The organism is Streptomyces sp. NPDC026538 (genome assembly GCF_055567535.1).
In genome coordinates, this window is record NZ_JBVHQG010000009.1 from 337,245 (window position 1) to 393,172 (window position 55,928).

Consider the following 55,928-nt stretch of genomic DNA (forward strand, 5'->3'; position numbering starts at 1 on the left):
CGAACTCGGCCTGCTGATGGAGGGCGTCCACCGCACCTTCGTCATCTGCGAGGAACTCGGCACCGACCGCGAGCAGGTCAGCGTCGTCACCTCCGACAAGGCCGCCGACCACACCTGGCGCGACCCCAACGTCGTCATCGTCATCGGCGGGCCTTCCGCACCGGTGCCGGCGGGCGAGGGCGGCGGCTGGATCGCCGGCCGGGACCCGTCGGCCGGCCCGCGTGGCTGGGTGCAGCCCGACGCGGAGTACGGCGAGGGAGTCGCGCTCGGCGAAGGGGAAACGGATCTGCTGAGGTCCGCCCAACTCGCCCGGCTGGGCCCGCGGGTGGGCGACCTCGTCTGGGACATCGGCTGCGGCAGCGGCGCGTTCGCCACCGAGGCGGCCCGCGCCGGGGCCGCCGTCATCGCCGTCGACCGGGACCTCGCGGCCTGCGTCCGCAGCGACGCGGCCGCCCGCAAGTTCGGGGTCCAGCTCCAGATCGTGCACGGCGGCGCGCCCCATGTGCTGGAGAACCTGCCCGAGCCCGACGTCGTCCGGGTCGGCGGTGGGGGAGCGGCCGTGGTCAACGCGGTCGCCGACCGCCGCCCGCAGCGCATCGTCACTCACGCCGCCACCCGAGACGCAGCCGAACTCGTCGGACGCGACCTGACCGAGCACGGATATCAGGTCGAATGCGCCCTGCTGCAGTCCGTCGAACTCGACACCAGGGCCTGGACGGAGACCGAGCGGAACGTCGCTTTCCTGCTCAGCGGGACATTGCCGGGGCGCGAAGCGCCTCGTTGAGGGGTGGTGGCCGGGCGACGGGCGGGTCTGCCCGAGCGCGCCCCGTGATCCTGTTGTCATACTGCGCGCGGTAGGCTGGCCGATCGCTGCACCGCACCGGTGGCCCGGAAATTCGTTCGTCAATATCCGGAAAACGCGCCCCTTTTGGGGCGGGTGTGGTACGGCAGAACCGGGAACGCGCAACGTGGCGCAGTCCACAGCGGGCTGTCGCGGATCACGCTGTCGCGACGGTCGAACGGCCGGGACAATGCCACTGAATGGCTTTGTCGCCTTTTCCGGCGGGTCGTTCGTGCCGCTGGGCACGCACGCTCGTTCTCACTGTGGGGCGGTCGGTGCGCCGCCCCGAGTGAGCTGGTCGTAGAAGGCACTAACCGATGGGCGAGGGGTACGCATGACGGACACCGGCCAGGTCCCGGGCGAGGGACTGCCGGAGAGCGCAGGCATGGTGGAACAGCCGGGCGTTCCCGCGCACGGCGCGTACACCTACCTCTCCGAGTCGCCCGCCGAGGACGAAGACCTGCTGCTCCCGGGCGCCCAGGGCGCCTGGGGCAACGAAGTGCCGCCGCCGGCCCCGGAACCGGTCGTCGAGGCCGTCCACGAGCCCGGCCCGCACGAGACGGACGGCCGGGACAGCGGCTCGGTCGACCTCAGCGCCGTCCGGCTGCCCAGCTCGGTACCGGCGTCCCCGATCCTCTCCGTGCCCCACGACCCGACGGCCGCCCCGGCCCCACGCCGACCGCTGCACCTCGGTCCGCCGATCCCCGACACCTCCGCGAGCCCGGTCCGTTCCCTCGCCGACCGGGGCCCTGCCGACACGCCGGCGTCCCGGCAGCCGGGCCTGCCGACGGCCGGACCCGAGTACCTCGACGCCCAGCCGCCGCGCGAGGCCGCGCCGCAGTCCGCCGAGCCCTGGGGTGCGTCGCAGGCGGTCCCGCAGGCAGCGCCGGTGGCACAGGTGGCCGCACAGGCCCCGGCTGCGGAAACGGTTGTTCCGGCACCGGAGACGGTTGCTTCCGTGGCCTCCGCCACCGTTGCGGCTCCCACGGCCTTCGCGCCGGGGTCCGCGCTGACGGACGTCGCGGGTGTCGCGGCCGAGCAGCAGGCGCCGGCGAGTCTCGGGGTGTGGCCCGAGACCGCGTACGGCCCGGAAGGCGCGGCCCAGCCGGCCGACGGGGGCGTTCCGGTGCCCGTGGCCGAGCCGGTGACGCCGCAGGTCGCCGAGGCTCCGGGCGGAGCTCAGGGGACCGTGACGGGTGCGATGCCGGAGGCCGCGCCGGTGGTCGCGGAGGTTCCGCAGACGGTACAGGTTCCGCAGGCGGCGCAGGCCCCGGAGGTTTCGGAGGAGCAGAACACCGCGCCCGCGTCCGGTGCCGGGTCGGCTGCTGACGCGATGGCCGAGCCCGCGCCCGAGGCCGTGTCCGTGGCGGAGGTTGCGGGTCCGGTCATGGCGACGGCGGTTCCGGAGCCGGCTGCCCAGGCCGTGACGGCCGAGCCGGTGCACCCCGAGCCGGTTCACCCCGTGTCCCCGGTCGCGCCGGAGGCACAGGTCGCGGAACCTGTCATGCCCGAGCAGGTCGTGGAGCCCGTGGTGCCCGCGCAGGTCGTCGAGACCGCCGCGCCCGAGCAGCTCGTGGCGACCGCCGTGCCCGAGTCCGTTCCGGCGTCGGAGGCGGTCGGCCCCGAGTCCGTCCGCACCCCGGAAGCCGTCCTGGCCGAGGCCGGTCAGCCGGTTGCCGCCGTGCCGCCCGCGCCGGTGCAGCCCGAGGAGGCCGTCGCCGAGGCGCCGGCCCCGGTCGCCCCCGCGGCCGTCGCCGAGGCCCCGGAGCCGCTCGCCCCCGCCGCACCGGAGCCGCTCACTCCCACCACCCCGGAGCCGCTCGCTATCGCCACCCCGGAGGCCGAGCACCTCGCGCCGTCCGCGCCGGACGCCGTGGCGCCGCAGGTCCCGGCCGAGTTCCCAGCGGCAGCCGTCGTACCGCCGATGGAGACCGCCACCGCCCTCGAGGTCCCGGAGATTCCTGAGCCGCTGCCGGTCCAGCCCCTCGCCGGCCCCCAGACCCAGGGCACCCCGCCCACCCCCGCGGCTCAGCCGGAGGAGACCCCGGCGGTCCAGGAGTCCCTGGCCCCGGCCGTTCCGACGGAGCCCGCGTCGGCCCAGCCCCTGGGCGAGTTCGTCGCCGTCGACGGCCAGGTGCCGACCACCCCGCACCTCGCCCCGACTCCGCCGCACCCGCTGGTCCTCCCCGCCCAGGACCAGGGCGAGAACACGCCGGAGCAGGTCGCCACCGTCCCCGCGCCCCGCGAGGCCGAGCCCGGCCCCGTGGCGGAGCACCACCCCGACGTCGTACAGCACGCGGAGGACCTGGAGACCAGGGCCGCCGACCAGGAAGAGAGCACGGCCCCCGTGGCAGAAGCACGTCAGTCCACCGGCCCGGCCGCGCCCGCCTACGACGACGCCGAGCGCGAGGCCGTTCTCAAGGTCATGCGCGAACGCCGTGACATCCGCAACGGCTTCCGCAGCGACCCCATCCCGCACGAGGTGCTGCTGCGCGTCCTGGAGGCCGCCCACACCGCGCCCTCCGTCGGCCATTCCCAGCCCTGGGACTTCGTCGTCATCCGGTCCGCCGACACCCGGCGCAGCATGCACGAACTGGCCATGCGCCAGCGCGACGCCTACGCCAAGTCCCTCCCCAAGGGCCGCGCGAAGCAGTTCAAGGAACTGAAGATCGAGGCCATCCTCGACACCCCGGTCAACATCGTCGTCACCGCCGACCCGACCCGCGGCGGCCGCCACACCCTCGGCCGGCACACCCAGCCGCAGATGGCGCCGTACTCCGCGGCCCTCGCCGTCGAGAACCTCTGGCTCGCCGCCCGTGCCGAGGGCCTCGGCGTCGGCTGGGTCAGCTTCTTCGACGAGCGAGAGATGGTCCGCGCGCTCGGCCTGCCCGAGCACCTGGAGGTCATCGCCTACCTCTGCGTCGGATACGTCGACGAGTTCCCGGACGAGCCCGAGCTGATGCAGGCCGGCTGGTCCAAGCGGCGCCCGCTGTCCTGGGTGGTGCACGAGGAGACCTACGGCCGCCGCGCCCTGCCCGGCGAGGACCCGCACGACCTGCTCGCCGAGACCGTCGCCGGGATCCGCCCGCTGGACGCCAAGGCGCTCGGCGAGGCCTGGGAGCGGCAGAAGCGGATGACCAAGCCGGCCGGCGCGCTCGGCATGCTGGAGATCATCTCCGCCCAGCTGTCCGGCCTGTCCCGGCAGTGCCCGCCGCCGATCCCGGAGCCCGCGGCCGTCGCGATCTTCGCCGGCGACCACGGGGTGCACGCCCAGGGCGTCACCCCCTGGCCGCAGGAGGTCACCGCTCAGATGGTGGCCAACTTCCTCGGCGGGGGAGCGGTCTGCAACGCGTTCGCGTCCCAGGTGGGCGCCGAGGTGTGCGTGGTGGACGTCGGCGTCGCCTCCGAACTCCCGGCGACGCCCGGCCTGCTGCCCCGCAAGGTCCGCGCGGGCACGTCCGACATGACGACTGGCCCGGCCATGACCCGCGAGGAGGCCAAGCAGGCCATCGAGGTGGGCATCGAGACCGCCCGCGATCTGGTGGCGGCCGGCAACAAGGCCCTGCTCACCGGTGAGATGGGGATCGCCAACACCACGGCGTCCGCCGCGCTCATCTCCGTCTACACCGGGGCCGACCCCGCCGAGGTCACCGGCCGCGGCACCGGCATCAACGACGAGACCCTCGCCCGCAAGACCGAGGTCGTCCGCCGTGCCCTGGACCTCCACCAGCCGGACCCGGCCGACCCCATCGGCGTCCTCGCGGCGATCGGCGGCTTCGAACACGCGGCGATGGTGGGCCTGTTGCTCGGCGGCGCGTCCCTGCGCACCCCGGTGATCCTGGACGGCGTCAGCGCGGGCGCCGCGGCCCTGGTGGCCCGCGCGATCGCGCCCGAGGTCCTGGCCGCGTGCATCGCGGGCCACCGCAGCGCGGAGCCCGGCCATGTCGCCGCCCTCAACAAGCTGGGCCTGCGCCCCCTGGTCGACCTCGACCTCCGCCTGGGCGAGGGCACGGGCGCCCTGCTGGCCCTCCCACTGGTCCAGAGCACGGCACGGGCGATGCACGAGGTGGCCACGTTCGACTCGGCGGGCGTGACCGAGAAGTAGCGGGACCGTCCTGCGCCGACGGAAAGCGAACGGCGGCCCGTGCGGCGCCGCACGGACAGCGAGCCGCCCCTGCCCGGGCGTCCGACCGGAGCCCACGCGGTCGGGCCGCCGCGGCCCGGACGGCCCGTCCTGCGGGGGCACCAGCCGGGTCGTGGTCCGGGTGGTTGGTCGTGCGAGGCGTCGGCCGGATCGTGGCCCGGACGGCCCGTCCTACGGGGGCACCAATCGGGTCGTGGTCCGGGTGGTTGGTCTCGCGAGGCGACGGCCGCTTGGTGGCCGGGGCGCTTCGTCCTGCGCGGGCGTTGACCGCCCGGTGGCCTGGGCGGTGCGTCGCGCGGGGGCGCGAACCGGATCGTGGCCCGGGCGGTTCGTCGCGCGGGGCGCGAACCGCTTCGTGGTCCGTGGGCAGGCGTTCCGCAGGGCGGAACGGGTGGGCACGGACCACGCACCCGCACCCGGCCACCCTGCCCAGCCCCCGGACACCTGACTCGCCGCAACTCAGCGCCCCGTAAAATCTGCACGTCAGGGCATCGAACCGCCGCCACACCTGGGAGTCGCACCCTCATGGCCGAACACCCCGCCTACCCCGTAGGCCTCCGCCTCACCGGCCGCAAGGTGGTCGTCCTCGGCGCCGGTCAGGTCGCCCAGCGCCGCCTCCCCGCGCTCATAGCGGCCGGCGCCGACATCACCGTCGTATCCCCAGAGGCCACCCCCTCCGTCGAGGCCATGGCGGACGCCGGCGAGATCACCTGGGTACAGCGCCCCTACCAGGACGGCGACCTCACCGACGCCTGGTACGCCCTCATCGCCACCAGCGACCCCGACGCCAACACCGCCGCCTCCGCCGAAGCGGAACGGCACCGCGTCTGGTGCGTCCGTTCCGACGACGCCGACCGGGCCACCGCCTGGACCCCGGCCACCGGCCACAGCGAGGGCGTCACCGTCGCCGTGCTCACCACCGACGCCCGGGGCCGCGACCCCCGTCACACCGCCGCCATCCGGGACGCGGTCGTGGAGGGCCTGCGCGACGGCACCCTCGTCGCCCCGCACCACCGGACCCGTCACGCGGGCGTCGCCCTGGTCGGCGGCGGCCCGGGCGACCCCGACCTGATCACGGTGCGCGGCCGCCGCCTGCTCGCCGAGGCCGACGTGGTGATCGCCGACCGCCTCGGCCCCCGCGACCTGCTCGCCGAACTCCCGCCGCACGTCGAGGTGATCGACGCCGCGAAGATCCCGTACGGCCGCTACATGGCCCAGGAGGCCATCAACAACGCCCTGATCGAGCACGCCAAGCAGGGCAGGTCGGTGGTGCGACTCAAGGGCGGCGACCCCTATGTCTTCGGACGGGGCATGGAGGAGGTCCAGGCGCTCGCCGAGGCCGGGATCCCCTGCACGGTCGTGCCCGGCATCTCCAGCTCGATCTCGGTGCCTAGCGCGGCCGGCATCCCGGTCACGCACCGGGGCGTCGCACATGAGTTCACCGTGGTCAGCGGCCATGTCGCGCCGGACGACGAGCGCTCGCTCGCCGACTGGCCGTCCCTCGCGAAGCTCACCGGGACCCTGGTGATCCTGATGGGCGTCGACAAGATCGGGCAGATCGCCCAGACCCTGGTGGCCCACGGCAAGTCCCCGGACACCCCGGTCGCCCTGGTCCAGGAGGGCACGACGGCCGCCCAGCGCCGGGTCGACGCCACCCTCGCCACGGTGGCGGAGGTGGTCCGCGCGGAGGACGTGAAGCCCCCGGCGGTCATCGTCGTCGGCGAGGTCGTGAACGTCGGCCCCCACCCGTCCGCCGGAGAGCCACCCCACCCGTCCGCCGGAGAGGCATCGGCGTAACCCCGGGTAACACAACCCGTTCCAGCCCGTTGGCACCACACCCAGGACAAGGCAGTATCACCCTGTGGCCGATCTCATCACCGTCGAGGATCCCGACGACCCGCGCCTGCGTGACTACACGGGCCTGACCGACGTCGAGTTGCGCCGCAAGCGCGAACCGGCCGAAGGCCTGTTCATCGCCGAGGGCGAGAAGGTCATCCGCAGGGCGAAGGACGCGGGCTACGAGATGCGTTCGATGCTGCTGTCCGCGAAGTGGGTCGACGTCATGCGCGATGTCATCGACGAACTCCCGGCCCCCGTCTACGCGGTCAGCCCGGAGCTCGCCGAGAGGGTCACCGGCTACCACGTACACCGCGGCGCGCTCGCCTCCATGCAGCGAAAGCCGCTGCCGACGGCCACCGAACTGCTGCGTACCACGCGCCGGGTGGTGGTCATGGAGTCGGTCAACGACCACACCAACATCGGCGCGATCTTCCGCTCGGCGGCAGCCCTCGGCATGGACGCGGTGCTGTTGTCCCCCGACTGCGCCGACCCCCTCTACCGCCGCAGCGTGAAGGTCTCGATGGGCGCGGTCTTCTCCGTGCCCTACGCCCGTCTCGACACCTGGCCCAAGGGGCTCGACTCGGTCCGCGAGGCCGGGTTCACGCTGCTCGCCCTCACTCCGGACGAGAAGGCCCGCAGCCTCGACGAGGCCGCGCCGCACCGGATGGACAGGGTGGCCCTGATGCTGGGCGCGGAGGGCGACGGCCTCTCCACGCAGGCGCTGGTCGCCGCCGACGAATGGGTCCGCATCCCGATGTCCCACGGCGTCGACTCCCTCAACGTCGGCGCGGCTGCCGCGGTCGCCTTCTACGCGGTGACCACCGGCCGCCCGCAGGCATAGGAGCTGTCACTCCCTGAGGGCGGCCGACTTCGCGGGTACGCCCCCACCGGGCACGCCCATTCCGTGCGCCGGGCCGGAGCAGCCCTGGGCCAGCGCGATCCCCAGCGCCACCAGCAGGGTCACCACCACGAACACGAAGAGCCGCTGGCGCAGCAGCCGCGGGTTGGCCGGACGCCGTCCGGTGCCCGTGGTGCGCGGCGCCGGTCGCCCGGTACCGCTCCGCGGCCCGGGCCGGTTCCCGTTGGTGCTCCCCGGCCGGGTGCCGTTGCCATGGCCGCGCGGAGCCGGCATGGGGCGCGCGCCACCCGGCCGGGACGGCACCCCGCCGTTCGCCCGTGGGCCGCTGCCGCCGCGCGAGGGCGCGTTGCCCCGCACCGGCGTGCCCGGGGAGGACTGCGGCGGCCGCCGCTGGGCGCGCTGCGGCTCCGGGTAGGTCTCGGCGAGCCGTCCGGTGGGCCGGTCCGCCTCCGCGGCTCGCGGCGCCGGCGGCCGTACGTCCGGCAGCCCCTGCGCCTCGCGCGCGGCGATCTCCTTCAGCCGGAGCGACAGCTGCAGCGTGCTCGGCCGGTCCTCCGGGTCCTTCGCCAGGCAGGCCCGCACCAGCGGGGCGAGCGCGTCCGGCACCCCGTACAGCTGCGGCTCCTCGTGGACCACGCGGTAGAGCATCACCTCGGAACTGCCGTGCCCGAAGGGCGAGTCGCCGGTCGACGCGTAGGCCAGGGTCGCGCCGAGCGAGAACACGTCGGTGGCCGGGGTGACGGCCGCACCGCGCACCTGCTCGGGCGCGAGGAACCCGGGGGAGCCCACCGCCGTACCGACGTGGGTGAGGGTGGAGGCCCCGGTGGCCCAGGCGATGCCGAAGTCGATGATCCGCGGCCCCTTCGGGGACAGCAGGATGTTGGACGGCTTGAGATCCCGGTGGACGACGCCGGCCTCGTGCACGGCGACCAGGCCCTCGGAGAGCGCCGCCCCGACCGCCGCCGCGTCCGCCGCGCCCAGCGGGCCGTCGTCGGCGACCTTGTCGTGCAGCGAGGGACCGGGCACGTACTGGGTGGCGAACCACGGCCGCTCGGCCTCCAGGTCCGCGGCGACCAGCCGTGCCGTGCAGCCGCCCCGGATCCTGCGGGCCGCCGAGACCTCACGGGCGAAACGCGACCGGAACTCCTGGTCCTCCGCCAGATCCGGCCGGATCACCTTCAGCGCGACCCGCTGCCCCTTCTTGTCGGAGCCCAGGTAGACCACGCCCATCCCGCCGGCGCCGAGCCTTCTGTGAAGCCTGAACGAGCCGACGACGCGCGGGTCCTCGCGCCTCAGGCGCATCATCGCCATGTTCATCCCCGCTGCCCGGTCCGTGTGACGTGGCACAGCTTACGTTTCCACGGCCGCCCGCGCGCAGAGGCCGCGCCCTCTCGGCCCGACGGATTGTCAGTGCCGGGTGCGAGACTTGAGGAGTGGTCAGGAAGGCGCCGGTATCGGCTCCTTTGAGCATCCGCCTGCGCCAACAAGCCGTCACAGAAGGGGGATTGAAGCTGTGAAGGGTGACCGAGTGGAGATAGTCGTCGACGCCGGCGACACGACCCGTACGTACGAGGTGGTGGCCAGCAGGGCGGGCCGCCGGGTGGAGACGGCGGTGCGACGAGGGGTGGTGGAAGTGAGCGAAGTCACGCGAAACGGCAGTGTTGTCCGTACGGCCCGTTTCATGGCGACCCGGGTCCTGGCCCTCGTCGAGCAGCCGGTGCCCCGCGAGGACAGCTCGGAAAAACCGGGAAGGACCGGGCACCCCCTCCGGGAAGACCCGGAGGCCTAGGACGAGGTGTAGGACCCCGTCTCCACCCAGGGGAGTAGGCCGCAGGTCACAGCTCATCCTCTCGGAGGCCCGTGATTCGGTACGAGGGCATGACGTCCCCGAGGTGGCCCGCGCCTAGATTTGAGGTCAAGCGGCGGGTGCAGCACTCGTCCCCCGAGGTCAGACACCCGCCGCTGCCAACGACAACTGAACGGTCAGGAGAGGGACCATGGCTCTTACGGCACAGCGGACACACACCACCCGCCCCCGCCGGCAGGGCCGCCGCCACCCCCTGGTGGCGACGTTGATGGCCCTTCCCCTGGCGGCCCTGCTCCTGCTCGTCTTCGACGGCTGGGAGACGGTGGCCACACAGGCGTCGTCCGTGGGAGTGATGCTGGGGCGCTGAGCGGCGACCCCAGGCCCGGAAGAGCGGTTCGGGCGGGGACATCCACCTATGAAACCCCGTGGGGACGGGGGTGCGGCGGACGGCAAAAATGCCGGCGCAGCTGGGGAGCTGCGCCGGCATTGCTTTTTTGCGGTGCGCACGACGACTGATGTGCACCTGCGGGCCGGTGGGGGCCGGTCGCGCCCCGCGGCGGAGCCGCAGACCGGTACAGCCCCGCGCCCCTTACGGGGCCACCCAGTCGCGGGCAATCGTGCGTCCCCCCAGTGCCTTGAGGGCCTGGGAGGTGCCCCCAGGCGGCACGGGTGGGCGCAGCGGCACCCGTATGCGCGGGCGAGCGGCACCCCCGTACCCCAGCCTCCACCCCGCCCGACCGTGAACCCCGCCCCAGTGCACCCACGTACGCTCGGCGCAGCATCCGCACACCCCGGGGGACCCTTGACCACCGCAGACGTGATACCGCAGCTGACCGCCGAGGTCAGAGCCGCCGCCCACCCGGGCGCGACGACCTGCCACTGCGGCGCCACCACCACCCTCGCCCACCGCCCCGACACCACGGTCCTCCGGCACGCGGAAACCGTCGCCAAGGCCCACGCCCCCGGCACCGACCCCACCGCCCTGGCCCGCCGCCTGGCCACCGCCGCCCATATCCCCGACGTCTTCCTCGCCCCGCTCACGCCCATCCCGGCGACCGTGCTCGGCACCCGCCCGGTCACCCTCTGGCCGTACGGCCGCCCCGTGGACCCCGACGCCCCGGACGCCGCCCCCTGGGAAGCCGCCGCCACCCTCCTCGCCCGTCTCCACCGCACTCCACCTCTCCCCGGCACGCCTCCGATGCGCGGCCCCGCCAAGGCGGCCCAGGCGACAGCCCGCCTCCGCGAGGCACTGGCCGCCGCTCCGGGCCACCCCGCCGCCCCGCCGGTCCTCCGCGCCTGGTCCGCGCTGCCCGCCTGGGCCCGCGCGGAGGCCCCGCAGCCCGGCACCCGTACCCTCTGCCACGGCGATCTGCACCTCGGCCAGTTAGTCCGGCACCCGGCGCCGGACGGCCCGTGGCGGCTCATCGACGTCGACGACCTGGGCGTCGGCGTGCCGGCCTGGGACCTTGCCCGCCCCGCCTCCTGGTACGCCTGCGGCCTCCTCCCGCCCGAGGACTGGACCCGCTTCCTGACCGCCTACCGCGCGGCCGGCGGCCCGGCCGTACCGGAGGACGGTGATCCCTGGCCGGCGCTGGACGTTCCGGCCCGCGCCCTCACCGTCCAGACCGCCGCCCGCTACCTCGCGAAGGCTCTCGCGGCGGACCGCGCCCTGGACGAGGTCGAGCAGTCCTTGATCGACGCTTGTGCCCGGATGGCCCCGGAATGACCCCCGTGTCGCTCCCGACCGACCCCGCTCCCCGCCCGGTTGGCCCTCGATTTCCCGAAGTAGGGTGCAACCGACCGGGGTCGGACGGAGTCTGTCCTGGGAGAACGCGAAGCATTTTTTACCGGCGAGGAGTTGAGCCGACCATGCAGTGTCCGAAGTGTCATGCGCCGATGCACACCTACAACCGCAACGGCGTCCAGATCGAGCAGTGCAGCGGCTGCCGGGGCATCTTCCTCGACTACGGCGAGCTGGAGGCGCTGACCCAGATGGAGGCCCAGTGGTCGAAGCCGGTCCCGCCGGCCCCGCAGGCCTACCCGGCACCGCCCGCGCCGGCCTGGGGCGCCCCGCAGCAGCACCACGGCGGCCACTACGGCGGCCATGGTGGGCACCACAGCGGTCACCACGGCCACAACAAGAGCTGGGCCCACATGCTCTTCTCCAGCTGAGCCCGGCGCGCCCGGCACCCGTGCCGGGCGCACGCGCAGCCCCTGGCACACGAAGAAGCCCCGACCGTCGCAACGGTCGGGGCTCTCTGCGGTGTGGACGATACTGGGATTGAACCAGTGACCTCTTCCGTGTCAGGGAAGCGCTCTCCCGCTGAGCTAATCGTCCTCGGGACCGGGATCCGAAGATCACGGGCACTGCGTGCGCGATACTGGGATTGAACCAGTGACCTCTTCCGTGTCAGGGAAGCGCTCTCCCGCTGAGCTAATCGCGCGGGGTCAGATCCCCGGTCCTTCGACGAGAGCGACGAAGGGGGCGAAGATCCAGTGGACGATACTGGGATTGAACCAGTGACCTCTTCCGTGTCAGGGAAGCGCTCTCCCGCTGAGCTAATCGTCCTTGGAGGTGGAGACGGGATTTGAACCCGTGTAGACGGCTTTGCAGGCCGTTGCCTCGCCTCTCGGCCACTCCACCAGGAGTGTAGGGGATCGGGAAGATCCCTACTTCCTTCGAGCGGACGACGAGGCTCGAACTCGCGACCTCAACCTTGGCAAGGTTGCGCTCTACCAACTGAGCTACGTCCGCCTGTCGTTTCGGTCCGCTCTCGCGGCCCGGCGACGTGTTGAACTCTAGCGGATTCCCGGGCCAGTACAAAAACGCGTTTGCGCAGCGTGCTGCGCCGGTCCTGGCGGACGACGTGGTCAGGGCCCCCTTGACGACATGCCCGGGCCACCCCCATGACACCCGCCATAGACTCGACGACGTGCTCCATCACCCTCCTCTGGCCCGCTTCGGCACACGGCTCGCCACCGGTCTCCTCGATGTCACCAGCGACCCCACGGCTCTCGACAGCACCGGTTTCTGGGCCGTCTGCGCGGACTTCGAGGGCCGGCTGACCTGCGCCCGGTTCGGCGACGTACGCGAGGAACCGGTGCCCGCGCCGGTGCCGGGGCGGTGGCGGGGTCCGGCCGCCGGCGACTGGACGTCGTCCCTCGACCGCGCCGCGTACACGAGGGCCGTGGAGCGGATCCGTACGCACATCGCGGCCGGCGAGGTGTACCAGGCCAACCTGTGCCGTGTCCTGTCCGCGCGCGTCGACCCGGACGCCGACGTCGACGCCCTGACCGCGCTGCTCGCCCGCGGCAACCCGGCGCCGTACGCCGGAACGATTCGGCTGCCGGAGCACGGCGTGGAGATAGCCACCGCCTCGCCCGAGCTGTTCCTGCGCCGGGCGGGGCGGAGCGTGGAGAGCGGGCCCATCAAGGGCACCGGCCGCACCGAGGCGGACCTCCTGGAGAAGGACTACGCCGAGAACGTGATGATCGTCGACCTGGTCCGCAACGACATCGGGCGGGTCTGCCTCGCCGGCACGGTGACCGTCCCCGACCTGTGCGCCGTCGAGAAGCATCCCGGGCTCGTCCATCTGGTCTCCACGGTCCGGGGCGAGCTGCCCGTGGAGGCCGGCTGGGCCGAGTTGCTCGCGGCGGCCTTCCCGCCCGGATCCGTCACCGGCGCGCCGAAGTCGAGCGCCCTGCGGATCATCGAGGACCTGGAGACCGCGCCGCGCGGGCCGTACTGCGGCGGTATCGGGTGGGTCGACGCGGACCGGGGCGTCGGCGAGCTGGCCGTGGGCATCCGGACCTTCTGGATCGACCGGGGCGCGGGCGAACTGCGGTTCGGTACCGGGGCCGGGATCACCTGGGGGTCCGACCCCGAAGGTGAATGGCGGGAGACCGAGCTCAAGGCCGCCCGGCTGCTCGCGGTAGCGTCGGGTACGTACGACCTGAACGAAGGGGAACCCCGGTGAAGATCTGGCTGGACGGCGGGCTGCAGGACGCCGAGTCCGCGCGTGTCTCCGTGTTCGACCACGGGCTGACCGTGGGAGACGGCATCTTCGAGACGGTGAAGGCGATCGAGGGGCGGCCCTTCGCGCTCACCCGGCACCTCGACCGGCTGACCCGCTCGGCCCGTGGCCTGGGCCTGCCCGACCCGGACCACGACGAGGTACGCCGGGCGTGCGAGGCGGTGCTGGCGGCCAACCCGATGCCGCTGGGCCGGCTGCGCATCACCTTCACCGGGGGCCACGGCCCGCTCGGCTCCGACCGCGGTGACCGCGGACCCACCCTCGTGGTGGCCGTCGGGGAGACCGGCCGCCGCGCCGACGCCACCGCCGTCATCACGGTCCCCTGGACCCGCAACGAACGCGGCGCGGTCACCGGCCTGAAGACCACCTCGTACGCCGAGAACGTCCTGGCCCTGGCCCGCGCCCACGAACACGGCGCCTCCGAGGCGCTGTTCGCCAACACCGTCGGACAGCTCTGCGAGGGCACCGGCTCCAATGTCTTCGTGGTCCTCGACGGCGAGATCCACACCCCGCCGGTCGCCTCCGGCTGTCTGGCCGGCATCACCCGCGCCCTGACCGTCGAGTGGGCCGGCGCCAAGGAGACCGACCTGCCCCTGGACGTCCTGGAGCGGGCCGACGAGGTCTTCCTCACCTCCACCCTGCGCGACGTCCAGGCCGTGCACCGGGTGGACGACCGAGCGCTCCCCGGCGCCCCCGGCCCGGTGACCGTCAAGGCGATGCGGATCTTCGACGAGCGGTCGGGCGAGGACCTGGATCCGTAAGAGCCCCCTTTTAATTGGGCTGACGCGGGAGTCCGCGGCGGGTAGAACACCTCTGATGACCACCACCCTGCGGCCGACCGAGCCGCTTCAGCACGAAGCCGACGGGACGCGTTCACGCCGGTACCAGGTATGTGTGAACAGTCGTCCCGTCGGCGCGATACACCTCGGCATCAGCCCCCACTTCGGCAACTCGGTGGGCCGGATCCTGGACCTGCGCATCGAGGAGCCGGACCGCCGACGAGGCCGGGGCACGGTCGCCGCGCTCGCCGCGGAGGAGGTGCTGCGCGGGTGGGGGTGCACGCGGATCGAGGCATCGGTGCCCGCGGGGGCGGAGGCGAGGGCGGCGCTGCAGGCGGCGACCGTCCTCGGCTACCTCGTACGCAATCGCCACATGGAGAAGCCGCTCGGCGACACCGCGCCCGGACTGCCCGCGGGGAGCCGGGGGCGGCCCATGACCCCGGCGGAGTTCGGCTCCTGGCAGGAGAAGCACGCAGAGGACTACGCGCGGAGCTGGATCGAGCGCGGGGTGCCCGAGGCGGAGGCCAGGACCAAGGCTCTGCGGGACACCGCCACCGCCCTGCCCGACGGCCTGGCCTCCCCGGGAATGGTCTTCAGGGTCCTGGAGCACGAAGGGACCGCGGTCGGCACGCTCTGGACGGGCACCCGGGAGGACAGGGCCTTCGTCTACAAGGTCGAGACCGACGCGCGCCACCGGGGCAGGGGGCACGGCCGCACGCTGATGCTCCTGGCGGAGGCGCAGGGCGTTGCGGCCGGCCGAAACGCCATCAGGTTGAACGTCTTCGCGGGCAACACCCCCGCCGAGCGGCTCTACGAGTCACTCGGCTACGAGACGATCACCTACCACCTGTACAAGAATCTGCTCTGAAAGCCGCTCCGGCACTGACTGTGGGGTTGCGGCCGCGGGGTTACTCCCGCTCGGCCAGCAACCGGTCCGCGATCTCCGTCACCCGCTCGCGCAGGCCCTCCTGGCTCTTGCCGCCGTCGAGGCGTTCGCCGCCGATGACGTAGGTCGGGGTGCCGGTCACGCCGATGGCCTGTCCCTCGGCCTGGTCGGCGTCGACGATCAGGATGTGCCGGCCGTCGACCAGCGCGGTGTCGAACTCCTCGGCGTCCAGGCCCAGTTCACGGGCCACCTCGACCAGGAACGGCTCGCCCTCGCGGTCCAGTTCCTCCACTCGGCCGAGGACCGCCTCGACGTACTCCCAGCCCTTTCCCTGCTCCAGAGCCTCCTCGGCGGCCTGTGCGGCGGCGAAGGCGTGCTTGTGCTTCTCCAGCGGGAAGTGCCGCAGCCGCAGCTCCAGCCGGTCGCCGTACCGGGCCCGCAGGGCGCGGAGGTCGTCCAGGGCGCTGCGGCAGTCGGGACACTGGAGTTCGCACCAGACGTCGAGGACCGGGGCGTCGGCGCGCGCGGGGGAGTCGTTCATGGCGACCAGTCTTCCAGGCCGGACTCCGTCGACCCAATCGTGACGGTGGGCGGCGGCCGGTGGCCGGCCGTCATCACCGCTCGTCCCTGGGGTGGAGACGACCCGGAGAGCACCCCGAGATGCCCCTGATTGTCGGGCCTGGGCATGGATCGCACGGGCCGGGCGGTGCACGATGGAGGGGGCGCGACGCAGCGCGTGTCCGTCGCCCCGCCCGACCGAGCCCGCCAGGAGGACCGGATGATCGCCGAGACAGTCTGTTCCGCAGCGTCCGCGGCGGGGCTGGGCATCGCCGTGGTGACCGCCTACCGCAAGCGGTACCTGTCGGCGGCCCGTATCGCCGCCTACTCGCTCGTGCCCGTCGGCCTGGTCATGACGGGAGTGGTCGGCTGGCTCGCCGACACGGCGTTCAGCCCCACCGCTTGGGCGGGCTTCGGCGTGCTCGGTGCGGCCTGGGCCCTGTTCGCCTCCACGCGCGCCGTGGAGCGACGGCGCGGCTCCACCCGAGCCGAGCGCAAGGCGGCCGCCCGGGGCGAGCGACGGGACGCCGTCGCCCCCACCGCCTCGGCACCGTCGCTGGGTCCCGCCACCCGCCCGGCGGCCAAGCCCGCGGGGGCGTCCCGCGGTACCGGCTCGGGTGAGGACTTCAGCGACATCGAGGCCATCCTCAAGAAGCACGGAATATGACGCTCCGCGAGGGCGGGCCCCACGCGGGCTTCCGAACGGCGGCCGGCGCCGCGTCGCGCCGGTCCGACGCTGTTCAGACGGGTCGCGGGCGGATGCATATGACAATCGCATGAGGCATTGAAACGACACAGTGCGGCTACGGCGCGCGCGGAAGCGTTCACTGCGCGAGCGCAAGTGAACCGGACATCACGGAATTCGGCGAACTCCCGCCCATTCCGGGCGTGTTGATCGCGCGGCGGGTGCTCGCTGGGTCATCATCGCCGCGAGATGCTGGACACGAAACAGAGCGAGGCCGTGCCGCCGAAGGACGAGCCGCGCGGGTGCCTCTTCGCCCTTTCCCAGCCACCGCTGATGATCTTCCTTGCGGTGATCGGGTGTCTGCTCCTCATGGCTGCGCTGCACGACCTGCTGTGGCTGTGAGCCGTACCCGCCCGTCCCGGCGCCACCCGCCGGGACAGGCGTCGGCATCGACGAACCCCGACGGCGAACCGTACGACCGGCCCGCGGTCTCAGTCCTTCCGGGCTTCGGGCGTTCTCCGGCACCTGGCCCGGGGGTCAGCCCGCCGCCTCCTTGCGACGCGCCCGGTAGGCGGCGACATGCAGCCGGTTTCCGCAGGTCCGGCTGTCGCAGTAGCGGCGCGAGCGGTTGCGGGAGAGGTCGACGAAGGCGCGCCGGCAGTCCGGGGCCTCGCAGCGCCGCAGCCGCTCCTGCTCCCCGGCGACGACGAAGAACGCGAGCGCCATCCCGCAGTCGGCGGCGAGGTGGTCGGCCACCGAGGCGCCCGGCGCGAAGTAGTGCACATGCCAGTCGTAGCCGTCATGGTCCGTGAGCTGGGGAGTGGTGCCCGCGGCCGCGACCAGTTCGTTGATCATCCCTGCGGCGGTCCGGGCGTCCGGGGCGGCGAAGATGCCCGCGAACCGCCCGCGGACCCTGCGCACCGCCGACAGGTCGAACTCCGAGAGCACGCCCACACCGCTCATGTCGTGGTTTCGTACGAAAACCTGGAGCGCCGCGACATCGGGCAGTCCGTCCGGCGCCGTGTCGTCCTCCGGCGCGGTGTTCACCAGGTCCACCACGGCGTCTAGGGAACACCGGGTGTCGTGGGTGATCAGCACGTTTCGCTCCCTGGCCTGGGGGTCGGGCGGGCGCCCGCCGATGGTGGCCGATCGTAGCGACATACGGCTCCACCGCACCGTGCTCTGTCCCACTCGCCGCCGCCCTGTAGAACGCGCGGCGCCCGCCGGTGGTTCCCAGGCACACGGACACACCGGCGCCGCCCCGTGACCGATCGATCACGGTGGCGGCACCGGTGCTGCCGTATGCGGTTGTCTAGGCCCGAGCCGTCTCCCCGAGTGGACGGCGCCGGGCGGCTTGCAGGGGCGTTGCCCTAGCTCTCCGCCAGAATGTGCGAGAGCTCCTGATCGAGATCGAAGTGCCGGTGTTCCGTGCCGGGCGGCACGGCGGCGTCAGTGCGCTTCAGGAAGGACTCCAGAGCCCGCGCCGGGGCTTCGAGCAGGGCTTCGCCCTCCGGAGAGCTCAGGGCGATGCACACGACGCCCTGACCGTGGCTGCGGGACGGCCAGACGCGGACGTCGCCGGTGCCGGTGGGGCGGTGCAGCCCCTCGGCGAGGAGGTCGCGGGCGAACACCCACTCGACGGTCTCCTCGGCTCCGGTGTGGAAGGTGGCGTGCACGGCGTAGGGGTCGGCCGTGTCGTACCGCAGGCCTGCGGGGACAGGCAGGGAAGACTCGCTCGACACAACGAGGCGCAGGTGCAGCTCGCAGCTGACCGTGGTGTTCATAAGCGCCAGGGCCTTTCGCTCAGTGTGCGCTCGGGGATTCGCACGTCGGCGAAATCGACATGCCACCTACGGTGCCGTTGTAAACCCCTCTGAGTGTTTTGCGTGTGTTTACGTAACTCTTCCGGCCGAGAACCTCGGCGCGATCTACGACCATTCCGGTGACCGGAATCGCTCGGGTAGGGTTTGGTCGTATGAATACGGGGAGTAACGAACCGGGCGAGGCTGCCGTGGCCTCGGACGGGAGCGAGGTGGACGGGACGGACGTGGATGGGGCGCGCGACGAGCGGGGGCTCGGATCGCGGGCGCCCGAATTCGTCAAGGCGCGCCGGATGCTGCACCTGAGCTGGCAGGTCGGGGTCTTCGCGGTCGGCCTGGCGGTGGTGGGCGTGGGTGTCGTCCTGCTGCCGTTGCCGGGGCCCGGCTGGGTGATCATCTTCGGTGGCATGGCGATCTGGGCGACCGAGTTCGTCTGGGCCCAGCTGGTGCTCCGGTGGACGAAACGCAAGGTCACCGAGGCGGCCCAGAAGGCCCTCGACCCCAAGGTGCGCCGCCGCAACATCACGCTGACGGCGATCGGCCTGGTGATCGTGGCGGGGCTGGCCGGGATCTACCTCGCCAAGTTCGGCATAGTGATGCCCTGGAAGATCGAGGACTGACCCGGCCGACGGCCGCGGACCCCCGGCGACTGGTCGGGGGCACCCCCTGACATGGGGTAATGTTCTTCCTGCGTCCGGGCGATTAGCTCAGTGGGAGAGCGCTTCGTTCACACCGAAGAGGTCACTGGTTCGAACCCAGTATCGCCCACCCGGAACCACGGCCCACCTGCGAGAGAGCAGGTGGGCCGTGGTCGTTCACAGGCCGGGGAGGGCCGCCGGGGGAGCCCGGCGGCCACACCGGCCTCGTAACGGCCTGCGGCGCGTCTGCTGTGCCCCCGTGTGCCGACGAGGCGGGTGCGGCGTGTGGGCACCGACTCCGCCGCGCTCCGAGCCGTGCGAGGGCTTTCCTGGCCGTCCGAGGTGGCGTGCACGAACACGGGCGGTACGCGGCCTTGCCGCTCCGCTCGGCGGCCGATCGCACCCGCCGGGTAGTGCGGAAGTCGCCGGTGATCTGCGCGGCGAGCCCGCTGGGCGGGACCGGAGGGGGGGCGTGTCGGGGGGCGAAGCGGTCGGAGGAATCGGCCGCGCCGCCGGCTCGGTGCCGTGAGAACCGTTCGTTCATGACGGTGCCCCACCCTCGCTGCCGACCAGGCCGAGCCATCGCCGGGAGGCGAATCCGCAGCGCCCACCCCGAACCCTCGCGGCCCCCCCCCCCCGCAACGACCCCTCGTCCCGGCCCACCTGCCGGCCCGACCCCTCCGGTCGCGCTCTCCGGCCCTGCTTTCCGGCCGGGGGCTCCCTGGCCTGGCCCTCCGGTCGCGCTCTCTGGCTTCGGCTTCCGGTCGCGGGCTCCCTGGCCTGGCCCTCTGGTCGCGCTCTTCGGCTTCGGCTTCCAGCTGCGCCCTCCCCGGCCCGACCCTCTGGCCGCGCCCTCTGGTCGCGCTCCCCGGCCCCGCCTTCCCCGGCCCGCCCGTCGAGGCCGGCTAGCCGAGGCCGACCCATCGAGGTCGACTCGTAATCCTCGCCCCCGTCGGTCACTTCGCGTTCGGCCGCCCGACCGTGCGCCCCTCACCTGCGCCGTCGCCCGGCCGGAGGCCCCCGTGCCCGCACCCCGGCGCGTCGTTCCGCCGCCTCCGGCCGCAAGAAATTCCTGTCCGAATCATTGACGCCTCACCGGCCCCTCCGTAACTTGTGCCAGCAAGCGCTTACTTGAAACGATTCATGCAGGCGTCGGCGACGCTGCGGGGAGGGGCCCGACTGTGGGAACGAGCAGGAACATGGAGCGGCGGACCGTCCTGAAGGCGGCCGGGGCCTCGGCGGCCGTGCTCGGGCTCGCCGCTACGACCGGCTGCGGAGGCGGAAGCGGTTCCGGGGACGGGACGGTGACGATCCGTTACTCGTGGTGGGGTGCCGAGGAACGCGCCACGAAGATCAATCAGACCATCAGGCTCTTCGAGAAGAAGTATCCGAAGATCAAGGTCAAGACGGACTTCCAGACATATCAATCGTTCTGGGAGAAGTTCCAGACCCAGGCCGCCGGCGGAAATCCCCCGGACGTTTTCCAAAATGCCGTCACCTTTCTTCGGAAGTACGACAAGCGCGGAATTCTCCTCGACCTCAAGTCTCAGGTTCAGGCAGGCAATCTGAGCCTGGATCACTTCCGATCCGGCGTCACGAAGGTCGGCGAGGTGGACGGCAAGCAGCTCGGAATCCCGGTCGGTTCCAACACCATGGCGCTCGTCATCGACAAGAAGGTGTTCGAGAAGGCCGGCGTCGAACCGCACGCGGGCTGGACGTGGGACGACTACTTCAAGGCCCTGAAGACCATCCACGACAGGACGAAGGTCGCGGGGGACACCGGCTACTTCGCCATCATGTACCTCTACGACCTCTACCTCCGCCAGAACGGCAAGGCGTTCTACACCGAGGACGGACTCGGCTTCGACAAGGCCGACCTGACGGAGTGGTGGGCCGACGGCTACAACCGCGTGAAGGCCGGCATCGTCACGGACCCGAAGGTCGTCGCCCAGGACGCCCCCAAGTCGTCCCTCTCGGCCGGGCACGGCGCCTCGGAGTTCACCTGGGACAACTTCACCGTGCGCTACTCGTCGGAGGGTGACAGCACCTACGGTCTCGCGCCGATCCCGACCATGGACGGCAAGCACACGGGGCAGTACCTCGCCTCCCTGATGCTGAGCGCCTCCGCCCGTACCGCTCACCCCAAAGAGGTCGCGCAGTTCATCGACTTCATGGTCCACGACCCCGAGGTCGGCAAGATCATGGGATACGACCGGGGCATCCTCGCGAGCACCGAGCAGTACACGGCGTTCAAGCCGACCGACGTGGTGAACAAGGAGATCGCGCAGTACGAGGACGACACCGCCAAGGCGGGCGTCCTCGGCACGATCACCCCGCACCCCTCCGGTGCCGACACCATCGAGGCCGCCTTCCTGCGTATCGGCGGCGACCTCGGACAGGGCAAGACGAAGGTCGCGGACGCGGTGAAGCAGTTCTTCACCGAGTCCGAGGCCGCGTTCCAGGCTTGATGGGACCTGTCGTGACGCTCGTCAAGGACTCCCTGCCCGCCGCGCGCGGGACGCGTTCGGCCGCCTCCGCCACCACGGGGCGGCGGCCGGGCCGCCGGCGCGAGAACCTCGCCGGCTACCTCTTCATGTCCCCGTGGATCGCCGGCTTCCTGCTGCTGACCGCGGGACCGATGGTCGCCTCGCTCTACTTCGCGTTCACCGACTACAACCTCTTCAACACCCCGAAGTGGGTCGGGTTCGACAACTTCACCAAGATGTTCGACGACCCCCGCTGGCAGAAGTCGGTGGAGGTGACCGCGAAGTACGTGGTCATCGGCACCCCGCTGAAACTGCTGCTCGCCCTCGGAGTGGCGATGCTGCTCGCCCAGAGCCGGCGCGGCCAGGCCTTCTACCGGGCCGCCTTCTACGCCCCCTCGCTGATCGGCGCGAGTGTCTCGGTCGGCTTCGTCTGGCGGTCCCTGTTCTCCGACGGCGCGGTCGTGGACCGTACCCAGTCCTTCTTCGGCTGGCACGTCGGCGGCTGGGTCGGCAACGCCGACTGGGTGCTGTACTGCCTGGTCGCACTGACCGTGTGGCAGTTCGGGGCACCCATGGTCATCTTCCTGGCGGGCCTGAAGCAGGTCCCCAGGGAGTTGTACGAGGCGGCCGAGATGGACGGCGCCGGGCCGCTGCGGAAGTTCTGGAACATCACCCTGCCGATGATTTCGCCGGTGCTGTTCTTCAACGTGCTTCTGGAGACCATCCACTCCTTCCAGATCTTCGGCTCGGCCTATGTCGTCTCCAACGGCACCTGTGGACCGGCCGACGCCACGCTCGTCTACACCTGCTACCTCTACGAGCAGGGCTTCAAGAACGCCCAGATGGGCTTCGCCGCCGCGATGGCCTGGATGCTGCTGCTCGCCGTCGCCCTGGTGACAGCCGTCCTCTTCTGGTCCCAGAAGAAATGGGTGCACTACGAGGAGGCCGCCCGATGAGTTCCCCCGCTCTCTCCCGCAAGCGCACCGGCTCGCTCGCCTGGCACCTGGGCGCCCTGCTGATCCTCGCCGTCATCCTCTATCCGGTGGTCTGGGTGATCGGCGCCTCGTTCAAGCCCAGTAAGGACATCATCAACAGCCTCCAGCTGCTGCCGTCCCACCCGATCCTGTCCAACTTCAAGGGCCTCGCCGCCGGAATCGCGGACATCTCGATCTGGACCTTCTTCCAGAACTCGCTCTTCTACGCGCTCGGCGCCGTCGTCGGCGTACTCGTCTCCTGCTCGCTCACCGCCTACGCCTTCGCCCGGATCCGCTTCGCCGGCCGCAACCTGCTCTTCTCCCTGATGATCGGCACCCTGCTGCTGCCGTACCACGTGCTGCTGATCCCGCAGTACGTGATGTTCCAGAAGCTGGGCTGGATCAACACCTACACCCCCCTGCTCATCGGCAAGTACCTCGCGACCGAGGCCTTCTTCGTCTTCCTGATGGTGCAGTTCATGCGGAACCTGCCCCGGGAACTGGACGAGGCGGCCCGGCTCGACGGCTGCGGGCACTTCCGCATCTACTGGTCGATCGTGCTGCCGCTGTGCCGGCCCGCCCTGATCACCAGCGCGATCTTCACCTTCATCAACGCCTGGAACGACTTCATGGGTCCGCTGATCTACCTCAACGAGCCCGGCAAGTACACGGTCTCGCTGGGCCTGATGATGTTCCGCGACTCCGACGGCGTGGCCGCCAACTACGGCGGGATGATCGCCATGTCCCTGGTCGCGCTGCTGCCCGTGCTGCTGTTCTTCCTCGCCTTCCAGCGCTATCTGATCGACGGAATGGCGACCTCCGGACTGAAGGGCTGAGGCCGTGGCCGACGACGTACGGGCGAAGTCCACCGCCTTCTCCGACCGCTTCGGCGTCTTCGCCGAATGCCTGCTCACCGGCGTCTGGATCGCCGTCGCCTCCCTCGGTGTCGTCACCTACCCGGCCGCCTTCGCCGCCGGCGCCCGGCATCTGCGCCGCCGTACCGGGCAGGTGGGCGGCGGGTGGCGGGAGTTCGTGAGCGACTTCCGGGCCGCCCTGTCCGGCGGCTGGCTGGTCGGGCTCGCCGGGTGGGGTGCGGTCGCCGTGGCCTGGGTGGATGTCCAGGCCGTCCGGGCCGGGCTGCCGGGCGGGCCGCTCGTCGGAGCCGTCGGCCTGTTCGCGGTGATCGGCCTCGCCGTCGCGGGGCTGCGCGCGGCGGCCGTCTGGGCGCCCGGCGACCGCTGGCGCACCCTGCTCGCGGCGGCCGGCCGCCGTACCGTCCTCGACCCCGGCGGATCCTTCCTGCTCGTCGGGGGAGCGGTCCTGGTGGCCGGTTCCGCCCTGCTCATCGCGCCGCTGGCGGTGCCCGTGCTGGGCGCCGTCGCGGCGGCGGCCGTCGCCGTGGAGGAGCGCCACCGGCGCGACCGCTGACCGGCCACGTACCAGGGGCGGCGCCCATCCGGCGCCACACCCCTGTCTGTCATGCCCCTGACCATCCCGCACTCGCACGGAAAGGAAGGCGGACGATGTCTCCCATCCCCCGCAGGTCCCTCCTCAAGGCGGCCGCCGTCGCCGGTGCCGCCGCCCGGTTCAGCTGGGCGCTGGGCGCCGAGGACGCGCAGGCCGCGCCCAGAGCCGAGGCCGCCGACGCGGACCCGGTGACCCTGGACTGGCTGGAGGACGGCGGTCTCGGCGCCGCGCCCGGCTCGACCGTCGGGGTGCCCTGGCCGAGGGGCGCGTTCCGGGAGGGCCAGACCTTCGCGCTGACGGACGAGAGCGGCGACGACGTGCCCGTCCAGTCCTGGCCGATCGCCTACTGGCCGGACGGCTCCCTCAAGTGGACCGCCCACGCCGTGAGTTCGGGCAGCGGAACGCTCACGCTCGCGCCGGGCGACACGGTGGCGCCCGACAGGAAGGTCACCGTCTCCACGAGCGGCGGGACCGTCGACGTGTCCACCGGCGTGATCTCCGTGAAGATCGGCAAGAACGGCTCGACACTCGTCAAGTCGGTCACCCGAGGCTCGACGGAGATCGCCAGGAACGGGCGGCTCGTCCTCGTCCGCCAGCCCGAGATCGAGGACGAGGACCAGGGCGCGGTCAGGACCGAGCGCTTCGACGGCGCCATCGACGCGGTGACCGTCGAACAGAAGGGGCCTGTCCGCGCCGTCGTCCGCATCGACGGCAAACACCGCAAGGGAAACCGGAGTTGGCTGCCGTTCTCGATCCGTCTCTACTTCTACGCGGGCGCCGACTCCTTCCGGATGGTCCACACGATCACGTACGACGGCACCCAGGAGCCGGGCAAGGCGAGCGGCGACTTCATCCGCGGGCTCGGTGTCCGTTTCAGCGTGCCGATGCGCGACGAGGCGTACGACCGGCACATCCGTGTCGGCGGTGAGGGTACCGGCCTGCTGCGGGAGGCCGTCCAAGGCGTCACCGGGCTGCGCCGGGACCCGGGCGCGGCCGTGCAGGCGGCCCAGTACGCGGGGCAGCGGCTGCCCGACCCGTCCACCTGGGACCAGCGGGTCACCACCCGCCTCCAGTACATCCCGCACTGGGGTGACTACACCCTCGCCCAGCTCTCCGCCGACGGCTTCACCCTGCGCAAGCGCACCAAGAAGGGGTACGGCTGGATCGCGGCCGGCGGCGGCAAGCGGGCCTCCGGCTTCGGGTACGTCGGTGGCGCGAGCGGCGGATTCTCCTTCGGGCTGCGGGACTTCTGGGAGAAGTTCCCCGCCCAGCTCGACATCCGCGACGCCCACACCGACGAGGCCGAGGTCACCCTCTGGCTCTGGTCGCCCGAGGCCCAGCCGATGGACCTGCGCTCCTACCACGACGGCATGGGCCAGGACACCTACGCCGAACAGCTCGAAGGCCTTGAGATCACCTACGAGGACTACGAGCCCGCATTCGGCACCCCCTACGGCATCGCCCGCACCTCCGAACTCCTCTTCTGGGCCAACGAGTCGACGCCCGCGCCGGAGACCCTCGCCCGGCAGGTCGAGGCCGTGCGGACGCTGCCCCAGCTCACCGCTCCGCCCCGGCAGCTCATCAGGGCCAAGGTCTTCGGCCCCGGCCTCTACTCCGAGCCCGACCGCTCCACCGCGGCCAAGGCGAAGATCGAGGACCATCTCGACTTCCTCTTCACCTACTACAAGGACCAGGTGGAGCAGCGCCGTTGGTACGGCTTCTGGGACTACGGCGACTTCATGCACACCTATGACACCGTGCGCCACCAGTGGCGGTACGACGTCGGCGGCTACGCCTGGGACAACTCCGAGCTCTCGCCCGACCTGTGGCTCTGGTACGCGTACCTCAGAAGCGGCCGCTCGGACATCTTCCGGTTCGCGGAGGCGCTCACCCGGCACACCGGCGAGGTGGACGTCTACCACCTAGGCCAGTGGGCCGGCCTCGGCACCCGGCACGGCGTCCAGCACTTCGCGGACAGCGCCAAGCAGCAGCGCATCTCCAACACCACCTACCGGCGCTTCTACTACTTCCTCACCGCCGACGAACGCGTCGGCGACCTCATGGCCGCCAACGTCGACTCCGACGAGACCTTCCTCGTCCTCGACCCGCTCCGCAAGATCCGCACCGACCCCTACACCCCCGACCGGCACGCCCTGTCCATCGGCTTCGGCACCGACTGGAGCGGTCTGGTGTCGGCCTGGCTCACCGAGTGGGAACGCAAGGGCCCCAAGTGGGAAAAGGCCAAGGCGCGGGTGCTGTCGACCATGGAGGGCATCGCCGCCCAGCCCAACGGCTTCGTGCAGGGCAGCGGCCTCTACGACCTCGACACCGGCAAGTTCGCCACCGCCGCCGCCCCGGTCGTCTCCGTGTCCCACCTCTCGGCGGTCTTCGGCCTCAACGAACTCTGCGCCGAACTCATCCACCTGGTCGACATGCCGAAGTTCAACGAGGTGTACTTCGACTACTGCCGCTACTTCAACGCCACCAAGGCCGAACAAGCGGCACGCTACGGCTCCAACTTCGGGACCCTGCTGCTCTTCCAGGGCCACTCGAGGCTCGACGCCTACGCCGCCGTACAGACCGGTGACGAGACGCTCGCCAGGCGTGCGTGGACGAAGTTCTACAGCTCCGACGGCTATACGGAGTCCTCGCCGTGGAAGACCGCGCCGCTCTCGGGGCCGGTCACGCTCGTCGCGGGGAGCGAGGCGAGCTGGGTGTCCTCCAACGACACCGCGCTGTACGGGCTCGCGGCCATCGAGAACCTGGCCCTGCTGGGCGACAAGATGCCGTCGTAGCGGGTGAAGGGGGGAGCGCCGTCGCACGGGCGGCGGCGCTCGCACTCAAGAGTGTGGTCCGGGTCACTCTGTGCGGCATGAGTATGCGTACTCAGATCGACCCGCCGGGCAGACTCCGCCCATGGACTGGACCCACTACCGCTTCCGCAGTCTGTGGCCGCTGCCCTTCGGGGGCGCGGCCGTCTACCAGGCCCTCGCGCGGGTCGAGGACTACCCGCGCTGGTGGCCGCAGGTCCGCACGGTCAGCCGGCTGAACGACATCACCGGCATCATCACCATCCGCTCGGTCCTGCCGTACGACATGACGTTCACCGCACGCGAGACCCGGCGCGACCCGGCCGCCGGCGTGCTGGAGATCGCGATGAGCGGCGACATCGAGGGCTGGGCCCGCTGGACGGTCACCGCCGACGGCAGCGGCACCCTGGCCCGCTACGACCAGGTCGTCGACGTCGGCAAGCCGCTGCTGCGCCGACTGGCCGTCCCCGGGCGGCCGTTCTTCCGCGCCAACCACCGGCTGATGATGTGGTCGGGACGGCGGGGACTGTGCAGGCACCTGCAAGCGGTTTGAACGAAGCCCGCCGGTCCCTGTATCGTTCACTGCGTTCCCGGGCGATTAGCTCAGTGGGAGAGCGCTTCGTTCACACCGAAGAGGTCACTGGTTCGAACCCAGTATCGCCCACCACCGGGAAGGCCGGTCCGCCTGTGCGGACCGGCCTTTTTTGTATGGGTTCCGGCCGAATGGTGGACCCGCCGGCCCGCACCCGCCTGCCCATCGGCGCGCCGCGGTCAGGTGTGCCTAGGCTGTCACCGCTGCGGAAAGGTGGTGCCATGGACGCTGATTCCGGGATCAGGGCCGCGATCGACGAGCATTGGCGGGCATCGGAACGCGGGGACGTCGAAGCCGAGCACGCCGTCTACGCCGACGACGCGATCCTCGACTACCCGCAGTCGGGGGAGCGCTTCCGGGGGCGCGAGACGATCGCCGCGCAACGCGGCGGACACCCCGCCGACCGGCACTTCACGGTCCGGCGGATCACCGGACACGCGGGAGTGTGGGTGAGTGAGTGCGTCATCACCTACGACGGCGTGCCCTCGTACTCGGTGAGCATCATGGAATTCGCCGACCGGCATGTGGTGCACGAGACGCAGTACTTCGCCGGGCCGTTCGGCTCACCGGCCTGGCGGGCCGCGCTCGCCGAGCCGATGCCGGGGCGGACCATCACGAGCGCCTGACGCCGGCCTCGCGGATCGATCAGCCGGGCGGCCCAACGTCGCCGGCGGTGTCCGCCGTGTCCGTGGTGTCTGTGGCGTCCGTGGTGCGGAAGCGTGCCCGGTAGGTTCCCGGCGTGATGCCGAGGTTGCGTGTGAAGGCCCGGCGCAGCGACTCCGGTGAGCCGAAGCCGGTGCGCCGGGCCACCGTGGCCATGGGGTCGTCGCCGCCCTCCAGCATCGCCTGGGCGGCTTCCATGCGCATCCGCTCGACATAGCGGGCCGGGGTCGTGGACATCTCGTCGTGGAACAGGCGCGTCATGTGACGCGGACTCACACCCGCCCGGCGCGCCATGGCCGAGAGGGTGTGGTCGGCGGACGGGTCCTCGGCGACCGCGTCCAGGACCCGGCGCAGCATCTCCTGCCGCACGAGCGGAGTCCGGGTGCGGACGCTGAACTGCGACTGGCCTCCCGGTCGCTGCATGAACACGACCATGTCCTTGGCCACGGCCCGGGCGACATCGGCGCCGAAGTGCTCCTCCACCAGGGCCAGTGACAGATCGATGCCCGAGCTGACGCCCGCCGAGGTCATGATGTGGCCGTCGCGCACGAACAGCGGGTCGGCCGCCACGGTCACCCGCGGGTACCGCAGGGCGAGCTGGTCGGCGAAGCGCCAGTGCGTGGTCGCGGTGCGCTCGTCGAGCAGTCCGGCGGCGGCGAGCAGGAAGGCACCGGTGCAGATGGACGCCGTACGTCGGCTACGTGCGTCGAGCGCCCGCACGGTGTCCAGCAGGGCGTCGTCCTTGACGAGGGAGGGCCACTCGGGGCCGCCGGGGATGACCAGCACGTCGCTGACATCCTGCGCCTGCGCGGCAGGCAGATCGACGCTCAGGCCGGTGCCGGACGCGGTGGCCACGTCTGCGCCGTCCGGGGACACCGTGCGCACGCGGTAGCGGCCGCCGAAGTCGTTGGCCGACGAGAACACCTCGATCGGGCCGGTGACGTCGAGCAGGCGAACGCCTGGGAAGAGCAGCACGGTCACCAGCAGGGGTTTCCCGCCTGACGCTCTGTCCTTCATCGTGCGCCTCCTGGCCGGACGGACTCGCTCCACAGTAGGCCCGGTGGGTTTGATTACCCAATTCACCTGACCGGGCGGTGCCCCGATGTCCTGGAGTGAGGGCGTCCTGGCACGTGCTGCGCTGTGGCGGGATCAGTGCCGCGCCCTACCTTCGGAAGCGCCAACGGGCCGACGGTCTCGGCCGTGACCCGCGAGCTGCCGGGCGTGGACGGGCCGGTCGGCCCGTCACCGCCGCCGGTCGGAGGCGGTGACGAACCCCGACACGAGAAGAGAAGGCGCTCCACGCCGTGGCACCCCACTCCAGTACCAGCCCAGCGATCCCGTCCCAGGGCGGCCCGGTTCCGCGAGTTTCCGGACGTACCCGGGGTCGGCCCAGCGGGGCGCACGGCACCCGGAGAGGGCGGCTCGGTCCCAGTTGGTTCGCGGCCGTCATGGGCACCGGGATCGTGGCCTCCGCGGCTGCCACCCTGCCGCGAACCTTTCCCGGGCTCGGGGTGGCCGCCACGGTGGTCTGGGCGGCGGCCGCGCTGCTGCTGATCGTGCTGGGCGCCGGGTATCTCGGGCAGCGGATGCTGCGCGTGCACGCCGGTGATCCGGTGCTGGCGCAGTTCTTCGGGGCGCCACCGATGGCGCTGCTCACCGTCGGGGCCGGGACGCTGCTGCTCGGCCGGCGGCTGATCGGGGAACGGGCGGCGCTGGACGTGGACTGGGTGCTGTGGTCCGCCGGTACGGTGCTCGGTCTCGCCACCGCCTGCGCGGTGCCGTACCTGATGGTCACCCGGCACCGTTTCACGCCGGACGCGGCGTTCGGCGGCTGGCTGCTGCCGGTGGTGCCGCCGATGGTCTCCGCCGCGACGGGCGCGCTGCTCGTCCCGCGGGCGCCGGCCGGGCAGCCGCGGCTGGCCCTGCTGCTGGGCTGCTACGCGATGCTCGGCCTCGGGCTGGTGGCGGTCCTGCTGGTGCTGGCCATGGTGTACAGCCGTCTGGTGCACCACGACGCGCCCAGCGGTGCGACGGTGCCCACGGTGTGGATCGGCGTGGGGGCGCTGGACCAGGCGGTGACGGCGCTGGGTGCGCTGGCCACGGCGGCGCCGAGCACGCTGCCGGCCCCGTACGCGCGCGGGAGCGCGGTAGCGGCCCTCCTGGGCGGAATCGGGATATGGGGCTTCGCCACGCTGTGGCTGGTGCTCGCCACGGCGCTGACCGTGCGGGAGGTCCGGCGGGGGCTGCCCTTCGCGCCCACCTGGTGGTCCTTCATCTTCCCGCTCGGCGCCTGCGTCACCGGCACCAGTGCCCTCGCCACCCGTACCGGCTCTGAGCTCTTCGTGTGGAGCGCCGTCGTCCTGTACGCGCTGCTCGTCGTCGCCTGGGCGGTGGTGGCCTGGCACTCCTTGCGGCACGCCGTCCGCCGGTGACACCGCCCCGGCGCCGTGCCGGGTGCGTCCACCGGAGGGCGCTCCCCGCCCGCGAGCGTCAACCCGCCGCGCGAGACGGCGTCCGAGGGGGTGCCGTGGCGCGCGGCCGGAGCACGGTCGCCGCCATGGCGGCGAACACGACGGCCCAGAACCCCGCGGCGACCCACACCTCCCAGCGGCCGGCCGTGGACATCCAGGAGGTTCCGGTGGCGCGTCCCAGTTCGTGGGTGGTGACCGCGTACATGCCGACCGGGAAGACGAGGTTCCACCAGCCGAGCTCGTAGCGCAGCGGAACGCGGCGCACGGCGTGCCGCCACACGCCCAGAGCCAGCAGGAGCGGGATCAGCCAACTGGAGAACGACCACAGGACCACGGACGACCCCAGGACGACCGGACGCGACAGCAGCAGGCTGCCCGGCGGAAGCGAGACCAGCCGCACGCCGGCGAGCACGGCGATCGCCGCCGCCCCCATGAAGATCCAGACCGACGTCATGAGAGTCTTCGGCTGCACCGGCCGGACCAGCAGTCTCGCCAGCACGATCCCGGCGGTCAGCAGGTACTGCATCAGCCCGACGGCCCAGCACACCACCGCCAGCACGGGCAGCACGTGTCCCGGCGTCACCCGTGCCAGCGCGGCCGCCGCGACGGCCACCGACTCCGAGGCCACCGCCCACAGGAACCAGGTGCCGTTCACCTGGTCGAGCGCCGGACCGCGCCGCGTGGTGGTGATGAGCGCGAGCGGAATGCCGTAGTCCAACACCAGCCACACCAACGCGCCGAACGCCAGGAACGCTCCGGCCACCGCGGTGCGGCCGTCCAGGACGAAGCGTGCGGCCAGCACGTTGGCGGAGATGGCGAGCGTCAGGAAGGCGAAGGCACGAGGCCCGAGGAGATCCGCGACGAACCGCTGCCGGTGGCGCAGCAGCCGCAGGCCGTAGGCGGGCACCAGGACCGCGAAGCCGGCCAGGGCCACCCAGAGCAGTGCTGTGGAGAGGGCGTCGGCGCCGTTGGCGTACAAGCAGGTGGAGACGATGCCGGTGCCCATGACGAAGGCGAGCGCCCCCGCGTTGACGTCGGCCAGGGCGGCGAGAGCGGCTGCCCGGTGCCCAGGCGGGCGCCTGCCGGGATCGGCGTCTCCGGCATCGGGACGGCCGGTGTCGGGACGTTCGGTGTCAGGAGGGTCGGCATCAGGACAGTCGGCAACGGGACGTTCGGTGTCAGGAGCGCCGTGGTCGGTGAGCCACTCGGCGAGTACCGCGGCATGACTGTGGTCCGTGTCCTGAGCTGCGGTCAGCAGAGTGAGGCTGTTGTGCTCGGCCAGGTCCCGTAGCCGGGCGGCCGCCCTACGGTGCTCGGGATCGTCCAGCTCGACCAGGTACCGGCGACGGAACTCACCGAACAGGCGGGGGTCCTGTCCGTACCAGCGCTGCAGTTCGGCGGACGGCGCGACATCCCGCAGCCATTGGTCGAGAGGCGCGTCCAGCCGGTCGATGCCCTCCGGCCAGGCGCGGTCGACCAGCACCCGCTCGGCGCTCCCGCCGCACTCGGAAGGCGGTTGCCCGTGGATCCCGCGACAGACGATCTGCTTGGCCATGGCATACGCTCCGGCGGCTCTTGCGGTAAGTGCATCCTAGTGGAATGTGCATTTCATGTAAGTCTGGACGTTTTGTGAGGGGTGTGCGGGCCGGTGTCCTGATCCGAGGGCCTCGTGTCCGTTCGGCCCGCGATCGGTGTCGTACGGCGCCTGGTTGTGATGGTCCGGCCGCGGGTTCGCGGCCCGAGGAACCGTCTCCCGGAGCGACATGAGCGACATGAGCGACAGTGATCCGTCGGACACCACCCGGCGGCAGCCGCCACCGATCCTGCTGACCCTGGGGCACCTGCACGGCGAGCTGCGGGCGCTGCACGGGCTGTCGCTCCACGGTTATCTCATTCTCGGTGCCGTCGCGGAGGCCGGGGGCGGCCCCGTGCCCGTGGCCCGGCTGACGGCCTTCCTCCGGGAGTCGGGAAGCCGGATCACCTCTCTTCTCAAGGGTTTGCAGGCGGCCGGACTCATCGAACGCGATCGACGTGCCGGAGACCGCAGGACGGTCGAGGTCACCCTGACCGACGCCGGACACGCCAGGTTCGCCGACGCCGAGAGGACCGCTCAGGCGCTGCTGCGCAGCCGTCTCGCCCCTGGGCCGTGGTGAGCCGGGCCGGCGTCGCCGGATGCCTGCCGGGTGGACATGCCGGCCGCGAGCGGCGGAGGTACGGTCGGGGGACGGCATGGATGCGGACCTCTCAGCCGACGAACAGGCCGGCGCCCGAGACACGCCCGGGAGGGCCCATGGCTCAGCAAGCGAACATCGCCGCGCAGACCGCCTTCGGAGAGGCCGTCGTCTCCGGTAACCTCGACGCCCTCGACGAGATCGTCGCCTCCCACTCGGTCGACCACGATCCCGCCCCCGGACAGGGGCCGGGGCCCGAGGGGTACAAGGACATGTTCGGCGAGTTGCGAGAGGCCTTCCCCGACTTGAACGTCCAGGTGGAGCATCTGCTGGCCACCGACGACGAGTTGGCCTTCGCCTACGTCATCAGCGGGACGCACCTGGGGCCGCTCATGGGGCGACCGGCGACCGGCAAGAAGGTCAGCTACCGAGGCATGCAGATCAGCCGCTTCGACAGTGATGGCAAGCTCGTCGAACGCTGGGGCAGCAGCGACGAACTCGGCATGCTGCGACAACTCGGCCTCGTCGCGCTATGAAACCGTGAAGCCGTGAGGCCGTGATGTGGCGGGGCGCCGGATGGCCGGCGCCCCGCCCCTCACGCTGCCGTCGGCAGTTCCGGCCGTAGCGGCCAGTACGTGTTCACCGTCTCCGGTGTGCCGCTGCGCGCGAACCAGGCCTGCAGCCCGCGTGCCTGCGCCGCGTGCCACGTCGTCTGCAACGTGTGCAGCTCGGCGGGGCTCAGGCGCTCCAGCCGGGCCGCGAACCGGCGGCCCAGCGCTCGTATCAGATCCAGCGAGGCCAGTGCGTCGGCGGCCGCGTCGTGCGCGCCCTCCAGGGTGACCTCGTAGTGCGCGCAGAGGTCGGTCAGGGTGCGACGGCCCTTGCGGTAGCGGTCCAGATGCTTGTCCAGGACCCGCGGATCGAGGACGAGCAGGGGGCTCGTCTCGAACCAGCGGTCCAGTGCGGACGCCCGGTGCCGCCGCAACTCGCGGTCCAGGAGCGTCAGATCGAACGGCGCGTTCATCACCACCAGCGGGCGGTGCATCGCCGCATGCTCGGCCAGTTCCTCGGCTATCTCGTACATCACCGGCGCCGGCCAACGGCCGTTGCGCTGCAGGTGTTCGTCCGTCAGCCCGTGCACCGCCGTCGCCGCTTCCGGCACCGGCATACCCGGGTTCACCAGCCAGCGGGTCACCCGGGGTCGGGTGCCCGGGGCGTCCTGGACGACGACCGCGGCGGACACGATGCGGTCGGTCTCCACGTCCACGCCCGTGGTCTCGGTGTCGAAGGCCGCCAAGGGCCCCTCGTACCAGCACGTCATGCCAATACAACTCCTCGTTCACCCACGGCAGCTGACGTTCCGTCTTCTGCCCGTTTGGTGATACCCGGGCCGTTTGCGGCGTACGCCGGAAGGACACAACAGGAGTGCGGGTCTTTGCAGTTCAGCGGCCCGCCACGGGGAAACTCTTTGGCTGGGAAGGCTATTGGTCATGGCGATAGCGCAGCCCGAGCGGGGCGGGCTGCTGCCCGAACGCACGGGCCCCCATCGCGGCACACTCGCCACCACCGCCTGCATGGAGACTCTGCAGGTGGGTTATCTGCACGCCGTCGCCGCGGCGGCCGGCTGCTCGCTCTCACAGCCGTTCCCGGACAACGGCATCGACTGGCACGTCAGCCACGGCTCGCCCGGGCACACCGTCGACGACGAGGTGACCATCAAGGTGCAGCTCAAGTGCACGTACCAGATCGCACCCAACCCGCCGGGACGTTTCTTCTCCTTCACGCTGGACAACGACCACCTGCGCAAGCTCGCGCGCACACCGGTGTCGGTGCACAAGATCCTCGTGGTGATGCTGGTTCCGCGCTCCCAGGACGACTGGCTGCGCGCCAGCCACGACCGGCTCGATCTGCGCCACTGCTGCTACTGGGTCAACCTGGCAGGGCACCCGATCACCGGCCGCAACCGCACCACCGTGCGGATTCCGACCTCGCGCATCTTCGACGACCGGGCGCTCTGCGAGATCATGACGCGGGTCGGGACGGGAGGACGACCATGAGGCACCGTCCGTACGAGGAGCAGCTGAGGGAAGTCCGGCCGCATCCGGTGGACCCCCACTGGAACCGTCCTCCCGAGCCCACCGAGGTCGACCCCGCGGTGCTCGGCGCCCTGCTGCGCCGGCACGGCTGGCAGCGGCGCGGCGGAGCCCCGGGGCGTTACGGCCGCTGGACCCCGCCCGGGCCGGGCAACCCCGGCACCAGCCTGCTCGTACCGGAGAGCCGCGCCTTCCCGGACAGTGACGATCTGCTCGGGGAGGCGCTCACGGCTCTCGTGCGCAGCGGCACGCCCGCCGCGCGTGAGGTGCTGGTCGGGCTGGCGGTGCCCAGCGACGAGATCCGCTGGTGGCGGGATGTGCCGAGCGGGCCCGCGGACGTCACGCCCTGGACGGTCGAGGAACAGCTGCGCGCCGCGGCCCGGGGGACCCTGCTGGCCGGCGCGCTCGCCACGCGCGCGCGTGCCGGTTACTACGGCGCCCGGCACAAGCGTGCGGCCGCCGCCCTGCTGGAGTCCGTCCTCGTCGGCTCGGCGGAGGGTGGCCGCAGCCTGACCGCCTTCGTGCCCGTCGGCACCGGGCGGCCCCTCGCCGTCCGCCTCCACCAGGCCCTGTACGCCGCCCGCGAGGCCATCGACTACCAGCGGGCCACCGGCGGCATGGACGCATTCGACGGAGCCGTCGAGGCAGGTGTGAGCCGCGAACTCACCGACGCCCTGGTCACGCTCGTGCGCGGCACCGAGGGCGCCCGGATCTCCGTCGAGTGGGCACCGGGCGCCGGAGTCCCCGACGACTGCGCGTCCACCGTCGAGCCCGTCGAGTTCTCGCCGGGCGACCTGCCCGTGCTGCGCGAGGCCGGCGCCCGCTTCCTGCGCGACGAACCCTCCGTACCGGTCCGGATCACCGGCACCGTGGTCCGGATGCGCCGCTCGGAGCCGCGCGGCGAGGGCGCGGTACGGCTGCGGGTCATCGCCGGCGCCGAGGTGCCGTACGTCCGGGTCACCCTCGACGAGGAGGACTACCGGATCGCCGGGCAGGCCCACCTGGTCGGGCTCCCGGTGCGGGTGCACGGGCGGCTGGAGAGCCGGGGCGGGTTCCGGCGGCTGTCCGGCGCCTCCGGGGTCGTACCGGTGCAGGTGGACGAGGCCGAGCGGGACCGTCTGGTGAAGTCGCTCCAGGAGAACCTCGACTTCTTCGAGGAGGCGTGCAGTGGGGACGACTGCGACTGACCGCGGACTGTCGGTGACCGTTTAGCGGTCGGTGGGGCCGGGTCGGTACGATCCGGTATTGCGCGCGCTCCTGGTATGGCGCCGCGTTCACCTTCAGGCAGGAGAGACCGGTGTCAGACGTCCGTGTGATCATCCAACGCGATTCCGAGCGGGAAGAGCGCGTGGTGACGACGGGGACTACGGCCGCCGAGCTCTTCGCCGGCGAGCGCTCGATCATCGCCGCGCGTGTGGGCGGTGAGCTCAAGGACCTCGCGTACGAGGTGAAGGACGGCGAGACCGTCGAGGGTGTCGAGATCTCCTCGGAGGACGGTCTGGGCATCCTGCGGCACTCCACCGCGCACGTCATGGCGCAGGCCGTGCAGGAGCTCTTCCCCGAGGCCAAGCTGGGTATCGGCCCGCCGGTCAAGGACGGCTTCTACTACGACTTCGACGTCGAGAAGCCCTTCCACCCCGATGACCTCAAGGCCATCGAGAAGAAGATGCAGGAGATCCAGAAGCGCGGGCAGAAGTTCTCCCGCCGTGTGGTGACCGACGAGGCCGCCCGCGAGGAGCTGGCGAACGAGCCGTACAAGCTGGAGCTGATCGGCCTCAAGGGCTCGGCGTCCAGCGACGACGGCGCGGACGTCGAGGTCGGCGCCGGTGAGCTGACGATCTACGACAACCTGGACGCCAAGACCGGTGAGCTGTGCTGGAAGGACCTCTGCCGCGGCCCCCACCTGCCGTCCACCCGCCTCATCCCGGCGTTCAAGCTGATGCGCAACGCGGCCGCCTACTGGCGCGGCAGCGAGAAGAACCCGATGCTCCAGCGCATCTACGGCACCGCCTGGCCGTCCAAGGACGAGCTCAAGGAGTACCTCGACTTCCTCGCCGAGGCCGAGAAGCGCGACCACCGCAAGCTGGGCAACGAGCTGGACCTGTTCTCCATCCCGGAGCAGATCGGCTCCGGTCTCGCCGTCTTCCACCCCAAGGGCGGCGTCGTCCGCCGGGTGATGGAGGACTACTCGCGCCGACGGCACGAGGAGGAGGGCTACGAGTTCGTCTACACCCCGCACGCCACGAAGGGGAAGCTCTTCGAGACGTCCGGACACCTGGACTGGTACGCCGACGGCATGTACCCGCCCATGCAGCTCGACGAGGGCGTGGACTACTACCTCAAGCCCATGAACTGCCCGATGCACAACCTGATCTTCGACGCGCGCGGCCGCTCCTACCGTGAACTGCCGCTGCGGCTCTTCGAGTTCGGGACCGTGTACCGCTACGAGAAGTCGGGTGTCGTGCACGGCCTCACCCGGGCCCGCGGCTTCACCCAGGACGACGCGCACATCTACTGCACCAAGGAGCAGATGGCGGAGGAGCTCGACAAGACGCTCACCTTCGTCCTGAACCTGCTGCGCGACTACGGCCTCACCGACTTCTACCTGGAGCTGTCAACCAAGGACCCGGAGAAGTTCGTCGGCTCCGACGAGGTATGGGAGGAGGCGACCGAGACGCTGCGCTCGGTCGCCGAGAAGCAGGGCCTCCCGCTCGTCCCCGACCCGGGCGGCGCCGCCTTCTACGGCCCGAAGATCTCCGTGCAGACCAAGGACGCCATCGGCCGCACCTGGCAGATGTCGACCGTGCAGCTCGACTTCAACCTGCCCGAGCGGTTCGACCTGGAGTACACCGCCGCCGACGGCTCCAAGCAGCGCCCGGTGATGATCCACCGCGCCCTGTTCGGCTCCATCGAGCGGTTCTTCGCAGTACTCCTGGAGCACTACGCGGGCGCCTTCCCGGCGTGGCTGGCGCCGGTCCAGGCGGTCGGCATCCCGATCGGCGACGGGCACGTCGAGTACCTGCAGAAGTTCGCGGCCGAGGCCAAGAAGAAGGGCCTGCGGGTCGAGGTCGACGCGTCGTCGGACCGGATGCAGAAGAAGATCCGCAACGCCCAGAAGCAGAAGGTGCCCTTCATGGTCATCGCGGGCGACGAGGACATGACGGCCGGCTCGGTCTCCTTCCGCTACCGCGACGGCTCGCAGGAGAACGGCATCCCGTTCGAGGAGGCCATCGCCAAGATCGCGCAGGTGGTCGAGGAGCGGACCCAGGTCTGATCCCACCCGGCGTCGAGGGGCCCTCGGAGATCAGTTCTCCGGGGGCCTTCTCTCGTCCTCGTTCCGCGCGAACCGCTGCAGCATCCAGGACGAGAACGACCCCGTGACCGTGCCCAGCAGTGCCAGACCGCAGGCCATCAGCCCCACGGCGATGAACCGCCCCAGGGTGGTCACCGGGACGTAGTCGCCGTAACCGACCGTGGAGAGGGTCGAGCACGTCCACCAGAGGGAGTCGCCGAAGGTGCGGATCGTGGCGTTCGGGGCCGAGCGTTCGACCTGGTAGACGGCGAGGGCGCCCGAGAACCCCAGCAGTGAGATCGACAGCGTCGAGTAGAGCGCCACGCGCGCGTGCAGCGGGAGCCGGGGTTCCCCGCGCCGGCGCTGGATCGACTCGTAGGTCCGCACGACCCGCACCGGCCGCAGCAGGGGCAGCACCAGGACGAGCGTGTCCAGCCAGTGCCGCCGTACGAACCGCGGCCCCTCACCACTGAGCCGCCAGCGCACCGCGTAGTCGACGGCGAACATCGCCCAGGCCGTGTACATCAGCGAAAGGAAGAAGGCGTGCGCGGCCTTCGGCATCCCGGGCGCCAGCACATGCACCGCGTACGAGCCCAGGAAGACCAGTGACGCGATGCCGAGCGGGAGGTCGGCCCACCGCTGCCAGCGGGTCAGCCGGCTGTCGTCGTCCATCCGCCCAGCTTCGCCGCCGGTCGGCTTCCCCTGGCCCCGGCGACACGCCGCGAACGGGCGAAGCAATATGCTGCCTAGCATGACGAGTGAGCCGGAGCAGCAGATCGGAGTGGGGACGCAGGACGCGTTCCAGCGCCTGTGGACCCCCCACCGGATGGCCTACATCCAGGGCGAGAACAAGCCGACCGGCCCAGGAGCCGAGGACGGCTGTCCCTTCTGCGCGATCCCGGCCAAATCCGACGAGGACGGTCTGATCGTCCGGCGCGGCGAACACGTCTACGCGGTGCTCAACCTCTACCCGTACAACGGCGGCCATCTGATGACGGTCCCGTACCGCCATGTCGCCGACTACACGGACCTGACCGGCCCGGAGACGGCCGAACTGGCCGAGCTGACCAAGCAGGCGATGACCGCGCTGCGCACGGCATCCGGCGCGCACGGCTTCAACATCGGCATGAACCAGGGCACGGTGGCCGGCGCGGGCATCGCGGCTCACCTGCACCAGCACATCGTCCCCCGCTGGGGCGGCGACACGAACTTCATGCCGGTGGTGGGCCACACCCGGGTGCTGCCCCAGCTGCTGGCGGACACCCGCAAGATGCTGGCCGAGGCCTGGCCGGCGGCAGCATGATCAGCCCGTCCGGCGTTTGAGGACGAGGCCGTTCAGGCCGAAGCGGGGGTGTGGGGCGGCAGCCCCCGGGCGGCGCCTGCGGCCCCCCTTCGGCTCCGCCGCCGGAGGCTCACGCGTCGTACTTGTCCGCCTTCTTCGGTGTCGCGTCCTGCACCGCTCCGCTGAGGTTCCCCGCCCGCGAGTTGAACTTGTCGATGTCGACGTCGTGTTCCTTGAGGACACTGAGCGCGGCCCGGTGCACGGCCCTGAGTATCGGCGTGGCAGCGCGCAACGCGTCGTCGGCCATGAAGCGGTGGTCCCAGGGCTGGTCGGCCCAGGCGTGGCGCAGTCCGAACGGCTCGGGCAGGCCTACGGAGCCACCGAGCCACTTCAGCAGCGGCGGGTACCAGCTGATGGCGGCACGGGCGCCGAGGCGGACCACCTCGTCGGGGGTGACCAGCGGCAGCTTGACGGTCCGGGTCTCCCAGAACCGCACCGTCTTGGCGACCGTCCTGGTGGGGGCCTCGGGCTTGTCCTTGAACAGGCCGTTGACCGGGCCCAGGGCGTGTCCGGTGACCTCGATGCGGAGGGTCTCCTTCAGCACGGTCACGGTCGCCATCATCGTGATGATCAGGTCGCCGTTCCACAGGTACGGCCACTGCACACCCAGGTAGTGACGGTCGCCCTTGTCGAAGTGGTTGTTGTTGCAGATGTTCTCGACGTCCTTGGGGCCCACCTTGTAGTCGGTGCCCTCGGGCCTGGACACCGCCTTGGCGCCCGCTCCGACATGGGTGACGATCCAGTGCTTGACCTGGGGTTCGGGGAAACCGCCGGTCTTCAGGTGCTGCCGGTGCAGCACGCTCAGCTCCTTCTCGATCTCCCGGACGACCGTCCAGGCCCGGAACTCGTGGACGCCCTTGACCGGGTCGAGCGGGACCAGTTCCTCCGCGAGCACCCAGGAACCCCAGCGGGTGCCCATCCCGAGTATGCCCTTGGTGCCGGCGTAGAAGACCGCGTTGGACTGCTGCTCGGCGCTGAGCCGGGCCAGTGACTGGCGCAGCTGCTCGGCCGCGGCCTGGTCGGGGCTGGTCGGCACCGCCTCGGGGACCTTCGCGCCGACGCTGCCGCCGGAGAGCAGACCGTCCCAGGCCGCGCGCAGGTCCTGCGCGGTGCGCTCGCAGAGCCGCTTGGCCAGGTACCAGCCGACGACGGGGAGCACGATGCAGCCGCGCGCGTACCAGCCCCAGAAGCCGGTGAGAGGCATCCGGACCAGGAAGATCACGGCGAGCACGCCGACGGCCGCCAGCAGGGCGCTGCCGAGCCCGGAGACCTGCTTGTTGCCGGCCTTCAGCATGGACGCGCGGAGTTGGAAGACCAGCAGCCAGACCACCAGGCCGGGCAGGAACAGCACGCCGCACAGGAGCATGACGGCGGTCAGCCGCTGGTCGCGTTCCTTGCGGATGCGGTTGGCCGCCAGGCAGTGCTCGACGACCACCTGGGGTTCGCTGCCGAAGGACTGGATGAGCGGTTTGCGGTCGACGCCCAGCATGCGGTCGATGACCGCCTGGGAGTACGCCTCACCGAAGTTGGGCCGGAAGATCTTCGCCCACTTGCGGCCCGCGTTGACCGTGGACTGGTGCCACTCGTTGTCGGCCTTCTTGATCTCCTCCATCGGCGTGTCCCGGTAGGCCGCCGAGGCCAGGGCATAGGTCGGGGCCTGCGCCTCGCCGCCCGGCCTGGGCACCTGTGGCCCGAAGAAGTCCTCGAAGCTCATTCCCGCCCCCACTTGCCGCCGTCCCGCTCCTGCGGCCTTCCCGACTTCCGTACTCCGCACACCTGTTGATCAAGTACTCAGGGTATCCCCGGCCACCGACAACCGTCGGCGGACGGCCGAAACCGTCCGCCGAACACCCTTGTCGCCGGCTGCGACAACTCGTCGACCATCCCGACTATGAGGCCGACTACGAGGCCTCCTTGACCTGTTCGCGAATTTTCTCGGCGATCTGCGGTGGCATCGGCTCGTGGCGGGCGTACGAGCGGCTGAAACGCGCCGTGCCGTGCGACAGCGAGCGCAGGTCGACCGCGTACCGGCCGATCTCGAACTCGGGCACCTCGGCCTTGATCAGCGTGCGCCCGCCACTGGTCTGCTCGGTGCCGAGGACCCGGCCGCGCCGTCCGGACAGGTCGCTCATCACCGCGCCCACGTAGTCGTCGCCGACCAGCACGGACACCTCCGCCACCGGCTCGAGGAGATGGATCCTGGCGTCCGCCGCGGCCTCCCGCAGTGCCAGCGCGCCCGCCGTCTGGAAGGCGGCGTCGGAGGAGTCCACCGAGTGCGCCTTGCCGTCGAGCAGGGTGACCCGCACGTCGACCAGCTGGTAGCCGGCGGCGACCCCCTTGGTGGCCTGCGCCCTGATGCCCTTCTCGACGGACGGGATGAACTGCCGGGGCACCGCGCCGCCGACCACCTTGTCGACGAACTCGATGCCGGAGCCGCCCGGCAGGGGCTCCACCTCGATCTCGCAGATCGCGAACTGCCCGTGCCCGCCGGACTGTTTGACGTGCCGGCCGCGCCCGGCGGACTTGCCGGCGAACGTCTCCCGGAGGGACACCTTGTGCGGTACGACGTCGACCTGGACCCCGTACCGGCTGCGCAGCCGCTCCAGGGCGACGTCCGCGTGCGCCTCCCCGAGGCACCACAGCACCACCTGGTGGGTGTCCTGGTTCTGTTCCAGCCGCATGGTCGGATCCTCGGCGACCAGGCGGGACAGGCCCTGCGAGAGCTTGTCCTCGTCCGCCTTGCTGTGCGCCTGGATGGCCAGCGGCAGCAGCGGGTCGGGCATCTCCCACGGCTCCATGAGCAGCGGGTCGTCCTTGCCGGAGAGGGTGTCCCCGGTCTCAGCGCGGCCGAGCTTCGCCACGCACGCGAGGTCACCGGCGATGACATGGGTGACCGGGCGCTGCTGCTTGCCGAACGGCGTGGACAGGGCGCCGATCTTCTCGTCGACGTCATGGTCCTCGTGGCCGCGGTCGGCGAGGCCGTGCCCGGAGACATGGACCGTCTCGTCGGGGCGCAGGGTGCCGGAGAAGACCCGGACCAGGGAGACCCGGCCGACGTACGGGTCGGAGGCGGTCTTCACCACCTCGGCGACCAGCGGACCGCCCGTGTCGCACGGCTTGATGTCACGTGGCTCGCCGTCGATGGTGGTGACCCCCGGCGTGGGGTGCTCGAACGGGGTCGGGAACCCGCCCGTGACCAGCTCCAGCAGTTCCACCGTGCCGAGCCCCTGGCGGGCGCCGTCGGTGGCCGGGGCGGCGGCCAGCACGGGGAAGAACGCCCCGCGTGCCACGGCCCGCTCCAGATCCTCGATCAGCGTCTTGAGGTCGATCTGCTCGCCGCCCAGATAGCGGTCCATGAGCGTCTCGTCCTCGCTCTCCGAGATGATCCCCTCGATCAGCCGGTTGCGGGCCTCGTCGATGTCCGGCAGCTGGTCCGGCCCGGGCTCGGACTCCTTGCGCTCCCCGGAGGAGTAGTCGAACAGCTTCTGCGTGAGCAGCCCGACGAGACCGGTCACGGGCGCGTGCCCGTCCGGCCCCTGCGGGCCGTGCAGCGGCAGGTAGAGCGGGAGCACGGCGTCGGGGTCGTCGGCGCCGAACGCCTCGGCGCACACCCGGGTCATCTCCTCGAAGTCCGCGCGGGCGGCCTCCAGGTGCGTGATGACGATCGCCCGTGGCATCCCGACGGCCGCGCACTCCTCCCACACCATCCGGGTCGAGCCGTCCACCCCGTCCGAGGCCGAGACGACGAAAAGGGCCGCGTCCGCCGCGCGCAGACCGGCCCTCAGTTCACCGACGAAGTCGGCGTATCCCGGGGTGTCCAGGATATTGATCTTGATTCCGTTCCAGTCGACCGGTACCAGTGACAGCTGTACGGAGCGCTGCTGCCGGTGCTCGATGTCGTCGTAGTCCGAGACCGTGCCGCCGTCCTCCACCCGGCCCGCCCGGTTCACCGCTCCCGCGGTCAGCGCGAGAGCCTCCACCAACGTGGTCTTGCCCGATCCGGAGTGGCCGACCAGCACCACATTCCGTACGGACGCGGGGTGGTCGGCCGCTGTAGCCCTGCCGGCGGCTCCGGGGTGTTCCTTGACCTTGTCGCCCATGGCTATGCCTCCCGTGCACGGTGAGGTCTGTGTGGGCGCGGGCGAGCATGGCGGGCCGCGTGCGGTGGCGGCTCCGATGACGCCCGCGGTTATTCGAGCTTTCCACTCCCGTCACGGTGCGTCCATACGAAGGACGTGATCGTGCCCGCGGGGCCCTCCGCGCGCCGCCACCGGTGCCCTCTGCGAGTGCCCGCCCGTCGCACACACGCGCGCGTGGCTACGATGGGCCAGCCGGGGTGGCCAGCAGGGGCCACACGGCGCAACGACCGTCGGGAAGGCCATGCTGAACAAGTACGCGCGTGCATTTTTCACGCGTGTCCTCACACCGTTCGCCGCGTTTCTCATCCGCCGGGGTGTGAGCCCGGACACGGTCACGCTCCTCGGCACGGCCGGAGTGGTCGCGGGCGCGCTGGTCTTCTTCCCCCGGGGCGAGTTCTTCTGGGGCACGATCGTGATCACACTGTTCGTGTTCTCGGACCTGGTCGACGGAAACATGGCCCGCCAGCTGGGCCGCACCAGCCGCTGGGGCGCCTTCCTGGACTCCACCCTGGACCGGGTCGCCGACGGCGCCATCTTCGGCGGCTTCGCCCTCTGGTACGCGGGCAACGGCGACAACGACGTCCTGTGCGCCGTCTCCATCTTCTGCCTGGCCAGCGGCCAGGTGGTGTCGTACACCAAGGCGCGCGGCGAGTCGATCGGGCTGCCGGTGGCCGTCAACGGTCTGGTCGAGCGCGCCGAGCGCCTGGTGATCTCGCTGGTGGCGGCCGGTCTGGCCGGTTTCCACAAGTTCGGTGTGCCGGGCATCCAGATCCTGCTCCCGATCGCCCTGTGGGTCGTCGCCGTCGGCAGCCTGGTCACCCTCGTCCAGCGGGTCGTCACGGTCCGCCGGGAGTCCGCCGAGGCGGAGGCCGCGGCCGAGCGGGAGAAGGCCTCCCACGGGAGCGAGGCCGGGCAGTGACCGCCGCCGACCGGCTCACCGACGGTCTGTACGGGCTCGGCTGGAGCACCGTCAAGAGACTCCCCGAGCCGGTCGCCGTGCGCCTCGGCCGGACCGTCGCGGACCTCGCCTGGCGGCAGCGCGGCAAGGGCGTCGAGCGCCTGGAGTCCAACTACGCGCGCGTGCTGCCCGACGCGAGCCCGGAGCGGCTGCGCGAGCTGTCGCGGGCGGGCATGCGGTCGTACCTGCGCTACTGGATGGAGTCCTTCCGGCTGCCTGCCTGGAGCGAGGACCGGATCCGGACCGGTTTCGCGCCCAAGGACGTCCACCACCTCACCGACGGCCTCGCCTCCGGCCGGGGCGTGATCATCGCGCTGCCGCACCTGGCCAACTGGGACCTCGCCGGCGCCTGGGTCACCACCGAGCTGAAGACCCCGTTCACCACGGTCGCCGAGCGCCTCAAGCCGGAGACGCTGTACGACCGTTTCGTCGCCTACCGCGAGAGCCTCGGCATGGAGGTCCTGCCGCACAGCGGGGGCTCCGCCTTCGGCACCCTCGCCCGCAGACTCCGCGACGGCGGCCTGATCTGCCTGGTCGCCGACCGTGACCTGTCCGCCTCCGGCGTCGAGGTGGACTTCTTCGGCGACAAGGCCCGGATGCCGGCCGGACCGGCTCTGCTGGCCCAGCAGACCGGCGCGTACCTGCTCCCGGTGACCCTCTGGTACGACGACACCCCCGTCATGAAGGGCCGGGTGCACGCGCCGATCGACGTCCCCGAGTCAGGTGACCGGGAGTCGAAGACGTCTGTCATGACACAGGCGCTGGCCGATGCCTTCGCCACCGGGATCGCCGACCATCCGGAGGACTGGCACATGCTCCAGCGGCTGTGGCTCGCCGACCTCGACCCCGCGAAGGGGCCGTCGTGAGGATCGGTATCGTCTGCCCGTACTCCTGGGACGTGCCGGGTGGCGTCCAGTTCCACATCCGAGACCTCGCCGAGTACTTCATCCGCCTCGGCCACGACGTCTCCGTCCTCGCCCCGGCCGACGACGACACCCCACTGCCGCCGTACGTCGTCTCGGCGGGCCGCGCGGTCCCGGTGCCGTACAACGGCTCGGTGGCCCGCCTCAACTTCGGCTTCCTGTCCGCGGCGCGGGTGCGGCGCTGGCTGCACGACGGGGCGTTCGACGTGGTCCACATCCACGAGCCGGCCTCGCCCTCCCTCGGCCTGCTGACCTGCTGGGCGGCGCAGGGCCCGATGGTCGCGACGTTCCACACCTCCAACCCGCGCTCCCGCGCGATGATCGCCGCGTACTCGATCCTGCAGGCCGCCCTGGAGAAGATCAGCGCCCGGATCGCGGTCAGCGAGTACGCCCGCCGCACGCTGGTCGAGCACCTCGGCGGGGACGCGGTGGTCATCCCCAACGGCGTCGACGTCGACTTCTTCGCCGAGGCCGAGCCGCGCCCCGAGTGGCAGGGCGACACCATCGGCTTCATCGGCCGGATCGACGAGCCCCGCAAGGGCCTGCCGGTGCTGATGAAGGCCCTGCCCGAGATCCTCGCCGCCCGCCCGCAGACGCGCCTTCTGGTGGCCGGCCGCGGCGACGAGGAGGCCGCCGTCGAGTCCCTGCCCGCCGAACTGCGCTCCCGCGTGGAGTTCCTCGGCATGATCAGCGACGAGGACAAGGCCCGCTTCCTGCGCAGCCTCGACCTGTACATCGCGCCCAACACGGGCGGCGAGAGCTTCGGGATCATCCTGGTCGAGGCACTCTCCGCCGGGGCGCCCGTCCTCGCCTCCGACCTCGACGCCTTCGCCCAGGTCCTGGACCAAGGGGCGGCGGGCGAACTTTTCCCCAACGAGGACGCGGACGAACTGGCTCAGGCGGCGGTACGGCTCTTGGCGGACCCGGAGCGCCGGGCCGCGCTGAGCGCACGCGGCAGCGTGCACGTGCGCCGCTTCGACTGGTCGACCGTGGGCGCGGACATCCTGTCCGTCTACGAGACGGTGACCGCGGGCGCGGCCGCGGTGGCGGCCGACGAACGCCCGGGGCTGCGGGCCCGGTTCGGGCTGGCGCGGGACTAGGGCCTGTCTGACGGCTGCGGCGCCGTCGTGGCCGGTCGCGCCCGCGCGGCGGTAGCCGCATGTCGGATACGGCCCCGCGCCCCTTCGGGGGCGCTCCCGCGGGCACGTCCTATAGCGTTCCGCCCGTGACCGCAACGCTCATCTGGAGCCTCTGGATCCTCGCCGCCCTCGTGGCGATCGGCCTGTACCTGAGCTGGACCGCGGGACGGCTCGACCGGCTGCACGCGCGCATCGACGCCGCCCGCGCCGCCCTCGACGCCCAGCTGCTGCGGCGCGCCTCCGTCGCCCAGGAGCTGGCGACCGCCGGGGTGCTGGACCCCGCCGCGTCGATCGTGCTGTACGAGGCCGCGCACGCCGCCCGGCAGGCCGAGGAAGACCAGCGGGAGGTCGCCGAGAGCGACCTGAGCCAGGCCCTGCGCGCGGTCTTCGAACATCCGCAGCAGGTCGAGGAGGTCCGTGCGGCCCCCGGCGGCGAGGCCGCCACCAGCGAGCTGGCCGAGGCCGTGCGCCGGGTGCCGATGGCCCGCCGCTTCCACAACGACGCCGTCGGCGCGGCCCGCCGGCTGCGGGAGCACCGCAAGGTCCGCTGGTTCCGGCTGGCCGGCCACGCCCCCTTCCCGATGGCCTTCGAAATGGACGACGAGCCGCCCGCCGCGCTGGCGGACCGCGGCACCGGACCGGCCGCCTGAGCTGCGGCCGGCCGGTCGCGGCAGGCCAAAAGGATCCACCGGCTTGCCATTGGCCCTTGCTGTGGACTGGTCCACTCGCGTTTCCTCGGTGTTTGCAGAAACCCTCTTTCACCCAGTGAGGTCACCCGTGTCCACCGTTGAGAACCAGGCCCCCGAGACCGGCACCGCCCGCGTGAAGCGCGGCATGGCCGAACAGCTCAAGGGCGGCGTGATCATGGACGTCGTCACGCCGGAGCAGGCGAAGATCGCCGAGGACGCGGGCGCCGTCGCCGTCATGGCCCTGGAGCGGGTCCCGGCCGACATCCGCAAGGACGGCGGAGTGGCCCGGATGTCCGACCCGGACATGATCGAAGGCATCATCGAAGCCGTCTCCATCCCGGTCATGGCCAAGTCCCGGATCGGCCACTTCGTCGAGGCCCAGGTCCTCCAGTCGCTCGGCGTCGACTACATCGACGAGTCCGAGGTCCTCACCCCGGCCGACGAGGTCAACCACTCCGACAAGTGGGCCTTCACCACCCCCTTCGTCTGCGGTGCCACCAACCTCGGCGAGGCCCTGCGCCGGATCGCCGAGGGCGCGGCCATGATCCGCTCCAAGGGCGAGGCCGGCACCGGCAACGTCGTCGAGGCCGTCCGCCACCTGCGCCAGATCAAGGGCGAGATCGCCAAGCTGCGCGGCTGCGACAACAACGAGCTGTACGCCGCCGCCAAGGAGCTGCGCGCCCCCTACGAGCTGGTCAAGGAGGTCGCCGAGCTCGGCAAGCTGCCGGTCGTGCTGTTCTCCGCCGGCGGTGTCGCCACTCCGGCCGACGCGGCCCTGATGCGCCAGCTCGGTGCCGAGGGCGTCTTCGTCGGCTCCGGCATCTTCAAGTCCGGCGACCCGGCCAAGCGCGCCGCCGCCATCGTCAAGGCGACCACCTTCTACGACGACCCGAAGATCATCGCCGACGCGTCCCGCGACCTCGGCGAGGCCATGGTCGGCATCAACTGCGACACCCTTCCCGAGACCGAGCGCTACGCGAACCGGGGCTGGTGATGACCACTCCGGTGGTCGGCGTACTCGCGCTCCAGGGCGACGTACGGGAACACCTCGTCGCCCTGGCCGCGGCCGACGCCCTGGCCAGGCCGGTCCGGCGCGCCGAGGAACTCGCCGAGGTGGACGGCCTGGTCATCCCGGGCGGCGAGTCCACCACCATCTCCAAACTGGCCGTCCTGTTCGGCGTGATGGAGCCCCTCCGCGCGCGCGTGCGGGCCGGAATGCCCGTCTACGGCACCTGCGCCGGCATGATCATGCTCGCCGACAAGATCCTCGACCCGCGCTCGGGCCAGGAGACGATCGGCGGCATCGACATGATCGTGCGCCGCAACGCCTTCGGACGGCAGAACGAGTCGTTCGAGGCGGCGGTCGACGTCAAGGGCGTCGCAGGCGATCCTGTAGAGGGCGTGTTCATCCGCGCCCCCTGGGTCGAGTCGGTCGGCGCCGCGGCCGAGGTGCTCGCCGAACACGACGGCCACATCGTCGCGGTCCGCCAGGGCAACGCGCTCGCCACGTCGTTCCACCCGGAACTGACCGGCGACCACCGTGTGCACTCCCTGTTCGTCGACATGGTGCACGCGAACCGGGTGACGGAGTCCTAGTAGGATCTCTGGCGTTCGTTGCAGAGATGGGTTACGCGAAGGAGACAGGCAGATGTCCGGCCACTCTAAATGGGCCACGACGAAGCACAAGAAGGCCGTGATCGACGCCAAGCGCGGCAAGCTCTTCGCGAAGCTGATCAAGAACATCGAGGTCGCCGCGCGGATGGGCGGCGTCGACATCGAGGGCAACCCGACGCTTTACGACGCCATCCAGAAGGCGAAGAAGCAGTCGGTCCCGAACAAGAACATCGACTCCGCGGTCAAGCGCGGCGGCGGTCTCGAAGCCGGTGGCGCCGACTACGAGACGATCATGTACGAGGGCTACGGCCCGAACGGCGTCGCGGTGCTCATCGAGTGCCTCACCGACAACCGCAACCGCGCCGCCTCCGACGTCCGCGTCGCCATGACCCGCAACGGCGGCTCCATGGCCGACCCGGGCTCGGTGTCGTACCTCTTCAACCGCAAGGGCGTCGTGATCGTCCCCAAGGGCGAGCTGACCGAGGACGACGTGCTGGGCGCGGTGCTCGACGCGGGCGCCGAGGAGGTCAACGACCTCGGCGAGTCCTTCGAGGTGCTCAGCGAGGCCACCGACATGGTCGCGGTCCGCACCGCCCTGCAGGACGCCGGCATCGACTACGACTCCGCCGAGGCCAACTTCGTCCCGACCATGCAGGTCGAGCTGGACGAGGAGGGCGCCCGGAAGATCTTCAAGCTGATCGACGCGCTGGAGGACAGCGACGACGTGCAGAACGTCTTCGCCAACTTCGACGTCAGCGACGAGGTCATGGAGAAGGTCGACGCGTAACGCCGCCGTGGGCCGAGCGATTTCGGCGGGCCGGAGGGACACGTCCCACCGGCCCGCCGCTGTTGTCGGTGGCACCGGATAGCCTGCACGAACTGGGGGTACCGCCCAGCGGTGGCTGGGGAGGACGACGGGAGGGGCGCGGTGCGTGTACTCGGGGTGGACCCCGGACTGACCCGATGCGGTGTCGGGGTCGTCGAAGGCGTCGCCGGACGGCCGTTGACCATGGTCGGTGTCGGAGTCGTCCGCACGCCCGCGGACGCCGAACTCGGCCATCGCCTGGTCGCCATCGAGCAGGGCATCGAGCAGTGGTTGGACGAGCACCGGCCCGAATTCGTCGCCGTGGAGCGGGTGTTCAGCCAGCACAACGTCCGGACCGTGATGGGCACCGCCCAGGCCAGCGCCGTCGCCATGCTGTGCGCCGCCCGCCGGGGCATCCCGGTCGCCCTGCACACCCCCAGCGAGGTCAAGGCCGCCGTCACCGGCTCGGGGCGCGCCGACAAGGCCCAGGTCGGCTCCATGGTCACCCGGCTGCTGCGGCTGGACGCGCCGCCCAAGCCGGCCGACGCCGCCGACGCCCTCGCGCTCGCCATCTGCCACATCTGGCGGGCCCCCGCCCAGAACCGACTCCAGCAGGCCGTCGCCCTGCACGCAGCCAACGCAACGAAAGGCCGTACGGCATGATCGCCTTCGTGAGCGGCCCGGTCGCCGCCCTCGCCCCGGATTCCGCGGTCGTCGAGGTGGGCGGGATCGGCATCGCGGTCCAGTGCACGCCCAACACCCTGTCCGGGCTGCGGATGGGTCAGCAGGCCAAGCTCGCCACCTCCCTCGTCGTCCGGGAGGACTCGCTCACCCTGTACGGCTTCGCCGACGACGACGAGCGCCAGACCTTCGAGCTGCTGCAGACGGCGAGCGGGGTCGGACCCCGGCTCGCCCAGGCCATGCTGGCGGTGCACAGCCCCGACGCGCTGCGCCGGGCCGTCGCCACCGGCGACGAGAAGTCCCTCACCGCCGTCCCCGGCATCGGCAAGAAGGGCGCCCAGAAGCTGCTCCTGGAGCTGAAGGACCGGCTCGGCGAGCCCCTCGGCGCCCCCGCGATCGGCGCGCCGGTCAGCCAGGGCTGGCGCGACCAGCTGCACGCCGCGCTGATCGGCCTCGGCTACGCGACCAGGGAGGCCGAGGAGGCCGTCACCGCCGTCGCCCCGCAGGCCGAGGCCGCCGGGGGCACCCCCCAGGTCGGCCAGCTGCTCAAGGCGGCCCTGCAGACCCTCAACCGCGCCCGCTGACCCCACCACCGCTGAGGCACATCACTTATGAACTGGGACGACACGACCGACACCGGCGCCGACGCGGAGCGGCTGGTGGGTGCTGTCGCCGACCGTGAGGACCAGGCCGTCGAGGCCGCCCTGCGCCCCAAGGACCTCGGCGAGTTCATCGGCCAGGAGAAGGTCCGCGAGCAGCTGGACCTGGTCCTGCGGGCTGCCCGCGCGCGGGGCGCCACCGCCGACCACGTGCTGCTCTCCGGCGCCCCCGGCCTGGGCAAGACCACCCTCTCGATGATCATCGCGGCGGAGATGGGCGCCCCGATCCGCATCACCTCGGGCCCCGCCATCCAGCACGCCGGCGACCTGGCGGCGATCCTCTCCTCCCTCCAGGAGGGCGAGGTGCTCTTCCTCGACGAGATCCACCGCATGTCCCGGCCCGCCGAGGAGATGCTGTACATGGCGATGGAGGACTTCCGGGTCGACGTCATCGTCGGCAAGGGCCCCGGCGCCACCGCCATCCCCCTCGAACTCCCCCCGTTCACCATGGTCGGCGCCACCACGCGGGCCGGCCTGCTGCCGCCGCCGCTGCGTGACCGCTTCGGCTTCACCGCGCACATGGAGTTCTACGAGCCGCGGGAGCTGGAGCGGGTGGTGCACCGCTCGGCGAACCTGCTGGACGTCGAGATCGACCCGGCCGGCGCCGCCGAGATCGCCGGCCGCTCGCGCGGCACGCCCCGGATCGCCAACCGGCTGCTGCGCCGCGTCCGCGACTACGCGCAGGTGAAGGCGGACGGACTGATCACCCGCGAGATCGCGCATGCGGCCCTGGCCGTCTACGAGGTCGACGAGCGCGGCCTCGACCGGCTCGACCGCGCGGTCCTGGAGGCCCTGCTCAAGCTCTTCGGCGGCGGCCCGGTCGGTCTGTCGACGCTGGCCGTCGCGGTGGGGGAGGAGCGCGAGACGGTCGAGGAGGTCGCCGAGCCCTTCCTGGTCCGCGAGGGCCTCCTCGCCCGCACCCCGCGCGGCCGCGTCGCCACCCCCGCGGCCTGGGCGCACCTGGGCCTGACGGCACCCCGGGGGACGGGACCAGGCCAACAGGACCTGTTCGGCACGTGACACCGGGCGGACGCCCGGACGTGCGTGCCCGGTCTGCGTGTCTGCGGCGGGATGTGTCCCGTCTCTCCCTTACCCCTGGCCCCCGTACTGGGCCGCCCGCCCCGCGGGGCCCGTGGGCAGACGTGATCTCTTCGTGACGGCGGGGCATTGGCGGGCGCAGGAACCCAGGTGCCATGCTGAGCGTTGTTCCATGCGCGCGGACTCGCTTAGACTCCGCCGATGCTGCCTTTGCGGGCGGCGCCGACCACACCCCCATCATCCAGGCCGCTCACCGCCGCGGCTGCGCGAAGGAAATTCCGTCTCGTGAATACCTTGCCTCTTCTCTTCTTCATCGTCCTTATCGCAGCCATGTTCCTGATGACGCGTTCCAACAGGAAGCGCCAGCAGCAGGCGAAGCAGATGCGGAACGAGATGCAGCCCGGCAGTGGCGTCCGCACCATCGGGGGCATGTACGCGACGGTCAAGGAAGTCAACGAGGACACGGTCCTCCTCGACGCCGGCCCGGGCGTCGACCTCCTCTTCGCGAAGAACGCGATCGGCGCCGTGCTCACCGACGACGAGTACAACCGCATCGTGCACGGCATCGAGCACGACCTGAAGTCCGACACCGACATCGTTCCGGACGACGCCTCCTCCCTCACCGAGACCGACGACGAGCCCGCCGGCGCTGCCGCCGCCTCCGGCGACAAGGCCGTCGACTTCGGCAAGAAGGACGTGGCCGAGGAGAAGGCCGACGAGAAGGCCGAGGACACGGTGGAGGCCAAGGAGGCGGAGCCCACCGAGGCGAAGGCCGACGAAGAGCCGAAGAAGACCGACGGCGACTCCGACGCGAAGTAGCCGTGTCCCGGGGAGCACGGCGCGCATCACCCGCGCCGGACGCACCCCGGGCGCGTCTGTTTCCCGGACGGGATCCCGACACCATGTCATGGCCGACCGCGCCGACCAGGCGCGCGGCGGCCCGAGAGGGAGTACGAGAAGGTGGCAGCACCTAAGAGGGGCCGGAGCGCGAGCGCCCAGAGCAAGCCAGGGCGCTCGCTGGCCTTGATCCTGATCGCCATCGTGGCGCTCACCGGAGGGATGTTCCTCTCCGGCAACACCACCCCGCGCCTCGGTATCGACCTGGCCGGTGGTACGAGCATCACGCTGCAGGCGAAGGCCGACCAAGGGTCCGCGATCAACAAGGCCAACATGGACACCGCGGTCGAGATCATGAACCGCCGTGTCAACGGCCTCGGTGTCTCCGAGGCGGAGGTGCAGACCCAGGGGACGAGCAACATCATCGTCAACATCCCCAAGGGCACCAACTCCGAGGAGGCCCGCCAGCAGGTCGGCACCACCGCGAAGCTGTACTTCCGTCCGGTCCTGGCCAGCGAGGCCAGCGCCGGCGCCGCGGCGACCGCCTCCCCGAGCGCGTCCGCCAGCGGCAGCTCCACCGCCTCCCCGAGCACGAGCGCGAGCCCGTCGAGCAGCGCGTCGGGCTCCCAGAAGGCGTCCGGGTCGTCCTCCGCCTCGCCGTCGTCGTCCGCCACCTCCCAGGGCCGCGCCGTCACGGACGCCCTGAAGGCCGACTCCACGCCGTCCTCGTCGGCGTCCGCGAGCTCGTCGGCGAGCCCCTCCGCCTCCTCCTCGGCCGATGCGGGCGCTTCCGCCGCGGCCAGCAAGCTGGAGGCCCAGTACACCGCGCTGGACTGCTCCAAGGACGCCCAGCGCGCCACGGCCGGCAAGAACGCCAAGCCCACCGACTCGACGGTGGCCTGCGGCAAGGTCTCCGGCGTCTGGTACAAGTACGTGCTCGGCCCGGCCGCCGTCGACGGCACCGAGGTCAAGAAGGCCCAGGCCGTCTTCGACACGCAGACCGCCGCGGGCTGGCAGGTCCAGATGAACTTCAACTCCAGCGGAGCCAAGAAGTTCGCCGACATCACCGCCCAGCTGGCCAAGAACCAGCAGCCGCAGAACGAGTTCGGCATCGTCCTGGACGGCGAGGTCGTCTCCAGCCCGTACGTGAGCCAGTCGATCACCGGCGGCCAGGCGGAGATCTCCGGCAGCTTCACCCAGGAGGAGGCCCAGAGCCTCTCCAACATGCTGTCGTACGGCGCGCTCCCGCTGTCCTTCAAGGAGCAGAGCGTCACCACCGTCACCGCCGCGCTCGGCGGCGAGCAGCTGCACGCCGGTCTGCTGGCCGGTGCCATCGGCCTCGCCCTGGTCGTGGTCTACCTGGTGGTCTACTACCGGGGTCTGTCGCTGGTCGCCATGGCCTCGCTGCTGGTCTCCGCGATCCTGACCTACGTGCTCATGGCGTTGCTCGGCCAGGCCATCGGCTTCGCGCTGAACCTTCCGGCCGTCTGTGGTGCGATCGTCGCGATCGGTATCACAGCCGACTCGTTCATCGTGTTCTTCGAACGCATCCGGGACGAGATCCGCGAGGGCCGCACGCTGCGTCCCGCCGTCGAGCGGGCCTGGCCGCGTGCCCGGCGCACCATCCTGGTCTCCGACTTCGTGTCGTTCCTGGCCGCCGCCGTGCTGTTCATCGTGACCGTCGGCAAGGTCCAGGGCTTCGCGTTCACCCTCGGTCTGACCACCGTGCTCGACGTGGTCGTCGTCTTCTTCTTCACCAAGCCGCTGATGACGATCCTCGCCCGGCGTAAGTTCTTCGCGAGCGGCCACAAGTGGTCCGGGCTCGACCCGAAGGGTCTGGGCGCCAAGCCCCCGCTGCGCCGCACCCGCCGTCCCGCCGGTCCTGTCGCCGGCCCTGTCGACCCGAAGGAAGCGTGAGCGATGTCGAAACTCGGCAGCCTCGGCGCCCGACTCCACCGCGGCGAGATCAGCTACGACTTCGTCGGCAAGCGCAAGATCTGGTACGGCGTCTCCATCCTGATCACCATCACGGCCATCGTCGGCCTGGCGGTGCGCGGCCTGAACATGGGCATCGACTTCCAGGGCGGTGCCGTCTTCACCACCCCGAAGACCAGCGTCTCGGTCTCCCAGGCACAGACCTATGCGACGGAGGCAGCCGGCCACGACGCAGTCGTGCAGAAGCTCGGCTCCGGAGGTCTGCGTATCCAGATCGCCGGCATGGACACCGAGAAGTCGGACGCCACCAAGGCCGAGCTGGCCAAGGACATGAAGCTGGACCCCGAGTCCATCGCCGCCGACCTGGTCGGCCCCAGCTGGGGTGACCAGATCGCCAACAAGGCCTGGGAAGGCCTCGGCATCTTCATGGTCCTCGTGGTGATCTACCTGGCGATCGCCTTCGAGTGGCGCATGGCGATCGCGGCCCTGGTCGCGCTGATCCACGACATCACGATCACGACCGGTATCTACGCCCTGGTCGGCTTCGAGGTCACGCCCGGCACGATCATCGGTCTGCTGACGATCCTCGGTTACTCGCTCTACGACACGGTCGTCGTCTTCGACAGCCTCAAGGAGCAGACGAAGGACATCACCAAGCAGACCCGCTTCACCTACAGCGACATCGCCAACCAGTCGATCAACGGCACCCTGGTCCGTTCGATCAACACCACGGTGGTCGCGCTGCTGCCGGTCGCGGGCCTGCTGTTCATCGGCGGTGGCTTCCTCGGCGCGGGTACGCTCAACGACATCTCGCTGTCGCTGTTCGTCGGTCTGGCCGCCGGTGCCTACTCGTCGATCTTCATCGCCACGCCGCTCGTCGCCGACCTCAAGGAGGCCGAGCCGCAGATGAAGGCGCTGCGCAGGCGCGTCCTCGCCAAGCGGGCCCAGGCCGCCGCCGAGGAGGAGTTCGCCGAGGCCCGAGTCGGGGGCCCGGAGGGACCCGAGGACGCCTCTCCGGCCGTCGTCGGCCCGCGCAACCAGCCCGCCTCCCCCCGCAACCGGGGCGGCCGCGGGCGTCCGTCGGGGAAGCGCCGATGACGGACATCAGGGAACTGCTGCTCAGCCGTATCAGGGACGTCGAGGACTACCCGGAGCAGGGCGTGATGTTCAAGGACATCACCCCGCTCCTGGCGGACCCGGCCGCGTTCACCGCGCTCACCGACGCCCTCGCGGAGATCGCCGGGCGCACCGGCGCCACCA

At 71.4% G+C, this 55,928-nt stretch carries 51 protein-coding genes, 7 tRNA genes and 1 pseudogene (2 of these 59 cut by a window edge); 44 read left to right on the forward strand and 15 right to left on the reverse strand.

What is annotated here, in order from left to right; genetic code table 11:
- The 4 genes from cbiE to ACZ4N4_RS33090 form a co-directional block, all read left to right on the forward strand.
- Positions 1-784, forward strand: partial view of a precorrin-6y C5,15-methyltransferase (decarboxylating) subunit CbiE gene (gene cbiE / locus ACZ4N4_RS33075; protein ID WP_453575525.1) — the 3' portion only. The gene continues 449 nt to the left of window position 1, outside the view; 784 of the gene's 1,233 nt are visible here — the last part of the coding sequence; the start codon falls outside the window, past its left edge; its stop codon occupies positions 782-784.
- Between the two features lie 391 nt (positions 785-1,175).
- Entirely contained in the window at positions 1,176-4,946 is a 3,771-nt protein-coding gene (gene cobT, locus ACZ4N4_RS33080) for a nicotinate-nucleotide--dimethylbenzimidazole phosphoribosyltransferase (protein WP_467595698.1), read from the forward strand.
- A 564-nt stretch (positions 4,947-5,510) separates the two neighbouring features.
- Positions 5,511-6,782, forward strand: coding sequence for a uroporphyrinogen-III C-methyltransferase (gene cobA / locus ACZ4N4_RS33085; RefSeq protein WP_453575529.1), 1,272 nt, complete (start codon positions 5,511-5,513; stop codon positions 6,780-6,782).
- A 64-nt stretch (positions 6,783-6,846) separates the two neighbouring features.
- Positions 6,847-7,665 (forward strand): TrmH family RNA methyltransferase, encoded by an 819-nt coding sequence (locus ACZ4N4_RS33090; protein WP_362565237.1) that lies wholly within the window; start codon positions 6,847-6,849, stop codon positions 7,663-7,665.
- Between the two features lie 6 nt (positions 7,666-7,671).
- Here ACZ4N4_RS33090 and ACZ4N4_RS33095 read toward each other — a convergent pair whose 3' ends face one another.
- Complete coding sequence (locus ACZ4N4_RS33095) at positions 7,672-9,000, reverse strand: serine/threonine-protein kinase (RefSeq protein ID WP_467595842.1); 1,329 nt, start codon at positions 8,998-9,000, stop codon at positions 7,672-7,674.
- Positions 9,001-9,196: 196 nt separating this feature from the next.
- Between ACZ4N4_RS33095 and ACZ4N4_RS33100 the strand changes: the two genes are divergently transcribed.
- The 4 genes from ACZ4N4_RS33100 to ACZ4N4_RS33115 all read left to right on the forward strand — a co-directional run bounded on the left by ACZ4N4_RS33100 (position 9,197) and on the right by ACZ4N4_RS33115 (position 11,662).
- Positions 9,197-9,472 carry a hypothetical protein gene (locus ACZ4N4_RS33100; RefSeq protein WP_450758992.1) on the forward strand — a complete coding sequence of 92 codons (276 nt, stop codon included), beginning with the start codon at positions 9,197-9,199 and terminating at the stop codon, positions 9,470-9,472.
- A gap of 208 nt (positions 9,473-9,680) precedes the next feature.
- Complete coding sequence (locus ACZ4N4_RS33105; RefSeq protein WP_046726640.1) at positions 9,681-9,857, forward strand: hypothetical protein; 177 nt, start codon at positions 9,681-9,683, stop codon at positions 9,855-9,857.
- A gap of 435 nt (positions 9,858-10,292) precedes the next feature.
- The gene (locus ACZ4N4_RS33110; RefSeq protein WP_467595703.1) at positions 10,293-11,216 is read left to right on the forward strand and encodes a phosphotransferase family protein; all 924 of its coding nucleotides are present in this window, start codon (positions 10,293-10,295) and stop codon (positions 11,214-11,216) included.
- A 143-nt stretch (positions 11,217-11,359) separates the two neighbouring features.
- Positions 11,360-11,662: a TFIIB-type zinc ribbon-containing protein gene (locus tag ACZ4N4_RS33115; RefSeq protein ID WP_467595705.1), complete on the forward strand. Its 303-nt coding sequence runs from the start codon at positions 11,360-11,362 to the stop codon at positions 11,660-11,662.
- A gap of 94 nt (positions 11,663-11,756) precedes the next feature.
- Here the strand turns inward: ACZ4N4_RS33115 and ACZ4N4_RS33120 are convergent.
- From ACZ4N4_RS33120 to ACZ4N4_RS33140, 5 genes are all read right to left on the reverse strand, one after another.
- Positions 11,757-11,828, reverse strand: a tRNA-Val gene (locus ACZ4N4_RS33120).
- Positions 11,829-11,862: 34 nt separating this feature from the next.
- Positions 11,863-11,934, reverse strand: a tRNA-Val gene (locus tag ACZ4N4_RS33125).
- 53 nt (positions 11,935-11,987) lie between these two features.
- A tRNA-Val gene (locus ACZ4N4_RS33130) sits at positions 11,988-12,059 on the reverse strand.
- 1 nt (position 12,060) lies between these two features.
- Positions 12,061-12,134: transfer RNA gene (locus ACZ4N4_RS33135), tRNA-Cys, on the reverse strand.
- Positions 12,135-12,172: 38 nt separating this feature from the next.
- A tRNA-Gly gene (locus ACZ4N4_RS33140) sits at positions 12,173-12,245 on the reverse strand.
- Positions 12,246-12,423: 178 nt separating this feature from the next.
- Between ACZ4N4_RS33140 and ACZ4N4_RS33145 the strand changes: the two genes are divergently transcribed.
- The 3 genes from ACZ4N4_RS33145 to ACZ4N4_RS33155 are packed head-to-tail and all read left to right on the forward strand — an operon-like array spanning position 12,424 to position 15,171.
- Positions 12,424-13,467, forward strand: coding sequence for a chorismate-binding protein (locus tag ACZ4N4_RS33145; protein WP_467595708.1), 1,044 nt, complete (start codon positions 12,424-12,426; stop codon positions 13,465-13,467).
- Positions 13,464-14,285, forward strand: coding sequence for an aminotransferase class IV (locus tag ACZ4N4_RS33150; protein WP_453575536.1), 822 nt, complete (start codon positions 13,464-13,466; stop codon positions 14,283-14,285). Before ACZ4N4_RS33145 ends, ACZ4N4_RS33150 begins: the two co-directional genes overlap by 4 nt.
- 55 nt (positions 14,286-14,340) lie before the next feature.
- Positions 14,341-15,171 carry a GNAT family N-acetyltransferase gene (locus tag ACZ4N4_RS33155; protein ID WP_467595711.1) on the forward strand — a complete coding sequence of 277 codons (831 nt, stop codon included), beginning with the start codon at positions 14,341-14,343 and terminating at the stop codon, positions 15,169-15,171.
- Positions 15,172-15,211: 40 nt separating this feature from the next.
- On the opposite strand, the gene ACZ4N4_RS33160 is transcribed toward ACZ4N4_RS33155, so the two are convergent.
- Complete coding sequence (locus ACZ4N4_RS33160; protein ID WP_453575540.1) at positions 15,212-15,730, reverse strand: DsbA family protein; 519 nt, start codon at positions 15,728-15,730, stop codon at positions 15,212-15,214.
- Positions 15,731-15,967: 237 nt separating this feature from the next.
- On the opposite strand from ACZ4N4_RS33160, the gene ACZ4N4_RS33165 reads away from it, so the two are divergent.
- Both ACZ4N4_RS33165 and ACZ4N4_RS33170 read left to right on the forward strand, forming a co-directional pair.
- Entirely contained in the window at positions 15,968-16,414 is a 447-nt protein-coding gene (locus ACZ4N4_RS33165) for a hypothetical protein (protein ID WP_467595714.1), read from the forward strand.
- Between the two features lie 267 nt (positions 16,415-16,681).
- A complete protein-coding gene (locus tag ACZ4N4_RS33170) occupies positions 16,682-16,834 on the forward strand; it encodes a hypothetical protein (protein ID WP_352219917.1) in 153 nt (50 codons plus the stop codon).
- Positions 16,835-16,969: 135 nt separating this feature from the next.
- On the opposite strand, the gene ACZ4N4_RS33175 is transcribed toward ACZ4N4_RS33170, so the two are convergent.
- Complete coding sequence (locus ACZ4N4_RS33175) at positions 16,970-17,530, reverse strand: CGNR zinc finger domain-containing protein (protein WP_360490296.1); 561 nt, start codon at positions 17,528-17,530, stop codon at positions 16,970-16,972.
- A gap of 272 nt (positions 17,531-17,802) precedes the next feature.
- Entirely contained in the window at positions 17,803-18,216 is a 414-nt protein-coding gene (locus ACZ4N4_RS33180; RefSeq protein WP_004002642.1) for an SsgA family sporulation/cell division regulator, read from the reverse strand.
- 191 nt (positions 18,217-18,407) lie between these two features.
- Between ACZ4N4_RS33180 and ACZ4N4_RS33185 the strand changes: the two genes are divergently transcribed.
- The 10 genes from ACZ4N4_RS33185 (at position 18,408) to ACZ4N4_RS33230 (ending at position 27,845) form a co-directional block, all read left to right on the forward strand.
- Positions 18,408-18,872, forward strand: coding sequence for a TIGR02611 family protein (locus ACZ4N4_RS33185; RefSeq protein ID WP_467595719.1), 465 nt, complete (start codon positions 18,408-18,410; stop codon positions 18,870-18,872).
- 76 nt (positions 18,873-18,948) lie between these two features.
- A tRNA-Val gene (locus ACZ4N4_RS33190) sits at positions 18,949-19,020 on the forward strand.
- A 1,051-nt stretch (positions 19,021-20,071) separates the two neighbouring features.
- Positions 20,072-21,358 carry an ABC transporter substrate-binding protein gene (locus tag ACZ4N4_RS33195; protein WP_467595721.1) on the forward strand — a complete coding sequence of 429 codons (1,287 nt, stop codon included), beginning with the start codon at positions 20,072-20,074 and terminating at the stop codon, positions 21,356-21,358.
- An 11-nt stretch (positions 21,359-21,369) separates the two neighbouring features.
- A complete protein-coding gene (locus ACZ4N4_RS33200; protein WP_467595723.1) occupies positions 21,370-22,332 on the forward strand; it encodes a carbohydrate ABC transporter permease in 963 nt (320 codons plus the stop codon).
- The gene (locus ACZ4N4_RS33205; RefSeq protein ID WP_467595726.1) at positions 22,302-23,186 is read left to right on the forward strand and encodes a carbohydrate ABC transporter permease; all 885 of its coding nucleotides are present in this window, start codon (positions 22,302-22,304) and stop codon (positions 23,184-23,186) included. The genes ACZ4N4_RS33200 and ACZ4N4_RS33205 overlap by 31 nt, the downstream gene beginning before the upstream one ends.
- Before the next feature lie 4 nt (positions 23,187-23,190).
- Complete coding sequence (locus ACZ4N4_RS33210; RefSeq protein ID WP_453577236.1) at positions 23,191-23,778, forward strand: hypothetical protein; 588 nt, start codon at positions 23,191-23,193, stop codon at positions 23,776-23,778.
- A 95-nt stretch (positions 23,779-23,873) separates the two neighbouring features.
- Positions 23,874-26,612 carry an exo-rhamnogalacturonan lyase family protein gene (locus ACZ4N4_RS33215; protein WP_467595729.1) on the forward strand — a complete coding sequence of 913 codons (2,739 nt, stop codon included), beginning with the start codon at positions 23,874-23,876 and terminating at the stop codon, positions 26,610-26,612.
- Between the two features lie 121 nt (positions 26,613-26,733).
- The gene (locus tag ACZ4N4_RS33220; protein WP_467595731.1) at positions 26,734-27,180 is read left to right on the forward strand and encodes an SRPBCC family protein; all 447 of its coding nucleotides are present in this window, start codon (positions 26,734-26,736) and stop codon (positions 27,178-27,180) included.
- A gap of 39 nt (positions 27,181-27,219) precedes the next feature.
- A tRNA-Val gene (locus tag ACZ4N4_RS33225) sits at positions 27,220-27,294 on the forward strand.
- A 146-nt stretch (positions 27,295-27,440) separates the two neighbouring features.
- Positions 27,441-27,845 (forward strand): nuclear transport factor 2 family protein, encoded by a 405-nt coding sequence (locus tag ACZ4N4_RS33230; protein ID WP_453577228.1) that lies wholly within the window; start codon positions 27,441-27,443, stop codon positions 27,843-27,845.
- A 19-nt stretch (positions 27,846-27,864) separates the two neighbouring features.
- Here the strand turns inward: ACZ4N4_RS33230 and ACZ4N4_RS33235 are convergent, their stop codons facing one another.
- Positions 27,865-28,899, reverse strand: a complete 1,035-nt coding sequence (locus ACZ4N4_RS33235; protein WP_467595734.1) for a GlxA family transcriptional regulator — start codon at positions 28,897-28,899, stop codon at positions 27,865-27,867.
- Between the two features lie 287 nt (positions 28,900-29,186).
- Between ACZ4N4_RS33235 and ACZ4N4_RS33240 the strand changes: the two genes are divergently transcribed.
- Positions 29,187-30,314, forward strand: a complete 1,128-nt coding sequence (locus ACZ4N4_RS33240) for a TDT family transporter (RefSeq protein ID WP_467595737.1) — start codon at positions 29,187-29,189, stop codon at positions 30,312-30,314.
- Positions 30,315-30,372: 58 nt separating this feature from the next.
- On the opposite strand, the gene ACZ4N4_RS33245 is transcribed toward ACZ4N4_RS33240, so the two are convergent.
- The gene (locus ACZ4N4_RS33245; RefSeq protein WP_467595740.1) at positions 30,373-31,908 is read right to left on the reverse strand and encodes an SLAC1 family transporter; all 1,536 of its coding nucleotides are present in this window, start codon (positions 31,906-31,908) and stop codon (positions 30,373-30,375) included.
- A gap of 208 nt (positions 31,909-32,116) precedes the next feature.
- Between ACZ4N4_RS33245 and ACZ4N4_RS33250 the strand changes: the two genes are divergently transcribed.
- Both ACZ4N4_RS33250 and ACZ4N4_RS33255 read left to right on the forward strand, forming a co-directional pair.
- Positions 32,117-32,506 (forward strand): MarR family winged helix-turn-helix transcriptional regulator, encoded by a 390-nt coding sequence (locus ACZ4N4_RS33250; RefSeq protein ID WP_467595742.1) that lies wholly within the window; start codon positions 32,117-32,119, stop codon positions 32,504-32,506.
- A 137-nt stretch (positions 32,507-32,643) separates the two neighbouring features.
- Entirely contained in the window at positions 32,644-33,060 is a 417-nt protein-coding gene (locus ACZ4N4_RS33255) for an ester cyclase (protein WP_453577214.1), read from the forward strand.
- A gap of 59 nt (positions 33,061-33,119) precedes the next feature.
- Here ACZ4N4_RS33255 and ACZ4N4_RS33260 read toward each other — a convergent pair whose 3' ends face one another.
- On the reverse strand, positions 33,120-33,845 hold the full coding sequence (locus ACZ4N4_RS33260; protein WP_450759022.1) for a 3'-5' exonuclease: 726 nt from the start codon (positions 33,843-33,845) through the stop codon (positions 33,120-33,122).
- Between the two features lie 169 nt (positions 33,846-34,014).
- Here ACZ4N4_RS33260 and ACZ4N4_RS33265 point away from each other — a divergent pair, with 169 nt between their 5' ends.
- The 3 genes from ACZ4N4_RS33265 (at position 34,015) to thrS (ending at position 37,891) form a co-directional block, all read left to right on the forward strand.
- Positions 34,015-34,581, forward strand: a complete 567-nt coding sequence (locus ACZ4N4_RS33265) for a DUF4365 domain-containing protein (protein WP_089103211.1) — start codon at positions 34,015-34,017, stop codon at positions 34,579-34,581.
- Positions 34,578-35,804 carry a hypothetical protein gene (locus ACZ4N4_RS33270; RefSeq protein ID WP_467595747.1) on the forward strand — a complete coding sequence of 409 codons (1,227 nt, stop codon included), beginning with the start codon at positions 34,578-34,580 and terminating at the stop codon, positions 35,802-35,804. The genes ACZ4N4_RS33265 and ACZ4N4_RS33270 overlap by 4 nt, the downstream gene beginning before the upstream one ends.
- A 110-nt stretch (positions 35,805-35,914) precedes the next feature.
- Positions 35,915-37,891: a threonine--tRNA ligase gene (gene thrS / locus ACZ4N4_RS33275; protein WP_453577205.1), complete on the forward strand. Its 1,977-nt coding sequence runs from the start codon at positions 35,915-35,917 to the stop codon at positions 37,889-37,891.
- A gap of 30 nt (positions 37,892-37,921) precedes the next feature.
- On the opposite strand, the gene ACZ4N4_RS33280 is transcribed toward thrS, so the two are convergent.
- Complete coding sequence (locus ACZ4N4_RS33280) at positions 37,922-38,581, reverse strand: potassium channel family protein (RefSeq protein ID WP_467595751.1); 660 nt, start codon at positions 38,579-38,581, stop codon at positions 37,922-37,924.
- Between the two features lie 67 nt (positions 38,582-38,648).
- Between ACZ4N4_RS33280 and ACZ4N4_RS33285 the strand changes: the two genes are divergently transcribed.
- On the forward strand, positions 38,649-39,212 hold the full coding sequence (locus ACZ4N4_RS33285; RefSeq protein WP_453577199.1) for an HIT family protein: 564 nt from the start codon (positions 38,649-38,651) through the stop codon (positions 39,210-39,212).
- Positions 39,213-39,321: 109 nt separating this feature from the next.
- Here ACZ4N4_RS33285 and ACZ4N4_RS33290 read toward each other — a convergent pair whose 3' ends face one another.
- On the reverse strand, positions 39,322-40,965 hold the full coding sequence (locus ACZ4N4_RS33290) for a hypothetical protein (RefSeq protein WP_467595754.1): 1,644 nt from the start codon (positions 40,963-40,965) through the stop codon (positions 39,322-39,324).
- A 187-nt stretch (positions 40,966-41,152) separates the two neighbouring features.
- Positions 41,153-43,351 (reverse strand): elongation factor G-like protein EF-G2, encoded by a 2,199-nt coding sequence (locus tag ACZ4N4_RS33295; RefSeq protein ID WP_467595757.1) that lies wholly within the window; start codon positions 43,349-43,351, stop codon positions 41,153-41,155.
- A 222-nt stretch (positions 43,352-43,573) separates the two neighbouring features.
- On the opposite strand from ACZ4N4_RS33295, the pseudogene pgsA reads away from it, so the two are divergent.
- From pgsA to ACZ4N4_RS33365, 14 genes and pseudogenes are all read left to right on the forward strand, one after another.
- Positions 43,574-44,309: pseudogene (gene pgsA / locus ACZ4N4_RS33300) on the forward strand (phosphatidylinositol phosphate synthase).
- On the forward strand, positions 44,306-45,214 hold the full coding sequence (locus tag ACZ4N4_RS33305; RefSeq protein ID WP_453577192.1) for a phosphatidylinositol mannoside acyltransferase: 909 nt from the start codon (positions 44,306-44,308) through the stop codon (positions 45,212-45,214). The pseudogene pgsA and the gene ACZ4N4_RS33305 overlap by 4 nt, the downstream one beginning before the upstream one ends.
- Positions 45,211-46,371: a glycosyltransferase family 4 protein gene (locus ACZ4N4_RS33310; RefSeq protein ID WP_453577189.1), complete on the forward strand. Its 1,161-nt coding sequence runs from the start codon at positions 45,211-45,213 to the stop codon at positions 46,369-46,371. The genes ACZ4N4_RS33305 and ACZ4N4_RS33310 overlap by 4 nt, the downstream gene beginning before the upstream one ends.
- 125 nt (positions 46,372-46,496) lie before the next feature.
- Positions 46,497-47,060 (forward strand): LemA family protein, encoded by a 564-nt coding sequence (locus ACZ4N4_RS33315; RefSeq protein ID WP_453577187.1) that lies wholly within the window; start codon positions 46,497-46,499, stop codon positions 47,058-47,060.
- A 127-nt stretch (positions 47,061-47,187) separates the two neighbouring features.
- Positions 47,188-48,093: a pyridoxal 5'-phosphate synthase lyase subunit PdxS gene (gene pdxS / locus ACZ4N4_RS33320; protein ID WP_365796472.1), complete on the forward strand. Its 906-nt coding sequence runs from the start codon at positions 47,188-47,190 to the stop codon at positions 48,091-48,093.
- Positions 48,093-48,695 carry a pyridoxal 5'-phosphate synthase glutaminase subunit PdxT gene (gene pdxT, locus ACZ4N4_RS33325; RefSeq protein WP_453577184.1) on the forward strand — a complete coding sequence of 201 codons (603 nt, stop codon included), beginning with the start codon at positions 48,093-48,095 and terminating at the stop codon, positions 48,693-48,695. Before pdxS ends, pdxT begins: the two co-directional genes overlap by 1 nt.
- Before the next feature lie 52 nt (positions 48,696-48,747).
- Positions 48,748-49,500 carry a YebC/PmpR family DNA-binding transcriptional regulator gene (locus ACZ4N4_RS33330; RefSeq protein WP_365796468.1) on the forward strand — a complete coding sequence of 251 codons (753 nt, stop codon included), beginning with the start codon at positions 48,748-48,750 and terminating at the stop codon, positions 49,498-49,500.
- 141 nt (positions 49,501-49,641) lie between these two features.
- Complete coding sequence (gene ruvC / locus ACZ4N4_RS33335; protein WP_453577181.1) at positions 49,642-50,181, forward strand: crossover junction endodeoxyribonuclease RuvC; 540 nt, start codon at positions 49,642-49,644, stop codon at positions 50,179-50,181.
- Positions 50,178-50,783 (forward strand): Holliday junction branch migration protein RuvA, encoded by a 606-nt coding sequence (ruvA, locus tag ACZ4N4_RS33340; RefSeq protein ID WP_453577178.1) that lies wholly within the window; start codon positions 50,178-50,180, stop codon positions 50,781-50,783. The genes ruvC and ruvA overlap by 4 nt, the downstream gene beginning before the upstream one ends.
- 27 nt (positions 50,784-50,810) lie before the next feature.
- On the forward strand, positions 50,811-51,878 hold the full coding sequence (gene ruvB / locus ACZ4N4_RS33345; protein ID WP_450759049.1) for a Holliday junction branch migration DNA helicase RuvB: 1,068 nt from the start codon (positions 50,811-50,813) through the stop codon (positions 51,876-51,878).
- A 303-nt stretch (positions 51,879-52,181) separates the two neighbouring features.
- Positions 52,182-52,715, forward strand: coding sequence for a preprotein translocase subunit YajC (gene yajC, locus ACZ4N4_RS33350; protein ID WP_453577174.1), 534 nt, complete (start codon positions 52,182-52,184; stop codon positions 52,713-52,715).
- Between the two features lie 141 nt (positions 52,716-52,856).
- Positions 52,857-54,650: a protein translocase subunit SecD gene (secD, locus tag ACZ4N4_RS33355; RefSeq protein ID WP_467595766.1), complete on the forward strand. Its 1,794-nt coding sequence runs from the start codon at positions 52,857-52,859 to the stop codon at positions 54,648-54,650.
- 3 nt (positions 54,651-54,653) lie between these two features.
- Positions 54,654-55,766 carry a protein translocase subunit SecF gene (gene secF / locus ACZ4N4_RS33360; protein WP_453577169.1) on the forward strand — a complete coding sequence of 371 codons (1,113 nt, stop codon included), beginning with the start codon at positions 54,654-54,656 and terminating at the stop codon, positions 55,764-55,766.
- A protein-coding gene (locus ACZ4N4_RS33365; RefSeq protein ID WP_467595769.1) for an adenine phosphoribosyltransferase crosses the window boundary here: on the forward strand, positions 55,763-55,928 show its beginning. It continues 374 nt past the right edge of the window; 166 of the gene's 540 nt are visible here — the first part of the coding sequence; the start codon lies at positions 55,763-55,765; its stop codon lies beyond the right edge, outside the window. The genes secF and ACZ4N4_RS33365 overlap by 4 nt, the downstream gene beginning before the upstream one ends.

Excerpts from the sequence above, each read along its gene's own strand:
- ruvA (WP_453577178.1), top strand. The coding sequence starts at position 50,178 with ATGATCGCCTTCGTGAGCGGCCCGGTCGCCGCCCTCGCCCCGGATTCC.
- ACZ4N4_RS33250 (WP_467595742.1), top strand. The coding sequence starts at position 32,117 with ATGAGCGACATGAGCGACAGTGATCCGTCGGACACCACCCGGCGGCAG.
- ACZ4N4_RS33170 (WP_352219917.1), top strand. The coding sequence starts at position 16,682 with ATGCTGGACACGAAACAGAGCGAGGCCGTGCCGCCGAAGGACGAGCCG.
- ACZ4N4_RS33105 (WP_046726640.1), top strand. The coding sequence starts at position 9,681 with ATGGCTCTTACGGCACAGCGGACACACACCACCCGCCCCCGCCGGCAG.
- ACZ4N4_RS33235 (WP_467595734.1), bottom strand. The coding sequence starts at position 28,899 with ATGAAGGACAGAGCGTCAGGCGGGAAACCCCTGCTGGTGACCGTGCTG.
- cobA (WP_453575529.1), top strand. The coding sequence starts at position 5,511 with ATGGCCGAACACCCCGCCTACCCCGTAGGCCTCCGCCTCACCGGCCGC.
- ACZ4N4_RS33230 (WP_453577228.1), top strand. The coding sequence starts at position 27,441 with ATGGACGCTGATTCCGGGATCAGGGCCGCGATCGACGAGCATTGGCGG.
- ACZ4N4_RS33255 (WP_453577214.1), top strand. The coding sequence starts at position 32,644 with ATGGCTCAGCAAGCGAACATCGCCGCGCAGACCGCCTTCGGAGAGGCC.
- ACZ4N4_RS33155 (WP_467595711.1), top strand. The coding sequence starts at position 14,341 with ATGACCACCACCCTGCGGCCGACCGAGCCGCTTCAGCACGAAGCCGAC.
- ACZ4N4_RS33265 (WP_089103211.1), top strand. The coding sequence starts at position 34,015 with ATGGCGATAGCGCAGCCCGAGCGGGGCGGGCTGCTGCCCGAACGCACG.
- ACZ4N4_RS33245 (WP_467595740.1), bottom strand. The coding sequence starts at position 31,908 with ATGGCCAAGCAGATCGTCTGTCGCGGGATCCACGGGCAACCGCCTTCC.
- ACZ4N4_RS33165 (WP_467595714.1), top strand. The coding sequence starts at position 15,968 with ATGATCGCCGAGACAGTCTGTTCCGCAGCGTCCGCGGCGGGGCTGGGC.
- ACZ4N4_RS33290 (WP_467595754.1), bottom strand. The coding sequence starts at position 40,965 with ATGAGCTTCGAGGACTTCTTCGGGCCACAGGTGCCCAGGCCGGGCGGC.
- ACZ4N4_RS33330 (WP_365796468.1), top strand. The coding sequence starts at position 48,748 with ATGTCCGGCCACTCTAAATGGGCCACGACGAAGCACAAGAAGGCCGTG.
- ACZ4N4_RS33160 (WP_453575540.1), bottom strand. The coding sequence starts at position 15,730 with ATGAACGACTCCCCCGCGCGCGCCGACGCCCCGGTCCTCGACGTCTGG.
- ACZ4N4_RS33220 (WP_467595731.1), top strand. The coding sequence starts at position 26,734 with ATGGACTGGACCCACTACCGCTTCCGCAGTCTGTGGCCGCTGCCCTTC.
- ACZ4N4_RS33270 (WP_467595747.1), top strand. The coding sequence starts at position 34,578 with ATGAGGCACCGTCCGTACGAGGAGCAGCTGAGGGAAGTCCGGCCGCAT.
- ACZ4N4_RS33295 (WP_467595757.1), bottom strand. The coding sequence starts at position 43,351 with ATGGGCGACAAGGTCAAGGAACACCCCGGAGCCGCCGGCAGGGCTACA.
- ACZ4N4_RS33260 (WP_450759022.1), bottom strand. The coding sequence starts at position 33,845 with ATGACGTGCTGGTACGAGGGGCCCTTGGCGGCCTTCGACACCGAGACC.
- ACZ4N4_RS33095 (WP_467595842.1), bottom strand. The coding sequence starts at position 9,000 with ATGAACATGGCGATGATGCGCCTGAGGCGCGAGGACCCGCGCGTCGTC.
- ruvB (WP_450759049.1), top strand. The coding sequence starts at position 50,811 with ATGAACTGGGACGACACGACCGACACCGGCGCCGACGCGGAGCGGCTG.
- ACZ4N4_RS33205 (WP_467595726.1), top strand. The coding sequence starts at position 22,302 with ATGGGTGCACTACGAGGAGGCCGCCCGATGAGTTCCCCCGCTCTCTCC.
- pdxT (WP_453577184.1), top strand. The coding sequence starts at position 48,093 with ATGACCACTCCGGTGGTCGGCGTACTCGCGCTCCAGGGCGACGTACGG.
- ACZ4N4_RS33180 (WP_004002642.1), bottom strand. The coding sequence starts at position 18,216 with ATGAACACCACGGTCAGCTGCGAGCTGCACCTGCGCCTCGTTGTGTCG.
- ACZ4N4_RS33185 (WP_467595719.1), top strand. The coding sequence starts at position 18,408 with ATGAATACGGGGAGTAACGAACCGGGCGAGGCTGCCGTGGCCTCGGAC.
- ACZ4N4_RS33215 (WP_467595729.1), top strand. The coding sequence starts at position 23,874 with ATGTCTCCCATCCCCCGCAGGTCCCTCCTCAAGGCGGCCGCCGTCGCC.
- secF (WP_453577169.1), top strand. The coding sequence starts at position 54,654 with ATGTCGAAACTCGGCAGCCTCGGCGCCCGACTCCACCGCGGCGAGATC.
- ACZ4N4_RS33115 (WP_467595705.1), top strand. The coding sequence starts at position 11,360 with ATGCAGTGTCCGAAGTGTCATGCGCCGATGCACACCTACAACCGCAAC.
- ACZ4N4_RS33285 (WP_453577199.1), top strand. The coding sequence starts at position 38,649 with ATGCTGCCTAGCATGACGAGTGAGCCGGAGCAGCAGATCGGAGTGGGG.
- ACZ4N4_RS33280 (WP_467595751.1), bottom strand. The coding sequence starts at position 38,581 with ATGGACGACGACAGCCGGCTGACCCGCTGGCAGCGGTGGGCCGACCTC.
- cobT (WP_467595698.1), top strand. The coding sequence starts at position 1,176 with ATGACGGACACCGGCCAGGTCCCGGGCGAGGGACTGCCGGAGAGCGCA.